This is a genomic window from Rhizobium sp. 25PS6, assembly GCF_032464655.1.
GTDB classification, from domain to species: domain Bacteria; phylum Pseudomonadota; class Alphaproteobacteria; order Rhizobiales; family Rhizobiaceae; genus Rhizobium; species Rhizobium laguerreae.
On the sequence record NZ_JAWDIV010000031.1, the window covers coordinates 1 to 57,671 of the forward strand.

The 57,671-nt window shown below is 55.9% G+C and carries 55 protein-coding genes and 4 pseudogenes; 27 read left to right on the top strand and 32 right to left on the bottom strand.

The features are described 5' to 3' along the window. Positions 1-7: 7 nt before the first annotated feature. The 5 genes and pseudogenes from RWK44_RS32180 to RWK44_RS32200 form a co-directional block, all read right to left on the bottom strand. The gene (locus RWK44_RS32180; RefSeq protein WP_127431399.1) at positions 8-403 is read right to left on the bottom strand and encodes a hypothetical protein; all 396 of its coding nucleotides are present in this window, start codon (positions 401-403) and stop codon (positions 8-10) included. 18 nt (positions 404-421) lie between these two features. Continuing rightward, the gene (locus RWK44_RS32185; protein WP_127431511.1) at positions 422-1,711 is read right to left on the bottom strand and encodes an ATP-grasp domain-containing protein; all 1,290 of its coding nucleotides are present in this window, start codon (positions 1,709-1,711) and stop codon (positions 422-424) included. Positions 1,712-1,865: 154 nt separating this feature from the next. Further along, a complete protein-coding gene (locus tag RWK44_RS32190; RefSeq protein WP_127431400.1) occupies positions 1,866-2,804 on the bottom strand; it encodes a hypothetical protein in 939 nt (312 codons plus the stop codon). A gap of 159 nt (positions 2,805-2,963) precedes the next feature. Then, positions 2,964-4,205, bottom strand: coding sequence for a Glu/Leu/Phe/Val family dehydrogenase (locus tag RWK44_RS32195; RefSeq protein ID WP_127431401.1), 1,242 nt, complete (start codon positions 4,203-4,205; stop codon positions 2,964-2,966). A 48-nt stretch (positions 4,206-4,253) separates the two neighbouring features. Further along, positions 4,254-4,325: pseudogene (locus tag RWK44_RS32200) on the bottom strand (hypothetical protein); the annotation flags it as partial. A gap of 1,342 nt (positions 4,326-5,667) precedes the next feature. Here RWK44_RS32200 and RWK44_RS32205 point away from each other — a divergent pair. The 10 genes from RWK44_RS32205 to RWK44_RS32250 all read left to right on the top strand — a co-directional run bounded on the left by RWK44_RS32205 (position 5,668) and on the right by RWK44_RS32250 (position 15,268). Continuing rightward, positions 5,668-6,276 carry a redoxin domain-containing protein gene (locus RWK44_RS32205; RefSeq protein WP_310857350.1) on the top strand — a complete coding sequence of 203 codons (609 nt, stop codon included), beginning with the start codon at positions 5,668-5,670 and terminating at the stop codon, positions 6,274-6,276. Positions 6,277-6,379: 103 nt separating this feature from the next. After that, entirely contained in the window at positions 6,380-7,231 is an 852-nt protein-coding gene (locus tag RWK44_RS32210; protein WP_127431403.1) for an electron transfer flavoprotein subunit beta/FixA family protein, read from the top strand. Between the two features lie 17 nt (positions 7,232-7,248). Beyond that, complete coding sequence (locus RWK44_RS32215) at positions 7,249-8,385, top strand: electron transfer flavoprotein subunit alpha/FixB family protein (protein ID WP_127431404.1); 1,137 nt, start codon at positions 7,249-7,251, stop codon at positions 8,383-8,385. Then, complete coding sequence (locus tag RWK44_RS32220) at positions 8,372-9,679, top strand: NAD(P)-binding protein (protein ID WP_310806521.1); 1,308 nt, start codon at positions 8,372-8,374, stop codon at positions 9,677-9,679. The genes RWK44_RS32215 and RWK44_RS32220 overlap by 14 nt, the downstream gene beginning before the upstream one ends. Positions 9,680-9,690: 11 nt before the next feature. Next, on the top strand, positions 9,691-9,987 hold the full coding sequence (locus RWK44_RS32225) for a ferredoxin family protein (RefSeq protein ID WP_127431406.1): 297 nt from the start codon (positions 9,691-9,693) through the stop codon (positions 9,985-9,987). Positions 9,988-10,183: 196 nt separating this feature from the next. Continuing rightward, on the top strand, positions 10,184-11,743 hold the full coding sequence (gene nifA / locus RWK44_RS32230; protein WP_310857351.1) for a nif-specific transcriptional activator NifA: 1,560 nt from the start codon (positions 10,184-10,186) through the stop codon (positions 11,741-11,743). A gap of 210 nt (positions 11,744-11,953) precedes the next feature. Further along, a complete protein-coding gene (nifB, locus tag RWK44_RS32235) occupies positions 11,954-13,441 on the top strand; it encodes a nitrogenase cofactor biosynthesis protein NifB (protein ID WP_127431407.1) in 1,488 nt (495 codons plus the stop codon). A 19-nt stretch (positions 13,442-13,460) separates the two neighbouring features. After that, positions 13,461-13,655 (top strand): 4Fe-4S binding protein, encoded by a 195-nt coding sequence (locus RWK44_RS32240; RefSeq protein WP_127431408.1) that lies wholly within the window; start codon positions 13,461-13,463, stop codon positions 13,653-13,655. A 218-nt stretch (positions 13,656-13,873) separates the two neighbouring features. Next, positions 13,874-14,080 (top strand): putative nitrogen fixation protein NifT, encoded by a 207-nt coding sequence (gene nifT, locus RWK44_RS32245; protein ID WP_127431409.1) that lies wholly within the window; start codon positions 13,874-13,876, stop codon positions 14,078-14,080. 135 nt (positions 14,081-14,215) lie between these two features. Continuing rightward, entirely contained in the window at positions 14,216-15,268 is a 1,053-nt protein-coding gene (locus tag RWK44_RS32250; protein ID WP_127431410.1) for a class I SAM-dependent methyltransferase, read from the top strand. Between the two features lie 343 nt (positions 15,269-15,611). Here RWK44_RS32250 and RWK44_RS32260 read toward each other — a convergent pair whose 3' ends face one another. The 5 genes from RWK44_RS32260 to RWK44_RS32280 are packed head-to-tail and all read right to left on the bottom strand — an operon-like array spanning position 15,612 to position 20,002. After that, entirely contained in the window at positions 15,612-16,391 is a 780-nt protein-coding gene (locus tag RWK44_RS32260; RefSeq protein WP_127431411.1) for an ABC transporter permease, read from the bottom strand. Between the two features lies 1 nt (position 16,392). Further along, positions 16,393-17,427, bottom strand: coding sequence for a nodulation factor ABC transporter ATP-binding protein NodI (nodI, locus tag RWK44_RS32265; protein WP_127431513.1), 1,035 nt, complete (start codon positions 17,425-17,427; stop codon positions 16,393-16,395). Positions 17,428-17,464: 37 nt separating this feature from the next. Beyond that, positions 17,465-18,742, bottom strand: coding sequence for a chitooligosaccharide synthase NodC (nodC, locus tag RWK44_RS32270; protein WP_127431412.1), 1,278 nt, complete (start codon positions 18,740-18,742; stop codon positions 17,465-17,467). A 22-nt stretch (positions 18,743-18,764) separates the two neighbouring features. Then, positions 18,765-19,415, bottom strand: a complete 651-nt coding sequence (gene nodB, locus RWK44_RS32275) for a chitooligosaccharide deacetylase NodB (RefSeq protein ID WP_127431413.1) — start codon at positions 19,413-19,415, stop codon at positions 18,765-18,767. Then, positions 19,412-20,002 carry a NodA family N-acyltransferase gene (locus RWK44_RS32280; protein ID WP_127431414.1) on the bottom strand — a complete coding sequence of 197 codons (591 nt, stop codon included), beginning with the start codon at positions 20,000-20,002 and terminating at the stop codon, positions 19,412-19,414. The genes nodB and RWK44_RS32280 overlap by 4 nt, the downstream gene beginning before the upstream one ends. A gap of 258 nt (positions 20,003-20,260) precedes the next feature. Between RWK44_RS32280 and RWK44_RS32285 the strand changes: the two genes are divergently transcribed. From RWK44_RS32285 to RWK44_RS32295, 3 genes are all read left to right on the top strand, one after another. Beyond that, positions 20,261-21,193: a LysR family transcriptional regulator gene (locus tag RWK44_RS32285; RefSeq protein ID WP_127431514.1), complete on the top strand. Its 933-nt coding sequence runs from the start codon at positions 20,261-20,263 to the stop codon at positions 21,191-21,193. Between the two features lie 624 nt (positions 21,194-21,817). Then, positions 21,818-22,096: an acyl carrier protein gene (locus RWK44_RS32290; RefSeq protein WP_127431415.1), complete on the top strand. Its 279-nt coding sequence runs from the start codon at positions 21,818-21,820 to the stop codon at positions 22,094-22,096. Continuing rightward, entirely contained in the window at positions 22,097-23,308 is a 1,212-nt protein-coding gene (locus tag RWK44_RS32295) for a beta-ketoacyl-[acyl-carrier-protein] synthase family protein (protein ID WP_221165030.1), read from the top strand. A gap of 309 nt (positions 23,309-23,617) precedes the next feature. Here the strand turns inward: RWK44_RS32295 and RWK44_RS32300 are convergent, their stop codons facing one another. Further along, positions 23,618-24,352 (bottom strand): helix-turn-helix transcriptional regulator, encoded by a 735-nt coding sequence (locus RWK44_RS32300; protein ID WP_127431417.1) that lies wholly within the window; start codon positions 24,350-24,352, stop codon positions 23,618-23,620. Positions 24,353-24,504: 152 nt separating this feature from the next. Continuing rightward, a complete protein-coding gene (locus RWK44_RS32305) occupies positions 24,505-25,143 on the bottom strand; it encodes an acyl-homoserine-lactone synthase (RefSeq protein ID WP_127431418.1) in 639 nt (212 codons plus the stop codon). A 178-nt stretch (positions 25,144-25,321) separates the two neighbouring features. Between RWK44_RS32305 and RWK44_RS32310 the strand changes: the two genes are divergently transcribed. From RWK44_RS32310 to RWK44_RS32350, 9 genes and pseudogenes are all read left to right on the top strand, one after another. Next, positions 25,322-25,672, top strand: coding sequence for a helix-turn-helix domain-containing protein (locus tag RWK44_RS32310; protein ID WP_127431515.1), 351 nt, complete (start codon positions 25,322-25,324; stop codon positions 25,670-25,672). Between the two features lie 180 nt (positions 25,673-25,852). Beyond that, positions 25,853-26,524, top strand: a complete 672-nt coding sequence (locus RWK44_RS32315; protein WP_064649264.1) for a hypothetical protein — start codon at positions 25,853-25,855, stop codon at positions 26,522-26,524. Between the two features lie 121 nt (positions 26,525-26,645). Further along, positions 26,646-27,365, top strand: coding sequence for a hypothetical protein (locus RWK44_RS32320; protein WP_168257382.1), 720 nt, complete (start codon positions 26,646-26,648; stop codon positions 27,363-27,365). 66 nt (positions 27,366-27,431) lie between these two features. After that, positions 27,432-27,836, top strand: a complete 405-nt coding sequence (locus tag RWK44_RS32325) for a hypothetical protein (protein ID WP_131702634.1) — start codon at positions 27,432-27,434, stop codon at positions 27,834-27,836. A 677-nt stretch (positions 27,837-28,513) separates the two neighbouring features. After that, positions 28,514-29,086, top strand: coding sequence for a nodulation O-acetyltransferase NodL (gene nodL, locus RWK44_RS32330; protein ID WP_131702635.1), 573 nt, complete (start codon positions 28,514-28,516; stop codon positions 29,084-29,086). Positions 29,087-29,927: 841 nt separating this feature from the next. Further along, positions 29,928-31,754 (top strand): glutamine--fructose-6-phosphate transaminase (isomerizing), encoded by a 1,827-nt coding sequence (gene glmS, locus RWK44_RS32335; protein ID WP_310857349.1) that lies wholly within the window; start codon positions 29,928-29,930, stop codon positions 31,752-31,754. A 77-nt stretch (positions 31,755-31,831) separates the two neighbouring features. After that, the gene (locus tag RWK44_RS32340) at positions 31,832-32,317 is read left to right on the top strand and encodes a MaoC family dehydratase (protein ID WP_011654219.1); all 486 of its coding nucleotides are present in this window, start codon (positions 31,832-31,834) and stop codon (positions 32,315-32,317) included. Between the two features lie 167 nt (positions 32,318-32,484). Beyond that, a complete protein-coding gene (locus tag RWK44_RS32345) occupies positions 32,485-33,933 on the top strand; it encodes an efflux transporter outer membrane subunit (RefSeq protein ID WP_168340269.1) in 1,449 nt (482 codons plus the stop codon). A gap of 205 nt (positions 33,934-34,138) precedes the next feature. Further along, a pseudogene (locus RWK44_RS32350) lies at positions 34,139-34,498 on the top strand (IS110 family transposase); the annotation flags it as partial. Between the two features lie 91 nt (positions 34,499-34,589). Here RWK44_RS32350 and RWK44_RS32355 read toward each other — a convergent pair. Continuing rightward, positions 34,590-34,986 (bottom strand): annotated as a pseudogene (locus RWK44_RS32355) (ATP-binding protein); the annotation flags it as partial. A gap of 91 nt (positions 34,987-35,077) precedes the next feature. Here RWK44_RS32355 and RWK44_RS35150 point away from each other — a divergent pair. Beyond that, entirely contained in the window at positions 35,078-35,359 is a 282-nt protein-coding gene (locus RWK44_RS35150) for a hypothetical protein (protein WP_164735974.1), read from the top strand. A gap of 248 nt (positions 35,360-35,607) precedes the next feature. On the opposite strand, the gene RWK44_RS32365 is transcribed toward RWK44_RS35150, so the two are convergent. The 9 genes from RWK44_RS32365 to msuE all read right to left on the bottom strand — a co-directional run bounded on the left by RWK44_RS32365 (position 35,608) and on the right by msuE (position 45,068). Further along, a complete protein-coding gene (locus tag RWK44_RS32365) occupies positions 35,608-36,462 on the bottom strand; it encodes a calcium-binding protein (RefSeq protein WP_310857348.1) in 855 nt (284 codons plus the stop codon). Between the two features lie 286 nt (positions 36,463-36,748). Further along, on the bottom strand, positions 36,749-37,996 hold the full coding sequence (locus RWK44_RS32370) for an SfnB family sulfur acquisition oxidoreductase (RefSeq protein WP_310857347.1): 1,248 nt from the start codon (positions 37,994-37,996) through the stop codon (positions 36,749-36,751). Positions 37,997-38,019: 23 nt separating this feature from the next. Further along, positions 38,020-38,802, bottom strand: a complete 783-nt coding sequence (locus RWK44_RS32375) for an ABC transporter ATP-binding protein (RefSeq protein WP_310857346.1) — start codon at positions 38,800-38,802, stop codon at positions 38,020-38,022. A 120-nt stretch (positions 38,803-38,922) separates the two neighbouring features. Next, positions 38,923-40,257 carry an ABC transporter substrate-binding protein gene (locus tag RWK44_RS32380; RefSeq protein WP_168257376.1) on the bottom strand — a complete coding sequence of 445 codons (1,335 nt, stop codon included), beginning with the start codon at positions 40,255-40,257 and terminating at the stop codon, positions 38,923-38,925. A 100-nt stretch (positions 40,258-40,357) separates the two neighbouring features. After that, positions 40,358-41,398, bottom strand: a complete 1,041-nt coding sequence (locus RWK44_RS32385; protein WP_310857345.1) for a branched-chain amino acid ABC transporter permease — start codon at positions 41,396-41,398, stop codon at positions 40,358-40,360. A gap of 3 nt (positions 41,399-41,401) precedes the next feature. Further along, complete coding sequence (locus tag RWK44_RS32390; protein ID WP_310857344.1) at positions 41,402-42,298, bottom strand: branched-chain amino acid ABC transporter permease; 897 nt, start codon at positions 42,296-42,298, stop codon at positions 41,402-41,404. After that, entirely contained in the window at positions 42,298-43,191 is an 894-nt protein-coding gene (locus RWK44_RS32395) for an ABC transporter ATP-binding protein (protein ID WP_373289165.1), read from the bottom strand. The genes RWK44_RS32390 and RWK44_RS32395 overlap by 1 nt, the downstream gene beginning before the upstream one ends. A gap of 163 nt (positions 43,192-43,354) precedes the next feature. Further along, positions 43,355-44,458: a dimethylsulfone monooxygenase SfnG gene (sfnG, locus tag RWK44_RS32400; protein ID WP_310857343.1), complete on the bottom strand. Its 1,104-nt coding sequence runs from the start codon at positions 44,456-44,458 to the stop codon at positions 43,355-43,357. A gap of 22 nt (positions 44,459-44,480) precedes the next feature. After that, positions 44,481-45,068 carry an FMN reductase gene (msuE, locus tag RWK44_RS32405; protein WP_131702645.1) on the bottom strand — a complete coding sequence of 196 codons (588 nt, stop codon included), beginning with the start codon at positions 45,066-45,068 and terminating at the stop codon, positions 44,481-44,483. Positions 45,069-45,434: 366 nt separating this feature from the next. Between msuE and RWK44_RS32410 the strand changes: the two genes are divergently transcribed. Further along, positions 45,435-45,734, top strand: a complete 300-nt coding sequence (locus RWK44_RS32410; RefSeq protein WP_310857342.1) for a hypothetical protein — start codon at positions 45,435-45,437, stop codon at positions 45,732-45,734. A gap of 296 nt (positions 45,735-46,030) precedes the next feature. Here the strand turns inward: RWK44_RS32410 and RWK44_RS32415 are convergent. Beyond that, positions 46,031-46,123, bottom strand: a pseudogene (locus RWK44_RS32415) (helix-turn-helix domain-containing protein); the annotation flags it as partial. 617 nt (positions 46,124-46,740) lie between these two features. On the opposite strand from RWK44_RS32415, the gene RWK44_RS32420 reads away from it, so the two are divergent. The 3 genes from RWK44_RS32420 to RWK44_RS32430 all read left to right on the top strand — a co-directional run bounded on the left by RWK44_RS32420 (position 46,741) and on the right by RWK44_RS32430 (position 49,028). After that, positions 46,741-47,418 (top strand): hypothetical protein, encoded by a 678-nt coding sequence (locus RWK44_RS32420; protein WP_168277511.1) that lies wholly within the window; start codon positions 46,741-46,743, stop codon positions 47,416-47,418. A 203-nt stretch (positions 47,419-47,621) separates the two neighbouring features. Continuing rightward, positions 47,622-48,335, top strand: a complete 714-nt coding sequence (locus RWK44_RS32425) for a GntR family transcriptional regulator (protein WP_316029966.1) — start codon at positions 47,622-47,624, stop codon at positions 48,333-48,335. Between the two features lie 24 nt (positions 48,336-48,359). Continuing rightward, positions 48,360-49,028, top strand: a complete 669-nt coding sequence (locus RWK44_RS32430; protein WP_316029967.1) for a hypothetical protein — start codon at positions 48,360-48,362, stop codon at positions 49,026-49,028. Between the two features lie 177 nt (positions 49,029-49,205). Here the strand turns inward: RWK44_RS32430 and RWK44_RS32435 are convergent, their stop codons facing one another. The 9 genes from RWK44_RS32435 to RWK44_RS32475 form a co-directional block, all read right to left on the bottom strand. After that, positions 49,206-49,433: a hypothetical protein gene (locus RWK44_RS32435; RefSeq protein ID WP_132615002.1), complete on the bottom strand. Its 228-nt coding sequence runs from the start codon at positions 49,431-49,433 to the stop codon at positions 49,206-49,208. After that, positions 49,430-50,980, bottom strand: a complete 1,551-nt coding sequence (tnpC, locus tag RWK44_RS32440) for an IS66 family transposase (RefSeq protein ID WP_310857338.1) — start codon at positions 50,978-50,980, stop codon at positions 49,430-49,432. Before tnpC ends, RWK44_RS32435 begins: the two co-directional genes overlap by 4 nt. Before the next feature lie 71 nt (positions 50,981-51,051). Continuing rightward, entirely contained in the window at positions 51,052-51,408 is a 357-nt protein-coding gene (gene tnpB, locus RWK44_RS32445) for an IS66 family insertion sequence element accessory protein TnpB (RefSeq protein ID WP_037103391.1), read from the bottom strand. Continuing rightward, entirely contained in the window at positions 51,405-51,836 is a 432-nt protein-coding gene (gene tnpA / locus RWK44_RS32450) for an IS66-like element accessory protein TnpA (protein WP_168341486.1), read from the bottom strand. The genes tnpB and tnpA overlap by 4 nt, the downstream gene beginning before the upstream one ends. 277 nt (positions 51,837-52,113) lie before the next feature. Next, positions 52,114-53,196, bottom strand: coding sequence for a hypothetical protein (locus RWK44_RS32455; RefSeq protein ID WP_131702647.1), 1,083 nt, complete (start codon positions 53,194-53,196; stop codon positions 52,114-52,116). Between the two features lie 35 nt (positions 53,197-53,231). Further along, positions 53,232-54,440 carry a glycerophosphodiester phosphodiesterase family protein gene (locus RWK44_RS32460; protein WP_310857172.1) on the bottom strand — a complete coding sequence of 403 codons (1,209 nt, stop codon included), beginning with the start codon at positions 54,438-54,440 and terminating at the stop codon, positions 53,232-53,234. A gap of 327 nt (positions 54,441-54,767) precedes the next feature. Continuing rightward, the gene (locus RWK44_RS32465; RefSeq protein WP_310857171.1) at positions 54,768-55,265 is read right to left on the bottom strand and encodes a GNAT family N-acetyltransferase; all 498 of its coding nucleotides are present in this window, start codon (positions 55,263-55,265) and stop codon (positions 54,768-54,770) included. Between the two features lie 151 nt (positions 55,266-55,416). Then, on the bottom strand, positions 55,417-56,088 hold the full coding sequence (locus tag RWK44_RS32470; protein ID WP_127431435.1) for an HAD family hydrolase: 672 nt from the start codon (positions 56,086-56,088) through the stop codon (positions 55,417-55,419). Between the two features lie 134 nt (positions 56,089-56,222). Next, the gene (locus RWK44_RS32475; protein ID WP_310857170.1) at positions 56,223-57,509 is read right to left on the bottom strand and encodes a DegT/DnrJ/EryC1/StrS family aminotransferase; all 1,287 of its coding nucleotides are present in this window, start codon (positions 57,507-57,509) and stop codon (positions 56,223-56,225) included. Positions 57,510-57,671 lie beyond the last annotated feature (162 nt).

Below are 57,671 nucleotides of genomic sequence, written 5' to 3' on the forward strand. Positions count from 1 at the left end.
AAAAACCTCAAGCTTGTGAAGCGAGTTCTGATTGCACGACCTCGAAATGAATCGTCGCGCCCACCCGCAAGCTGATTTCGTTTACAGAGTTTACCATCAATTCAAAGCAACTCTCGAGCAAACCGATTCGTTGCTTGTCTCCGGCGAGTGTGAATTTTCCCAGGAACAACAACGCGCACACTTTGTCCGGCCGAGCGCAGAAGACCAATTTACTGCCCTCGGCTTCTAGCACCAGGAATGCGTCATCGGATGCCATTCCGGGGAACATTTCGTAAGCTCGAGAAAGTCTGGATCGGATTACGTCATAGCTCTCTGAAGTTTCAATGGCGCCGACCAGGGACAAATACGGCAATCTGGTCGAACTCCGCAACCACACTTGAGTTCCGTCGGCTTTGAGAAACATACATATCTCCGTCGTATCTTAGAAGGTACCAGGTCTTGAAACACTCCGTGGTTCAGTGCCAAGCAGTCTCCCGTTGCCCTGTTCATCCGGAGATGGCGCTACAGCCCAATCGACTAGGTTCAACGCTCGGTGAAGTATCGCCTCGGCTTCAGCGTGGTTGGTCGAAGCGGCGATAACATGTCCAATTATGTCTAGATAATCACCTTTCCTGACAAGAGAGGCTCCCGGGTCAACATGGAATCTAACCTCAGCGATCCCTGGTACAATCTCCGCCAGATCGGTACCTCTGATGTGAGCCAGTGTGCCGTCCCGATCAGGTACGAAAAAATGGGCAGCCGCGACGCGGGAGCGGCTTGTATGCAGGTCGCACTTTTCCCCGATAACAAGGTTGATGTGTTGTTCGATGACATCTAGACCGTAGGCCAACTGGACCAGCCGAGAAGTGGTCCAACCCGGAAGCCGTGGGTTGACTTCCATCACGACTGGGCCTCGTTTTGTCCAGCGGAGTTCAACATTTGCTGGGCCCCAGCCGAGGCCGAGTGCTTGCAAGCACCTCAACGAGACATCCGTGATACCCTCGTGCTCCTCATCAGTTAGCTGGGCTGGAAACATGCTTCTACGAGGAACGAAATGAGGCGGGGGCCCAAATTCGGCTGAACCAATCGCAATGACTGCGTTCCCCATTGTAACAACGTCATAAAAAGGCCCTTCTACGAACTCCTCAACAAGTATTGTCGGCGAAGACCGCCAGGGGAAAGCCCCTCCCAGCAGATAGGTTGTGTGTTCGGCTAACTCAGCGGCATCGCGACATAATCGGACACCGCTGCTTCCGTTCCCAACTGCGGGCTTAACAATAACCGGGAACCCGATGTTAGCGGCAGCCCTATCCACAGTCATTGCACTAGCTGCCCATCGAAAGGTCGGCACTGGCAGGCCATTTTGCGTCAGGAGCTGACGTTGATTAAATTTGTCGCAGCAACGTTCGATCAAAAGGGGGTCCGGACCTGGTCGGTCGAAGCACCGGCATAGCTTTCCGACCGTCACGTTAACCGACTCGCCGCGGGTCGCAAAACCGACAAACCCGGCAATATCATAGGTCGTAGCCAGATTGAGGCACTCACGCTTCACCGAATCGAAATCGTCAGTATCGACCATTATCGCCTTACCGCCTTCCGCCATAAGGTAGTCATACTGCGTTGGATCAGCCGCCAGGGTAATCGGTTGTAGTCCACGACGTCGGGCGGCCTGGACGTACAGCAGACCATTACTTCTCGATCCTTCAATGAGTACGAGTGCTTTTGTTCGCATTGGGTGTTGACCCTCCATCCGTCCGAGGCTGTATCCGAAGGCAAATTCGCACTGAATTGTCTCTAGAGGTTCCCATTTTTCCAAGGTTCGCGTATTGCATCGCAATTTACTGGCCACAAGAGTGTCCCCTGCGTGAGTAAATAGATGACGTAGTCTAGAAGACCTCAGCCGTCGGTAGCGTTCTCTCGATATCGGAAAGAAGTAGAGGCAGTTTAGACACCAAATGCTGATTGTTCAGATCTATAAGCCTGAGAAAATCTTGGTCGTACATAGTCACATAGTTGAGCTTCGGGACCGCGCATTTCGACAGCACCGGAATTGACGAAAGGTCCACTATGATGCGTGGCTCCAGTCGCAGAAGGGCGCCCTTTAGAGCCGCTTTGTAATCTTCACTTAAATCGGCGGTTGCGATAACAGCGCATGATCGCAGCTCTCGAACGCCCCCAATCTCTTCTGGACGCATTATCGCGATTTCCCTGTCAGAGGAGCCCCGGAGGCGCCTGCGAAGTTTTTTGGGATTCCGCGTTACGACTACAGTGGAACGGAATCGATCTGCCCCTCCAGTGCTGATTAGGTCGCGCCCCAGCATACCTGCCCCAATCATGTAAAGACGGCCGGGTTCCTCTATCCCCTTAAATTGCTCGGCTATTAAGTCGTAAACAATTCGATCATAGTTGAACGGTGCGATGAAGTGCAGTCGCTCTCGCGATGCGCGACCCACACCTAGTGCCAGCCGTGCGATCCGAGAAATTGGAAGCGCCGGATCAAGGAGCGCGACAGCATTCGAAACTTGATCGTTAACGTAGGGCTCCCCAAGGATCTGGGATTTAGCACCGGAAGAGATCTCCGCGAGACGCTTAGCAACAGCCCTCGCACCTTTGACAAGCGCGCGCGGAAAACCAGAGAACAAAAGATCTATATTTCCGAGCGCAGACTCTTCTCCATAGACTTCAACGCGCAGGCAGGTTGTGATTAAAAGGATCCCGCGTTTCGCTAAATCGATCGCCATCGGTTTGATCTTCGCTGAATGCTGCGCCATTTGAAATGGCGACGTCATTTCGTGATCAACGTAGTGCCCAACGATATCGGTCATCATTTCACTCCTGATCTTGGCTGAAGGCCTAGGGATGTCAGAGGCGCTCGACTTCGAAACTCCAATGAACCGCGCCTCGGACTTAGATGTTTTAGCTGTCACTCCGCACAGCGGTGGTTCGTACTGGTCTCCTTTCGGCCATTAGCTTGCAAAGAATTGCTAAGTCCCCTTCGCCTCAATAGCGTCTACAAGTCGTGAGAGCGCGTGGACGTAGGCGGCGCTTCGCAGGGTGATGTTCTTGTCCTTCGCACACGCCCATATTGCGGCTCCTTCCTCTTCCATCTTCGTCTTCAGCCGGGCATGTATGTCCTCAATGAGCCAACGGTCGCCTTGGCGGTTCTGCACCCATTCGAAATGCGAGACAGCGACCCCACCCGCATTCGCGAGGATATCCGGAAGAATGACAACGCCCCTGTTCTTGAGGATCTCATCAGCCTCCAGCGTGATCGGGCCGTTGGCGAGTTCAAGAATGATCGGAGCCTTTACGTTGGCAGCGTTACCCGCGTGGACCATGTCCTCCAGGGCTGCCAAAACGAGCAGGTCGCAATCCACCGAAACCAGTTCGTCGGCAGCAATTCTCGAGACACCGTCTGAACTCGCGAAGCTGGTAACGCCTCCGTTGCGCTCTTTAGCAGCATTCAGCTTTTTGATATCGAGGCCCGCCGGGCAACGAATTGCACCCTTTGAGTCGGAAACGGCCACGATCTTGTATCCGGCCGATTCGAGCAACTGCGCCATGTGAGATCCGGCGTTGCCGAAGCCTTGGATCGCGGCTCGTGCACCCGGAGTAAAGCCGAGGTCCTTCGCCAGGAATTGGAGGAGATAATAGCCGCCACGGGCCGTCGCATCATCACGGCCAAGCGAGCCACCAAGGCTGATTGGCTTACCGGTGGTGACCGTCGGCGTCCATTCGCCAACGATAGAAGCGTATTCGTCCGCCATCCATGCCATGGTCGTTGCGTTGGTGTTGACGTCGGGCGCCGGGATGTCGCGGTTGGGCCCGATGACATGGGCAAAGCAACGGACATAGCCACGCGCAAGACGCTCCAGTTCAGTCTTGGAGAGAGGGTGAGGATCAATCTGGACGCCGCCTTTGCCGCCACCAAATGGCAGGTCCACCACTGCGCACTTGACAGTCATCAGGAGGGCGAGCGTCTCTACTTCATCTGCCGTTACACTAGGGTGATATCTAATGCCGCCCTTGGTTGGGCCGCGGGTATCGTCATAGCGGCAGCGCAAGGCCGGAAAGTGCTTGTGTGAACCGTCGTCCATTTGGATCGTCAGACGGGCGTGCGTGGTCGCTTTCGGGGACGCCCATCTTTCAAGAATTATCGGGTCGATGTTGAGGTGCTTGGCCGCATCAACAAGACGTGTCAGGGCCTTTTTCAACTTGCTGGCCATTTAGCGTATCCCAATTCGAATGATCACCGGTATCCGTGGTACGCGATGGTCCAAGAGGGCCGCTAGCGTGTTTTGGGACGTAGTGGACTTGCCAAATCCGCCCTTTCCATAAAATCTGACGCAGAGCTGCCATGCTTGGCGTTCCTTCCTGTGTTCGAAGCAATGCGGTTATTCCGCAACGCGGCGGCGGCCGTTTCCGCTGCCTCGCAATAGCTCTCAAGATTCATGCCAAGCAGGCCGATTAGATGACGAACAATAATTCCCTGCTATTCCAGTTATGTGGGCGGAAAAGGCGCGCGATCGAGGAGGTAACCTTTGTCGCTGATCTGACAAAGGTGACGACAATGTTGGATTGTTGTCATGCGTCTGAAGGATGGCGCTGGCTCAATGTAGCAAGTCGCGTCAGATCAAGTGGCTTCGGCTTGTTCATTTGATCATACGGTAGCTCGCCCAGCCGATCAGAACGGCGTTGATGTAACGATTGAGGCGGAGAAAGAGCTCGATGCGCTGCGGCAGCGTTTATGGACGGCTTTCGATTGAGATTCCCAGCAAGGATTTCTCTACGCATCTGCCAATGATCCTGCTCACGCCGCAACGTCCAGTTAAACCGCTTGTCCAACCTCACTAGGCGCCCGCAACGTTATTCTCTCGATCGCTGTGCTTCTGATCGCGCATACGGTGTCGCTAGTCAGACTATCAACGGTAAACCGAATCTCGATACACGCCCACCGCACCAGAACTTCAGTCCCCTTGCTATTTCCCGGCGTATTATTCGGCGTTGAAACCTTCCGGCTCGTGGCGCAGCTATCGTGGACTTATCCGACCTGAAGCCTATCGAACCGCCCCTCGGTTCGCTGTGGTGATCGGGGCGGATTGCGACACGACATGTCGGCACCCCTACAAAACCCCTCCGCATAACGACAACGAAACATGTGCAATCTCGAAGGCTTACCGGCGCAACCTGATTGGCACGAGTAGTGCTCAGAGTAAGCCGGGTCCCTAAAGCCCAAATCCGATTGGGAGCTTAACGCCTATGCACATCGTGGTCTGTATCAAGCAAGTGCCGGACTTCGGAGGCCTGGTATCGTCTTCGTCGGGAAGCAGACAATTGACGGCGACACGGCCCCGGTCTGATCGGCATTGGAAGGAGGCTGTCCCTCCAGCAATCGACTTAAATAGCGAGGGGATTTGGAATGGCCTCCTGCATCATCTGCATCAGACCTCGGCACCTTCCCGTCACGACGGTGAATATCGTCACGCTCTCAGAAGAAGGAATTTGCAATGTCACGCCGCATCCGCAGAAGCCATTTCAGAAGACGGGATCACAAACGTTCAATGTCCAACCTATGGAACGATCGCCGCGATGGCCTTTCAATATCAAAACAAATCGACCTGATACTTGGCCGGAAGGGCTCATTCCTCTAGCACGAAGCGGCCCATAAAATACTGTGGAGCATAAAACATGGCCTCTAGTTTAAGTAGCGGCTCTCCAGCCCCTTCGATCAAAGTGCAGAACTGGCTGCGCGGCGATCCGCTTTCCAAAATCCAGCTCGGCAAAATATGCATCGTTGCGTTCTTTTCGACTACCTGGGGTTATTGCGGGAAGGAGATATCCGATCTGGCGAAATTCAGCGACACGGGAGTTGAGTTCATCGGGATCGCAGCAAGTGAGGAAGCTGCAACGGCTGACGACGCCCGAGCCCAGGTGGACGCGTCTATAACCAAATCGCTCCCGAATACGAGCATTCGGATGGGGTTCGACCACTCAGGCGAAATGAAAGAGGTTTGGCTCAAAGCCAGCCTGTCGTTCCACGTTCCAAAGACGTTCGTTGTCGACCGAGACTGTAGTATCGCCTTTATCGGTGATCTGATTATGCTCGAGGACGTTTTGCCAAAAGTGATTAACGGCAGCTGGCGCGCCAGCGCGGAAGCAAAGAATGCCGAAAAGGAGCGGATTGCTGAAGGCGAGACTTATGCTGCGGCGATTAGTTCCATGATCGAGTCTCGGCGGCGACAGAGATTAAGAATTGGAAGACGGCGCTCTCGGCCATTGAGGAGGGCATCAACCTGAACCCGGACAGCATCTTCTTGCGGCGCAACTTTATTGGCGCGAGCAGTGCTCAAAGTTAGCCGGGTCCCTAAAGCCCGAATCCGATTGGGGAGCTTAAACGACTATGCACATCGTGGTCTGTATCAAACAAGTGCCTGACTCTGCGCAGATACGCGTCCACCCGGTGACAAATACGATCATGCGCCAAGGCGTACCGACCATCATTAACCCTTACGACCTGTTTGCTCTCGAAGAGGCACTTCAAGTTCGTGACCGCTATGGGGGCGAGGTGACCGTTCTGACGATGGGACCGCCCATGGCTGAGCAAGCGCTACGCAAAGCCCTTACCCACGGCGCAGACCGCGCAGTGCTTCTGACCGACCGCCACTTTGCTGGATCTGACACGCTGGCGACCTCGTATGCTCTTTCTCAAGCAGTAGCGAAGATTGGCGAGAGCTATGGGGCGCCTGATATCGTCTTTACGGGAAAGCAGACAATTGACGGCGACACGGCCCAGGTCGGACCCGGAATTGCAAAGAGGTTGAACCTCCAGCAACTGACTTACGTAACGAAGATTGTCTCCATTGATCCCACTTCGCGCGAGCTCATGGTTGAACGGCACGCGGAGAGCGGCACGCAGATGCTGAAGAGCACGTTGCCATGTCTCATCACCGTGCTGGAAGGTGTCAATGCTATCCGCCGGGGTTCTCTTGATGACGCCTTCCGTGCAGCGCGAAGCCCGGTTCTTAAATGGGGGGCCGCTGACGCCGGCATTGGGGAGTTGACCAAATGCGGCCTGCGGGGATCGCCGACGGTCGTGAAGCGAGTATTCGCTCCTGGTCCGCGCGCCGAAAAAGCTATGCAAATGGAGATTAACGACAAAACGTTGGCCGAGGTCGCCGCGGAGACGGTCGCTGCAATTTTTGCCCGCCAGCCTGTTTTGGAACGCAAGCTCACGTCCCATGGCAATCGGTGAGCAGCGAGGAGTAGATTTTGGTCGCTAGAAAAAATGAAACGACGGCAAACGCGGTCGGCCGCGCCAGCTCAGGGAAAAAGCTGCTTAAGTGTTTCGAAGATCACCGGCATGTCTGGGTCTTCATGGAACTTGAGCGCGGCAATGTTCATCCCGTATCAATTGAACTCCTCGGCGAAGGCCGCAGACTAGCTGACAAACTGGGTGTCCAACTGGCCGGGGTAATCCTCGGTTCGTCTGAAGGCGTGGGCACCAAGCCTGCGATCGAAGAGGCCTTCGCTTACGGAGCTGATGTCGCCTATCTGGTAGAATCGCCCCTCCTCGACAACTATCGAAACGCACCCTTCACCAAGGCTTTGACGGATCTGGTCACTACTCACAAACCAGAAATTCTCCTTCTCGGCGCGACCACGCTCGGCCGCGACCTAGCCGGTGCTGTAGCAACGACCTTACAAACAGGGCTTACGGCTGATTGCACCGAGCTGGATGTGGATGGAGATGGTTCACTCGCAGCAACGCGGCCAACTTTCGGCGGGTCCTTGTTGTGCACGATCTACACGCTGAACAGCCGGCCGCAAATGGCAACGGTGCGGTCCAGGGTCATGGCGACGCCGCAACGTGTGGATAAGCCAATCGGACGCGTTATCCAACATCAACTCCTGATGGTTGAGGAGGAGATCGTCACCAAAGTCCTCGCGTTCCTTTGCAACAGTGGGTCTGAGCAATCCGATCTGGCCAACTCCGACATTGTGGTTGGCGGCGGTCTCGGCCTCGGCACTGCAGGAAACCTGCAATACTTGAGAAACCTGGCAACGACGATCGGCGGGGGAGTCGGGTGCTCGCGCCCACTGGTCCAAAAAGGCTGGATGCCTGCTGATCGACAAATTGGTCAGTCCGGCCATACCATTAGACCCAAGCTCTACATCGCGGCGGGAATATCTGGCGCGGTCCAGCATCGCGTTGGCGTCGAAGGAGCCGATCTGATTGTCGCTATCAACCTCGACCAGAACGCTCCGATCTTTGACTTCGCCCACATCGGCGTTGTCGCTTGCGCGCTGGAGTTCTTGCCGGCGTTGACAGAAGCTTTCGCCAAGCGAATGCCACCGCACAACTCTATCAAGGTTATGGACCGAGGAAGGCTAGATGACCAAGAGTAAGTTCGACGCGATCGTCATTGGTGCCGGGATGTCCGGTAACGCCGCAGCGTATTCGATGGCTAGTCGCGGTCTAAAAGTGCTGCAGCTGGAGCGCGGAGAACATTCGGGCTCTAAGAATGTTCAAGGGGCTATATTGTACGCCAACATGTTGGAGGCGATTATCCCAGAATTCCGCGATGACGCCCCTCTTGAACGGCATCTGGTCGAGCAACGATTCTGGCTAATGGATGACTCGTCGCACACGGGCGTGCACTATCGCTCTGATGACTTCAATGAACTGAAGCCAAACCGTTATACGATCATCCGCGCCCAGTTTGACAAATGGTTCTCACGCAAGGTGCGCGAGGCGGGAGGCACAGTCCTTTGTGAAACGACAGCGACCAGACTCGCTTGGGACCTGAACGGTAAAGTAATAGGCGTTCACACGGACCGAGAGGGCGGTGTGATCCTCGCGGACGTAGTCGTCCTTGCTGAGGGCGTGAACGGACTGCTTGGAACACGAGCCGGGTTACGCGATATGCCGAAGCCGGAAAACGTGGCACTCGCTGTCAAGGAAATGCATTTCATGCCGGAAGAGGTCATCGCAGAGCGCTTCGGCCTCAACGGTAGCGAAGGCTGTGTGATCGAAGCCGGCGGCACGATCTCACGCGGAATGGCCGGACTGGGCTTCCTTTATACCAACAAGGAGTCGATCTCGGTGGGGATCGGCTGCCTCGTCTCCGGTTTAGCAGAAGGCATGGAAAATCCGTACCGCCTTCTTGACGCCTTCAAGCGACATCCCTCGATCCGACCATTACTGGCCGGATCAGAGATAAAAGAATACGCCGCGCATCTTATTCCCGAAGGGGGCTTCAAGGCAATCCCGCAACTCTTTGGCGACGGGTGGGTGGTCGTGGGCGATGCGGCGCAACTAAACAATGCCGTGCATAGGGAGGGATCAAACCTCGCGATGACATCAGGCCTCATGGCCGGCGAAGCGATCTCTCAGATAAAGAGCCGTGGCGGCTTGATGACGAAGCGCAATCTCTCTCTCTATAAGGGCATGCTGGATAAGTCGTTCGTCATGAAAGACCTGATCAAACACAAAGATCTTCCAAGCCTCCTCCACACCGACAGTCACAATTTTTTCATGACCTATCCAACGCTTATATCACAGGCAGCGCAAAATTTTGTGCGTGTCGACGGTGCACCTAAAATCAACAGGGAGAAGGCTACAGCTGCCTCCTTTGTCAAGGCACGATCCCGTTGGGGGTTGATCAGCGACGCGGTCCGCTCCGCCGCATCTTGGCGTTAAAGGAAAATTCGATGAAGGCGACCATCATTGAGCGCATTGAGGACAAGCTGTACCAAAACCGATATCTCGTCGACACTGGACGTCCGCATATCACAGTGCGACCGCACCGGTCGCCAAGCCCGAACCTGCTCGCCTTGACGCAAGTCTGTCCGGCCAAATGCTACGAAGTGAACGAAATTGGTCAGGTGGCGATTGTTTCCGATGGCTGTTTGGAATGCGGCACATGCAGAGTGCTATGCGAAGCGAGTGGCGACATCAAATGGAATTATCCCCGGGGCGGGTTCGGGGTCCTCTTCAAATTTGGATGAGGAGTCCCTACCTCCGCCGGAATAGCAGCGACCGATCCAGCTGCATTAGCGGCGGCGATTGAGTGTGCATCCACTCATCACCTTTCGAAAGGCAATTTTCTATGCCGCCGGAACACGTATTTTTAACTTAGGAATATGCGTTAGCATATTTCGCGCACCAGGGTAAAAAGCAGTGCACCCTCCCCTGTTTGTAGGCATGATTAAACCAGAGGCGCGGCTCCATATACTCTACGACATATCCAAAGAGCTCATCTCTTCTTTTCCTCTAGACAACGTACTGAAGGCTGCGATGAACGCCCTCGTCAAGCATCTGCAATTGCGCGATGGCGGAATCGTGATTCACGGCGCCGGAGGAGAGCCCTGGATAAACGTGCGGGCTCCCATTGGGCACGACGTTCGCTCGCGTTCTCTTACGATTGAACACGCGGACGCAATAAATCGTGTCATCACTAGCGGTGAGAAGCACTTTGGGAAAAATTCTGCCGTTCTCCCCGTTAAAGTAAACCGGAAAGCAATTGGCGCATTGTGGATTGATTTCGCGCAGAAAAGCGGAGATGAGGACGAAGCCCTTCTGGCAATGATTGCCGTCCTGATCGGCTTAACCTGCCAGCGCTATCGCGAATTGTGCAGCGATGGCGGCGCAGTCGCCGAGGAACAACAAGCAGGACAGATTCCGAAAATCAATTCCAAGCCTCAACCCACCCAGCTCGATAAAATCGACTGGATCGTTGGGGAGAGCCCCGCGCTCAAGAGGGTATTAGCTACCACCAATATCGTGGCGGCGACGAACTCCGCGGTGCTCTTGAGAGGAGAGAGCGGCACTGGCAAGGAATGCTTTGCAAGAGCAATACACGCGTTATCGATACGGAAAAGCAAGGCGTTTATTAAGTTGAATTGCGCCGCGCTGTCGGAAACCGTTCTGGAATCCGAATTGTTTGGCCATGAGAAGGGTGCTTTCACCGGCGCTCTCCTTCAACGAGCTGGACGCTTCGAACTGGCCAATGGCGGAACGCTGTTGCTTGATGAAATTGGCGATGTATCACCACAATTCCAGGCGAAGTTATTGCGCGTGTTACAGGAAGGCGAATTCGAACGTCTCGGCGGAACGAAGACATTGAAAGTAGACGTCCGAGTTATATGCGCCACCAACAAAAACCTTGAAGTGGCCGTCCTTCGAGGGGAGTTCAGAGCCGACCTCTATTACCGGATCAATGTGGTGCCCATCATTTTGCCGCCGCTTCGGCAGCGCGACGGAGACATTTCGCTTCTAGCGCAAGTGTTTCTCGAGCAATTCAACAAGGCAAATGATCGAGATCTCGACTTCGCGCCGTCGGCAATAGACATTTTGTCGAAATGCGCCTTTCCCGGCAATGTTCGTGAGCTGGACAATTGCGTACAAAGGACCGCTACTCTCGCCAGTTCAAATACGATCGCTTCATCAGATTTTGCCTGTCAGCAAGACCAGTGTTCTTCGGCGCTCCTCTGGAAAGACGCCCACGACGGTATTGGCAACGACGCGGTGCATCGTCTCAACCCACGAGATGCAACGTTAGGCGGACTGGGGGCCAACGCAGGTACTCTCACGGGTTCCGCAGCCACAGTGGAGGCACCCGGTCTCACTGAGCGTGATCGGCTGATCAATGCAATGGTGAAGGCTGGTTGGGTACAGGCCAAGGCGGCTCGTATACTAGGGAAAACGCCGCGGCAGGTGGGCTATGCGCTGCGCCGGTTTGGTATCGATGTGATCAAAGAGTGAAGGTGAGCGATGTCAAGAGCATCGTAAGCTTTGGTTGCCGGAGAAGCGACTTCGGGCGCAATCCTGCCTTGATTGCTACAAAACATCTCCGACAGCGAGCGCGGAAACGGGCGGTAAAGGCGACATAAGCGCTTAAACAGCAATGTCTCGTCGACCGGAATCGATCTTGCTTTTGGAGGTTTAACCTTTCCTAGCCAATGGAACAATGCGATGTCGGAACCGGAAATAGAGGTCGGGATGACCAGCAGCGCCCCCTTCGACCGGGCGCCGATGGCGCCCGCTATGCGCGGCGGCCGCGCATCTTCGTCCTATGACCTTTCGGTGACGGATGACATGGATGCGCGGATCTGGGAGAGAATCAAAGACCATCCCTGCTTTTCAGAGCAAGCCCATCACTATTTTGCTCGCATGCATGTCGCGGTCGCACCTGCCTGCAACATCCAGTGCAACTACTGCAATCGCAAATATGACTGCACCAACGAAAGCCGTCCCGGGGTCGCATCAGTCAAGCTAACTCCCGACCAGGCACTACGCAAGGTGATTGCCGTCGCCAGCAAAGTGCCGGAGCTTTCCGTAATCGGCATTGCCGGACCGGGCGACGCTTGTTACGACTGGAAGAAAACAGTAGCGACGTTTGAAGGCGTTGCCAGAGAAATACCTGACATCAAACTATGCATTTCTACGAATGGATTGGCGCTTCCGGACCATGTCGATGAGCTAGCTGACATGAACGTCGATCACGTGACGATCACCATCAACATGGTGGATCCGGAAGTCGGGGCGAAGATCTATCCATGGATACTCCACGGTCATCGTCGATACACTGGGATAGAAGGTGCCAGGATCCTTCACGAGCGCCAAATGTTGGGTTTGGAAATGCTGACCGAACGCGGCATCCTCACCAAAATCAATTCGGTTATGATTCCAGGCGTCAATGACACGCACCTCGTGGAAGTTAACCAATGGATCAGAGACCGCGGGGCATTCATGCACAATGTTGTGCCCCTGATTTCAAAGCATTCGCATGGTACTTATTACGGTCTCACGGGTCAGCGTTGCCCGGAGCAGTTCGAACTAAAGGCACTTCAAGACTGTCTCGATGGTAACGTTAAGCTTATGCGCCACTGCCAACAGTGCCGGGCCGACGCCATCGGTTTGCTGGGCGATGATCGTGAGCGAGAGTTTGCCCTCGACCAAATCTCCACCAAAGCTGGATACGATGCCAACAAGCGCGAGGTATATCGGAAGCTGGTCGAGCATGAGCGAGAGGATCAATTTGCAGCAAAATTGGACGCGAACAAAGCAGTCAAGTCACTGGGTTCGTCGGGAACTCTTGTCGTTGCCGTGGCGACTAAAGGTGGCGGCCGGATCAACGAACATTTCGGTCAGGTAAGAGAACTCCAATTGTATGCCGTCTCTCGAAAAGGGATCAACTTGGTGGGACACCGTAAGGTTCTGCCATATTGCTTGGGTGGCGTAGGCGAGGAGAGCGCTCTGGATCAAATCATCGTTGCACTCGACGGTATCGATATTCTGCTCTCTGCCAAAATTGGCGATGGACCAAAGAAGCGGTTGGCAAAAGCTGGCGTGCGAGCAACGGACGCATTTGCCTATGCTTACATCGAGACTGCGATCGGCGCGCTGTACATCGCCGAGTTTGACCGCAAGCCGTCGATGCCGACGGCGTTACCCCTCTGACTGACTCAGGAGTTGAAACATGGCTTATAAGATCATTGCATCCCAGTGCACCCAGTGCGGCTCTTGCGAATTTGCATGTCCCTCAGATGCGATCAGTTTCAAAGGTGAAGGATATGTTGTGGATTCAAAAAAATGTACCGAGTGCAAGGGTGAGTTTGACACGCAACAATGCGCTTCGGTGTGTCCGATGCCAAAGACCTGCGTCCCTGCTTGATCGCCACCGACTAAAGCGCGAAAAATGAGACGAGCGGGCGAACATGCGGTTAGAAAATTGCGTACTACCGGTATCACATCCAGTGAGCGGATTCCGCCCAAATCTGATGTAGAGCCATAACGGAGGTATCGGCCTGGGGATATTTCCAACCAGAATAATGGGCTTTGATAACGCTCGACTTTGAAAGCTCCCAAAGCAGCCAGCGAGAAGGAACATGCATGAGAGTGACAATCAGCAGAACTGACGTCGGCTTATCGGCCTATATTCACAAGAAAGACCTCGAGGAACCGATCATCTCGGTTGAGCACAAAAGCCTATGGGGCGGCTTTATTCTGCTGAAAAACGGATGGCAGATTGCTCTTCCCGACCTGTCGCAGAACAGGCGCCTGCCCGTCACTGTCGATGCGAGGAGGCTATCCAGTTAGAGTGCGTGCGCCGGTCGATAGACGAAGTGCAAAGCGCAAGCAGTTCATACGCCCCATCGAGAGCATCCATCCTTTGCCGGTCCGTTGAAGACGACGATTGGCAAAAGATTGCCCGTATATCAGGAGGAATCCGACATGACCCAACTCAACGAAACAACGCTTAAGGAGCTCGTGGACCGCATCTTTGGCGACCTTGGTGGTGCATTCAGCGTGCCGCTGGTGCGGATCGGCGATGACCTTGGCCTCTACAAGACGCTGAAGGCGATCGGACCCGCGACGGCCGAGGAGGTTGCCGTGGCCGCGGGATGCACGCCTCGCTATGTGCGCGAGTGGTTGGCAGCGCAGGCGGCTTCGGGCTATGTGCATTACGAGAATGGCCGGTTCTCGCTCACGCCCGAGCAGGCCTACGTGTTTGCTGAACCCGACAGCCCGGTCAACCTGATTGGCGCCTTCGATACGGCTGCCGCCATGGTCGGAAATCAGGCGAAGGTGCAGTCTGCCTTCAAGACAGGTGAAGGCGTTGCCTGGGGTGACCAGGCTGGCTGCATGTTCTGCGCTGTCGCGCGGCTGTTCCGCCCTGGTTACGTCAATGCGCTGGTCCAGGAGTGGCTGCCGGCGCTCGATGGCGTGAACGCCAAGTTGAAATCGGGTGCAACGGTCGCCGACGTCGGATGCGGGCACGGGGTATCAACGGTTCTGATGGCGCAGGCCTTTCCCAAATCCCAGTTCACGGGTTACGACTTTCATTTGGGCTCGATCGCGGCTGCGAAAGCGCACGCTGAAGCGCACGGTTTGACGAACGTGCAGTTTGAGGTGGGCCGCGCGCAGGACTTCGACGGTAGCGACTTCGATCTGATCACCTGCTTCGACTGCCTACACGACATGGGCGACCCGGAAGCCGCGGCGTCTCATATCAAAAAAGCACTGAAGGAAGGCGGCACCTGGATGGTCGTCGAGCCTTTGGCGGGAGACACGCTTGAGGAGAATATCAACCCGGTCGGGCGGCTCTACTACTCCGCCTCGACGATGATCTGCGTTCCCACCTCCCTGGCGCAGGAGACGGGATTAGCACTTGGCGCTCAGGCGGGAGAGAAGCGATTGACGGAGGTGATCCGGTCAGGCGGGTTCACACATGTCAGACGAGCAGCCCAGACGCCGCTGAACATGGTGCTCGAAGCAACTTGGTGAGAAGGAGTGGTGCATCCGGGACATGCCAGATGGGGCGGGCTCTCGGCGCACACGTGACGTTGAAGGCGGCTAGCACTTGAATTTGGACCGTTTTGCGCTTGAGGGCAGATCCGGTCGCCGCTCTTCAACTCCCTGCTGCACGAGCGAGACAGCGGCGATACCCGCACTGACCGCACGCAATGTGTCGGCACCCTTGACGGCAGCCTTTCCTCACCGTCATCACAAGGCCAGTCGCTTACCAGGAGACGCGCCGTCGCCTGGCCTCCATACGACTTGCGAGATGCCGGGCCAAGCAAAGCAAACCGACCGGATTGATTCTGATGATGATGTGAAGCAGCATCCGTCACCGCATTAGTCGCCGCCGAAGCAATGCGGTCGACACGAGGAATGGTACGACTATGTAGATGCAGAGAACGCCGATATGCAGGGAGACATTGGCGATTGGTTGGCCCAGCATCGTCGGGCGGATAACATCTATCGAATGTGCCAAGGGCAAGAAGGCGGCTATCTGTTGGAATGCTACGGGCAACTGGTCTACGGGAAAGACTGCGCCTGACAAAAACAACATCGGTGTGATGACCAGCGTTTGATAAAATATGAAATAATCGTAGCTGGGCGCGAGGGCCGTGACGACCATTCCAAGGCTCGCAAAGGCTAAGCCCGTGATGGCGATGACCGGAAGAGCGTAGAGAAGAGCCAGCCAGTGAGTGTATCCCAACATGGCGGCGACGATACCAATACCGGTGCCTGCGAGCGACGCCTTGGTTGCCGCCCACGCCATTTCCCCAACGACGATATCCCCCAGCCTGAGCTGCGTGTATAACATTGCTTCCCAGGTGCGCTGGCCCTCCATTCGGCCAAAGGCCGCATAGATAGTCTCGAAGGTTGCAGCAGTCATCGCGCTTGTCGCGATCATTCCAGCCGCCAAAAAAGCAGTGTACGATACGCCGTCAACGCGCCCCACCATCACTCCCAATCCAGCGCCGAGCCCGAATAGATATATAATGGGATCGGCTAGATTTCCCAGAATGGATGCCAACGCCGCTTTTTTCCAAGCCAAATAGTTCCGGCGCCAAACTGCGAGCCAATTTAAACCGCCGGCGGATAATGCTGCTACGCTCATTCTACTTCTCCATCTCGCGTCCGGTTAACCGCAAGAAGACATCTTCTAGATTTGGTGGACGCTCCAGCAAGCGCAGGCCCGTATATCTACGCAGCTGCGCGCGCACCTGCTCTGGATCAGGCGTGTAGCAGAACAGGGTCTCTCCGCTGATCTCCAGTCGCCTAGCATTCGGCCTGATCAAGAGACTAAGCTCCTGCGGATCGCCGCCATAAATTTCGATCACAGGACAGCCAATCTGCTCCTCGATCAGGGCATGCGGTCGGCCCTCGGCGATCTTTCGCCCAGCTTCAAGCACGCACAGCCGGTCGCACAACCGCTCAGCCTCTTCCATGATATGGGTCGTCAGAAGAATTGTCTTGCCGCATGCCAACAGCGATCGAAGTCGTTCCCAGATCAAGTGGCGCGCGTGTGGGTCGAGGCCAGTGGTCGGCTCGTCCAAAATGAGTAGCTGCGGGTCATTAATGAGCGCACGCGCCAAAGTGAGGCGTCGCTTCATCCCTCCCGATAGGTCTGCCACACGCGTATTCGCCTTGCTTTCAAGTCGCGCAAATTCAAGCAGCGATGGGATCACCGTTTCGATTTCTCGGGTGCTCATGCGGAAGTAGCGGCCGTATACCAAAAGGTTCTCGCGGACCGTGAATTCCAGGTCGAGATTATCGAACTGAGACACGATCCCGATTTTCGCGCGCGCCAAGCGAACCTGGCCCGGCTCCTGCGCTCCGAGTACAGTGATCTTGCCTGCATTCGGCGACGTCATTCCGAGGATCATACGGGTGATCGTGCTTTTACCTGCGCCGTTCGGTCCTAAAAGACCAAAACATTCTCCTGCGGCGATAGTAAACGACAAGTCATTGACGACGATTTTACCACCATATGATTTCGAAACGCCGGCCAGGTCGATTGCGACTGGGGACAATGAGCCAGAAGGCGAATCCATTGCCTTAAATTTCGATTGGTGCTGCCGCTCCGATAGGATGAGATGATCCTGGTGCGGATCAGCGATCGTCGTCTTCAAATTCGTTAATTGCCCGTTCATTTCTTGTCCCAGATTTTGAGCTGCAGTGACGCGTTCATCACTCGCCACTATAGGCAATTTCAGATGTCGCCCGCCCTGGCATTTTGGTAGCGCCCTGCTGCCCAACCGTGGGCGCAATCGCGACTGATCCGCGCGACAGCCAGTCGCTATTGGATAGGGTACAAAGGGCATAGGCCTTCAAGGGAATTAAGAGAAAGATGTTCACAAGCGTGTGGAGAGCAAAACCCAGAAACCTCAGTTCGCGGGCGCGATAGGCAGCCACGCTACAGCGGACAAGAGTCATGGATCCAATGACCAGGATCGTCCACCAGGGTAGTGTGGCGGTCAGCGCAAACTGGCCAATTCCTGTCAATACCGACAGCGCAAGAAGTAGCAGGCCGACATTTTGCCCGATTGCGTCCAGCGTGAGATATCGATCGAGACCAGGCAGTACGGGGAGCGCAAGCAAAGTATCCCGAAAGGTGCTGCGTGCCCAGCGTAGTTGTTGGCGTAGATAAACACCCATCGTGTCTGGAACGACTGTCGCCGCGATGGCACTCGGAACATACTCAGTTCGAAAGCCTGCGCTCAGCATGAGAATCGTCAAATGGCGATCTTCGCCGAAGTCACTCGGCTTGCCGCGATAAAGCTGCGTCTCGTACTGATCGAGCAGCGAAAGCATAGCAGACCGACGGTACATCGCACATGGGCCGCAGCAACACATAACTGCACCGAAGCGAGCTTGTGCCGCGCGCTCCTCGTTGCAGGCAAGCCAGTACTCCATGTCAATCAAGCGAGTTAGCCAGGTGTCCGCCTGGTTGCTGGCTTTCATTTGGCCCATCGCCGCACCGACTGCTGGATCCCGCATTTTGTGGGCAAGCTTAGATACGACGTCGGGGGCGATCGTGGTGTCTGAGTCCACATTCAAAATGAGATCCCCAGAGGACTGGGTTATAGCGGCGATTTGCGCTTTGCGCTTTCCAACATTTTTAGGGAGAATTGTGAAGTTGAATCTCTCATCGTCTGCATAGACAGCGCGCTGAGCCACAACCGCGTCGCGATTTTTGGAACCGTCGTCGACTACATAGATGCGCAATTTTCCGGCATAATCTTGCTCCGCAAGCGACGCGAGGCATTCCGAAAGAACGATTGGGTCTTCGTTGAAGCACGGCACGATGACATCAACGCTTGGCACGGGGTTGGTTTCAATGTCTTTCGCAGGTGTTGTTGAGATCGTTGTCCGCCTAGCATGAAAGACCTGCGCGCTCTTATAAACAGTGGAGAGCATTGCATAAAGCGAGATGGCGGCGATGCTGGTTGTTGCGAGCAGGGTCATGGTTTCTCGTTTGTCCAGTGTTTCAGGGAAGTGAACGAATCTCGAATCCGCGGCTATGCAGTGCCGGAATAATTCGAGAGAGTGCTATGAGCGTCTGGTCACGGAGTCCGGCAAGCGAGCATTGCTCAACCTCATCGGGAGGACACCCGTCGTGCAAAAGCACGATTGCCCCAGGCCGAGCAGCAGCAAGCACCTCATCAACGATCACGTCGACGCCCGGGCAAGACCAGTCTCTAGGGTCGGCCGACCAGTGAACGGCTCCAAGTCCAGCCCTCACCGATGCTGAAAGGACGTCTTCAGTCCAAACCCCGTAAGGCGCTCGTAAGTGCCGGACCAAGGCTTGGGGACAGGCCGAGACAATAGCTTGATGCGCCTCGTCTATTTCACGTTTCACATCCTTGGGATCGCAGGTGGCGAGGTCGGGATGCGTCATGGTATGATTGGCGACATCATGACCTTCCGCCACAAGACGCCGAATGAGTTCGGGGTGATCCTTCACGTATGAGCCGATAGCAAAAAATGTCGCCGGAACGCGGTGCTCAGCTAGAACATCCAGGATTTGCGGCGTGCAGAATGGATTAGGACCGTCGTCGAACGTCAAGTAAACGCAGCGAGCTTCGTGGCCGCTTGTGTGATTGACCGGTACTTCGCTCATATATGCGGGCCGTTTCATAGTTCCGACCCGTTTCGTTCAATCAACGAGCCCGCGGGCCACTCAGTCATTGGACGGTCGACGGGAACCACCAATACGAGGACATCTTCAGTGCGCGTGGCTGGCAGGTCGGAATGCGCGTCTGGAAGCGTGGAGCGCACACGCAGCCCGGTCATAATATTGGCGGTCCCGTCTCGGCAGTATCTTTCCATATGATTCCGCATGGCGTGGCGAACTGTTCCGAAAGCAAATGGAACACTCAACTGGCGCAGAACCGGAAACATGGCGCGGACCGAGTGAGCGATGCCTAATCCTTCTAGATCCGGTCGCACTCCGTACAGGCCTAGCTCAGCCACAAGCAAATCAGTCGTACCGACCTTTATGAAGCGGCGTAACAAGCCCATGTGGCTAGCGACGCCGTGCGAGTCATATGCGATTGCGCGGCGTTCGGGCCTCGCACCACCCCAGCTTCGGCCAGTCTCGAACGGCTTGGCATTGAACGCTCCCGTCGGTCCATAGGTCTTACAAAAAAAATCAGCGAGTTCCGCGTGGTCGGAAGCTTCCAGCTCATTTTCCCAGCATATTTTCCATCGCACTTCAGAAGACATGCAAAAGCTCCAAGTTGTTTCTTCGCCCAACCACGATCAGAGCTGCGCGATATTGTTGCGCATACTTGTTGGATTGCCGGTTAGGCAATCGAGCGGTTAAGAGGTTTAAGAGTCTCGAACCGGGCCCCTGCCCGGCACTTCGTTTTTTAGTTCCTGGCCCTGATATTGATCAAGTTCCGGGTTTTCTATAAGTGATCCGAAAGATTGGTAAAATTGATTGTTTGGATGGCAATCATCTATGAAATGGATATTCAACCCATGCGTTTTAAAGGCCTAGATCTAAACCTTCTTGTAGCACTCGACGCTCTAATGACCGAGCGCAAGCTCACAGCAGCGGCGCGCAGCATCAACCTCAGCCAACCCGCCATGAGCGCCGCCATCTCTAGGTTGCGCGACTATTTCCGCGACGACCTTTTTATCATGCAGAGACGGGAGCTAGTTCCGACCCCGCGTGCAGAGGCACTTGCCCCCGCTGTCCGCGAAGCCCTCTTGCATATCCAGGTCTCCGTTATAGCTTGGGATCCAATAAACCCAGCGGAGTCCGACCGCCGATTCAGAATTATCCTCTCAGACTTCATGGCACTGGTCTTCTTCGACAAGATAATATTGCGCTTAGCTCGGGAGGCGCCAGGGGTCAGCTTCGAGTTGCTGCCACTTGACGACGATCCGGAGGAGCTTCTCCGCCGTGGTGATGTCGATTTTCTGATCCTCCCGGATTTATTCATGTCCGGCGCCCATCCGAAGGCAAGGCTTTTCGAAGAGAGACTGGTGTGCGTCGGCTGCCCTACGAACGAGCAGTTACAAGGGCAGCTCTCCTTGGAGCAATATATGTCCATGGGACATGTTGCGGCTAAGTTCGGACGTGGTCTTAAGCCTTCCGTAGAGCAATGGTTATTGATGCAGCACGGCCTCAAGAGGCGTATTGAGCTCGTCGTCCCGGGGTTTAACTTGATCCCGCCATTGCTGTCTGGCACTAATCGAATAGCAACCATCCCCCTGCGGCTGGTCAAACATTACGAACGAACTATCCCACTAAGAATCATTGAGCATCCTTTGCCGCTTCTTTCATTCACTGAGGCTGTCCAATGGCCGGCTCTTCACAACACTGATCCTGGAAACATCTGGATGCGCGAGATTATGATCCAAGAGGCTTCGCGCATGGAATCTGAGATGGAAAGTTGTACGTCGTAAGCGGCACCGCCGGCTCATCACAGCGCGTTGGCTGTGTTCCCAAAGGAGGCATTATGTTACAGGCGGCCCCCGCCGCCTCAGCTCAGCTAGCAATCGAAGCTATTGCCGAGAGCGATCGTTTCTACCTGAGAAGGTACGATTCGTATGCTTTCCCTGGCCTCATGCAAAGGTGATTCAAAACTTTATTCCTGTAACCTATGTTCGGCCGATCGCGGAAACCAGCATCCAGCTGCGGTGACTTCCCCGACCTTCCGCACATGCGCTTCTGCGCGAAAATGACCAACGCGCCGACCCGGGATAGTAGCCGACGCTCTACTTTCGATCCCGCGATGAATCTTGTTCTTGAGGGTTTGAAACGGCGCCGGCGCGAGAAGTTAGCCGCGGCAATATGTCGAGCCACAATCCATAGCGTGGATGCATTTGATCCACACAATCAATTTTACCAATGATCCCATATGATCCATAGCAGGGCAGCCGCGCGGTGAGATTCCGGTAAGTTTTATTGGTTTCTGTCGTCACTTCGCAGACGAGCCGGAACATCTTCCGATGTTAGCAGCAATTAGATCGAGCCTTCTCGCAAGGCCGTCGGCTCGTCGAAATTAGGCATGATGGAGAGGAATACAAATGGCTGATCAACTCACACTGGAAATTATCAGTGCGATCAATAAGCTCGTCAAAGCTGAAGACGGCGGGAGAACGATCGTAGCGCTCGGCGAAATAACGACTGACACTGAGTTGACTTCACTTGGCATCGATTCGCTGGGTTTGGCCGATGTCCTTTGGGATCTGGAGCAGCTCTACGGCATTAAGATCGAGATGAATACGGCCGATGCCTGGTCGAACCTCAACAATATCGGCGACGTGGTGGAAGCCGTCCGTGGCTTGCTCACCAAGGAGGTCTGAATGGACAGACGCGTCGTTATCACCGGATTGGGCGGACTGTGCGGACTGGGCACCGATGCTTCCTCTATCTGGACGGAGATGCGCGAAGGCCGCTCCGCCATCGGCCCGATCTCAAACTCAGAGATTCATGAGCTGAAGGGGATGATCGGGACCGAGATCAAGGTGCTGCCTCAACACGACATTGATCGCAAACAGCTCATCTCCATGGACCGCTTCAGCCTGCTAGCCGTGCTTGCAGCTAAACAAGCCATGCTACAGGCCGGCCTTTCGTGCAATGAAGGAAATGCCCACCGTTTCGGCGCGACAGTGGGCGTTGGCTTTGGCGGCTGGGACGCTACCGAGAAGGCCTACCGCACCCTCCTATTGGGCGGCGCGACTCGCACTGAGCTATTCACTGGGGTAAAGGCAATGCCTAGCGCGGCTGCCTGTCAGGTAAGCATGAACCTCGGGCTGCGGGGGCCAGTCTTCGGTGCCACCTCTGCCTGCGCCTCGGCCAACCATGCGATCGCTTCAGCGGTAGATCAGATCAAGCTCGGTAGGGCGGACGTTATGCTAGCTGGAGGAAGCGACGCGCCACTCGTGTGGATCGTGCTTAAGGCATGGGAAGCAATGCGCGTACTCGCTCCAGATACTTGCCGGCCATTCTCGGGCGACAGGAAAGGACTAGTTTTGGGCGAAGGTGCGGGCATGGCCGTGCTGGAAAGCTATGAGCATGCCGCCGCCCGCGGTGCAACGATGCTTGCCGAGGTCGCCGGCATCGGCCTTTCCGCCGATGCCTACCACATAGCTGCACCAGCTGTGCATGGGCCGGAGGCGGCGATGCGCGCCTGCCTTGTTGATGCGGGTTTAAATGCCGAGGATGTAGACTACCTCAACGCCCATGGCACCGGCACCAAGGCCAACGATCAGATCGAAACGACAGCGATTAAGCGCGTCTTTGGTGACCATGCTCGATCGATGTCCATCTCTTCCACCAAATCCACTCACGCGCACTGCCTCGGGGCAGCAAGTGCGCTCGAAATGATAGCCTGCGTGATGGCGATCCAAGAAGGTGTCGTGCCGCCCACGGCCAACTATCGCGAACCAGACCCCGATTGTGATCTGGACGTCACGCCAAATGTGCCCCGAGAGCGCAGGGTGGGCGTGGCCATGAGCAACGCCTTCGCCATGGGCGGCATGAATGCTGTCCTTGCGTTCAAGCAGGTGCAATGAAGTGAAGATCGTCACGACTAACCCTTGTAAGGCCAGCGGCACATGCTTGAAGCAGGCACCGCAATCCTGTCAAATAGTCTCGCTCTAATTCCTCGGATACTCTCGCATCTGAAATTTTCCTCCGCGCAAACCATGCTACTCCGCCGTCTCGGGGCAAAGGCTGTGGGATGAGAGGGATGCAGCCGGTCGCCCGCTCTTTCCGGCATCAGCGAGCACACACGTCTGACGAAGTGGGCTCGGCACCGCTGCTTGTTGGCATTGATGAACCTTCGGTGACTTTGCGGCCTTCGTGGTCATCGGAGAAAGCTATCACCACGCTGATATCAATTCGAGCGCCGTGGCTTTGGCGACAGCTTCACTGGTCGTGGCGACGGTCAGCTTTCGGCGTGCCGACGCAAGATAGAGCTGCACCGCACTTACCGAAATGGACAAGCGGGCGCAGATCTGCTTTGCCATTAGGCCGCTGGCCGTCATATCGAGACATTGCAGTTCGCGGCGCGACAATTGCGGAAAATCCGCAGTTTTTCTCAGGCCCGACAGAACCATGGCCCTGTCGTGGAGATGGTGGGCGAGAAACTGGAGGTCGCGCATGCTGTCCATGCGGAACCGACGCCAGTAGGAGGCGGGCTGATTGGAGGTGATCGTAAACAGCGATCGCTCCCCGTGAGGCCCACGCACCGGCAGTGTCACGCCTTGCTGCCCGATACCGAAGGCCATCGCCTCCTTAAAGAAGCCGTGAGCGCGCCCTGAATCCCATTTTGACGCGGACCATTCCACGGGCAGAAAGCCGCGCTGTCCGAGCCGCACGACGGGATCGATGCTGAAGTAATCCCGGGCAAGATATTGCTTCACCCACTCGGGCGGGTAGGTCAGCATCAGCAATGGATTGTTGGCCGCTGCGCCCGAGGAGCGGGTCACATGCAGAACCATGTGCGATATCGCATAGATGTGGCGGACTTCGTCCAGCGTCGTTTCCAGATCTTCCAACGTCGGCGATGCGGAGATCCGGTCCAAACTGTAGAAAAAACGAGAACTGCTCAGCATGAGATGGACTCGCGGTTGTGTGTTTTCCTGACTGGGGTAATCGTAACATTTCGCGGTTAGCGAGAAAAGAACGTTTTATGGCAACCATGGCGCGATGTGAAGAACAGGTTAAGGAACTGACGACACTGTGGGCGGCGGGACGGCGACTGGCCTTACCGCATGCCACCATCGACAAGGGCCCTGCCAGGACAGGAAGAGGTTTGATTGAGAAGTCGGGCTAGGTTGGTGCGAAGTGTCCGACAGTTATCTCCAGTCACGTCCCACAGGCCGACATACAGTTTGCCGATCTCGGGCAGTGATCGGGCAAGCGGCGTCGGCCTCCAGCCGAGCCTGCGATACACCCCGACCATCGCCCCATCATAGACGCCGACGATGTTTTCGATACCGGCGCCGAGGGCAAGAGCGCAAAGCCCTGAGAGCAGTTCGGTGGCGACTGCGCGCGATTGCGCGATGTGTCCGGCAGATGGGTGAACGCAAAAGCGAGTACATTCCCAGGTCGTCGGGCTGTCGACGTCGATAGGCTGATCGAAGAAATGCCGAAACTCGCTCTTGAGCATCGTCGCGCCAGTGGTCGGCAGCAGGCGTAGCGAACCTGTCAGTGTGCCCGAAGGTCGTTGAGTGACGAGATATACGGGATCTTCGACCTCATCATATCGGTCCCTCTCCCATTGATCCCGGACATCGACCTGCCATCCCAGCCGATCGCGAAAAACGACGGCGCGAGCCCGAAACATTGCATCGAACGCACGTCGATCGGTCTCGAGCATGTCTTTGGTGAGTATCCGCAACATATCCGTTCCTCCTGATCGTCGATGTTTCACAACAGGCGCCGACCTCGAGCAATCTGGATATTTCACCAGATTGACCGGCGCTTCGACTTACCTTTCATTTTCACAGGCATTTCCGAAGCTTGATCGATCTCAAGCTCGCTGTGGCTGCCAATTCAACGCAACCAAGGAAGAATCGTTCGTGACCTACGATCCAGCCCGCGGCAAACGCATTCGAGAAGCGATATCTCGGGGCAAGTTCCGGAAAGTACACGCTCTTGCAGCCGAACTGAATGTATCAGTCGCGGCCGTCTCGCGCTGGCAAAATGGCGGCCATACGTCCCTGGAAAGCGCCTGCGCTCTCGCGCGCCTGCTGGATGTTTCCCTCGATTGGCTGCTCTTGGGGCGAGGGACCATAGACGGGCATAGGAACAGCGCGATCTCCGCCACGGAATTGCTGTGGGTAATGGCGCTACGTGGCCGATCTGCGGCGGCTCGGTCCAATCTTATTGGGCTGCTCGAATCCATCCCTCCGGAACAAGCGTTACGCTAAGCACAATTCCGCACGGTTTTTTTACCTTGCGCTCAACAGCTTTAGGTTGCTCAAATCCACCGTATCAACGATCTTTCTAGTTAGGGTTTCAATGACGAGACCGGCAGGAAGGCTAGCCCACCCTGCCCTCGCCGACGCGAAGACCCTTGTTTTCACTATCAACGCAGAAGGGTTGCCGACATGTCTACAATGTTGACCATCAACGTGAAAAACTACGAATCCCAGACGCAAAACTTCTACTTCTTCCAGCAACCGGCAATTTATACCGGCGGCGGGCAAGTCTATTCGAACAGCCTTTTCTCGCAGTCGCTCGGCAACTACGACAACACCGGCGCGATCCTGACCTTCCAGGTCAACCTGCAATATTATGCCGGCATCCAGCAGGCGAATACACCGCCGCAAATTGGCGCATCATCTGGCTACTCGTCAGCCAGCCGCGCCATTGATCTTGCTCCGAGTTCGGGTGGCAGCGGTAAACCGAACGACTGGACGACTGCGACGGTCAATCCGCTCGGACTATCCTCGCCAATCTACGGGGAAGGTGTACAGCCTGGCGCATTCCGCATCACCACGCCGGTTTTCAACTCGCCGCCCTACTTCAATGTCGGCTCAGCGGTTGCCGTCAATGGCGGCATCGTGCTCTCCAACTTCGTGCAGGCAAACCCGGCCAGCAATACCGATTGCCAGCCGATCCTGAAATATTATGTCCAGACCGGCGCCTACACGCCAGGTGTCGTGATGAACTTCACGCAGTCGAGCGTGAACGCGGCGCTTTCCGACTTCACCGGCGGCTATTCCGTCTGCAACGTCAGCCTGAAATCTGACGGCACCTGGACCACGCAGCTCCAGTAAACCTTGGCAGCCATGCAGGTGAAAAACCGTCCCGTCTTCACCTGCATGCGCAGCATTGGCGCGTTGCCGCCGCCCGCCGGGCGACGGACAGGCTTGATCTCAGAGGGGATTGTCACACGCCATGACCAGTTCGTCCTACCAGATCATCGTTCGGAACTTCTCGCAGACGACGCAATATTTCTATGTTTTCCAGAAGCAGGCGGCATTTCCTTTGTTGCCGAGCCATGGTCCCATCCTCAGCGGCAGTCTCGGCTGCCAAAGCATCGGCAATTACGCAAGTTCGGGAGCGCAGATCAATTTCGGTTTGGACAGTCAGGTCTATGCAGGTGCCCTCAGCACCAAACAGGCGGCGTCCCCCTCGCAGCTTATCGCGCTTCTCTCGCTCAATGCCGCCACGCTATCCGTGGTCGGCAGCAGCTCGGCGTTCCGACCGGTTACGCTCACCACGGTCGACGGTTCGCCGGACAATTGCACGACCTTGACGCTCGATCCGCTTGGACTTTCCGCGCCCGCCAATCAAGCCGGAGTTGCGATCGGAGGATTTGGCATGAACGTGCCTTCCTACACGCCGTTGCCGCGTCCCGAGCTCTATTGTGGCGTCGTCGCACTGAACGACAATCAAGCTATCATACTCTCGAGCTTCGTCGCTCCTTTGCCCAACGCCGTCATGAACTGCATACCGAAACAGATCTTTTTCGTGAAGATGGGCTACCAGCCGGTCGGAAGCACCGTGACTTATGACGAGAGCAACTCGGCATGCTGCGATTTCACCATCGGCTACGCGATCTACACCGTGACTTACAAAGCTGACGGAACCTTTTCGGCGACAGGAGGACCGTAGACCCAGAGATCCGGATCATCACTGACGCTTGAACAAGCCAACCCTTGAACCGAAAGGAATATAGCAATGTTACGTATCACGTCGAAATTCGCTGGCCAAACAGCACGTCGCGATAAAATCGCTGCCGGGCTTGCCATTTCCATCGTCTCTATCCTCGCAACAGCGCTGCCTGCCGCCGCGCAACTCGTTTTTTCGTCCGATTGTCGGAACTACCAGCCCATTGCGGTCGCCCCGCCGAACGACGCGATCCTCTTCACCAAGCAGCCGGTGCCCCATCCGAACGGAACGGCCTCCGTCTTTGCGATCGTCGGAGCCGACACCTATGTCATTCCGGCTGGGGCCAACTCCTGCATCGTCGCCGCTCCCCCCGCCGATGACAATTACTGCTTCATTGCCCGTAACGACAACACGATCGACGGCGTCGGTTTTGCCGCCATTCGAAATCCGGGGGGCCTGACCGCCTGCCAGTAAGGGGTGAATTTCCTACATCCAGCAGTTCTCGTCCGGTCTTGCGCGAAGGTGAGGCGGAAAGTGGAATATCCACCTCCGCCCGCTGTCGCGCGCTTGTCACCCTGGCGACCCAATTCTGCACGCTAAGAAGCAATCGGTGGGTGAAAGAAACTACAGCTAATGAGCAGTTCATAGGCACTGGCGAGCGGTAATCTTTCCGGCTCCAAGGATTCTATTGACGGCGGCCGCGATAGCGGCCTCCGTCGGTGAACCAGCCCTTCGTTATGCCGCGCCGCCCCAAGACGCTGACGATTTGCATTCCCGCCGGCATCGAGCAAGGCGGACGGCCCATAGAGACTGGAATAGAATAAACCTTCGGGAAGCTGGGCAGTAACTTGAGTAAAAGTCTTTTTATGACGGTCTCTTAGTCAGCCTTGGTCTGCCTATGAGCTTGCCGCTGTGTTCGGAATCTGCCAAGCTAAATAGACACATCTTATTGTGCCCTCCCCCAGCCGGTGAATGCGAAGGTCGCTTCCGGTCTGCCTATCTGCAGGATTTGCCGCGCTTGAGCAGATGACTTTCGAACCAGCCGCGAAAAGGCGAAAGATTGCTGTTAACTCCTTTGTGTGCTCTGCCGGCAACCAGGGAATCCGAGCGCAATGACCGACCACTCCTCGAACAAGATCTGAAAAGAGACGATGACACGCAGCCAAAAAGAAAAGATGCTCGCAGGCGAGATGTATAACGCAGCGGATCCTGAGATCCAAGCCGAGTTGCTCCTCACCGGGGCTTGGCTGAAACGGTACAATGACACGCTGGGCGACCCCGCCGAGCGGTGGCATGCGCTTCTGTTAGAACGATTGGGGGCTGTCGGGCTTGGAGCTGCTATTCGTCCTCCGTTCCACTGCGATTACGGGTTCAACATCCGGATCGGAGCGTGGGTCTACATCAATTTCAACTGCGTCATCCTTGACGTGGCAGCAGTGACTATCGGCGACGGAACCGCAATAGGGCCTGCTGTGCAGATTTATACTGCGGACCATCCACATGATCCAGAGCAGCGCCAGGCTGGGTTGCAGTTGGGACGACCGGTCAGCATTGGCAGGCACGTCTGGATTGGAGGTGGAGCAATCATTCTCCCGGGCGTGACGATCGGCGATCATGCTGTCATTGGCGCTGGTAGCGTGGTCACTCGAGATGTTCCTGCAGGAAGCACGGCGATGGGAAATCCAGCTCGGGTCAGGGTTGGTGGACGCTTGCCGCAATCATAAAAGTAGGCGTCGGGCGAAAATCCGGTGGTTAGGGGTAGTCTCGTTGCTTGTGCGAACGACGATTCTGGGTCGCCATGGCCCGTGCGACCGTCGGCACTCTGACGCAGTTCTCTTTGCAAATGCGGTCGGGCAGTCGTGCTAAGTGATTACTGATCGCGTTTGCTACGACCGGCTGCACATTGCACCGGACCGCCGGATTCCAGTGTCAGGATCCGGCTGTCCTGTCGAAAACTTAAGGCACCATCTACTGCCGACACACGCGGCCATGTGACCTTTCCTCCGAGACCGTTTGAAGATAGCCTGCGTTCGTCCCATGCCAAAGCCTCCTTCCCATCGGCGCCCGAAACCAACCTGTCGAATCTAGATCGACTGATGTTTTCCAGGAGATGCTGGTTCTGCTTCCGATTTATGAGTTGCGAACTGGTCGCATGCGAAGGGGTCAATTACGTTTAGGCTCAACTCGCAGATACAGACCGTTTCACCTGCATGAGCACGAATTGTTTTCGTGCGCTCGATGAATGACAATTGCTCGCTCTGAATAGAAATCCACGCGCGGTATGTCGTCGGTAAATATCTTGCTGTCGCCAGGAACATCTTCAGAAGTAGGCACCGATCACCCGGCGCAGCCTATCGGTCCCACTCTGCAGAAAGCGCCTTTCGCCACGTACAGCGTTGATTGACCAGCTACCTAAGTACACTGCATCCATAACGTGGATGATAGCTATCCCAACAATCAATTTTACTAATCTGTTTGGATTTATTAGCACGCGCTGGAGGACACGCGCCGAGCGGCGTCCGCCTCCTGATTACCTGTCGGGGGCTCTTGACATGGGTGACGAGCATGTGTGGAATTGTTGGCATAGTGGGACATAAGCCCGTGTCGGAGCGACTGATCGAAGCCTTGGAGCGGCTGGAATATCGCGGCTATGATTCATCCGGCGTTGCTACGATCTTCGAAGGAGAATTGCACCGACGCCGTGCGGAAGGCAAGCTCGGGAACCTTAAAACGAGATTGAAGGAAGCGCCACTGAGCGGCACCGTCGGCATTGCCCACACACGATGGGCGACCCATGGCGCACCGACAGAATGCAACGCTCACCCGCACTTTACCGATGGTGTAGCCGTTGTTCATAACGGCATCATCGAAAATTTCTCCGAGCTAAAGGACGGATTGGCGGAGGTTGGGGCCAAGTTCCAGACCGACACGGATACCGAGGTGATTGCGCATCTCCTGACAAAATTCCGTCGGGATGGCATGGGATGCATTGAGGCCACGCATGCCATGCTGAAGTGCGTCAAGGGCGCCTTCGCTCTTGCCATCCTCTTTGAAGATGATCCCGCGACAATTATGGTGGCGCGCAATGGACCACCATTAGTGATAGGCCATGGCGATGGTGAGATGTTTCTGGGCTCCGACGCGATCGCTCTTGCTCCGTTCACCAATAACATCACATATCTGAACGACGGCGATTGGGCTGTTGTAAGCAAAACGAGTGTCCAAGTTTTCGATATGGAAGGCAAGGTCGTTACGCGCCCACGGCACATATCGCTTGCTAACGCCGACCTGGTCGGCAAGGGCAATCATCGGCATTTTATGGAAAAGGAAATCTACGAGCAACCCGAGGTCATCGCCGGTGCTCTTGGGCACTACATCAATGTCAACGATAGTCATGTCACAACGACCTCAACCGACATCGACTTCGCCCAGGTTGAGAGCCTCGCGATCTCCGCCTGCGGCACGGCATATCTTGCGGGACTGATTGGCAAATATTGGTTCGAGCGCTACGCACGCTTAATGGTTGAAATTGATGTCGCCTCGGAATTCCGTTATCGAGAAATCCCGCTGTCGGCGCGGTCGGCAGCGCTCTTCATCTCTCAATCTGGTGAGACGGCTGACACGCTTGCATCGCTGCGCTATTGCAAAGCACAAGGTCTGAGAATAGGCGCTGTCGTCAATACCCGAGAATCAACTATCGCCCGCGAGGCAGATGCCATCTTTCCGATCCTCGCCGGGCCAGAGATCGGCGTTGCTTCTACCAAGGCATTCACTTGCCAGCTAGCTGTTCTCGCTGCGCTAGCCATCGGCGCAGGCAAGGCGCGAGGCACGATCGCAGACGACGAGGAACAATTGCTCGTCCAAAGTTTGGCGACGTTGCCGAGCGTTATGCGACAGGTGCTGAACGACATCACGCCGAAGATCGAGCTCTTGTCCCGGGGATTGTCGAATTACCGCGACGTGCTCTATCTCGGCCGCGGCACAAGTTTCCCATTGGCCATGGAAGGTGCGCTGAAGCTCAAGGAGGTTTCCTATATCCATGCTGAAGGTTATGCGGCAGGAGAATTAAAACACGGTCCGATCGCCTTGATCGATGAAAATATGCCAGTCATCGTCATCGCGCCACATGATCGGTTCTTTGATAAAACTGTCTCCAATATGCAGGAAGTGGCCGCCCGCGGCGGCCGCATCATTCTGATCACCGACGAGACGGGAGCTTCGATGTCAAAGCTTCCCACCATGCACACTATCGTATTACCCGATGTTGCGGAGATTATCGCGCCGATGATCTTTTCTCTGCCGCTGCAGCTTCTTGCGTATCATACCGCGGTCGTTATGGGGGCAGATGTGGACCAGCCGCGGAATCTAGCTAAATCAGTCACAGTCGAATGATTGTGACGATTGGTTAGATCGCAAATCGCCTCCGGGAAAATCCAGGACTTGATCAGACATCAAAAAAGTGAGGTCGTATGCACGAACTTTCGCTCGCCGACGTGCCGTCGCGAATTGGCCAGGAGCTCGGTAAATCCGAATGGATAACCGTTGATCAAACTACAATCGATCTCTTTGCCGATGCGACACACGATCATCAATTCATCCACGTGCACCCGGAACGCGCGGCAGTCGAAAGCCCGTTTGGTGGCACTATCGCTCACGGCTTCCTGACACTCTCGCTTCTGTCGGCGATGAACTTCAGCGGCATGCCAAAGATCCGCGAGCAGACCATGGGCCTTAACTACGGCTTAGACCGGGTGCGTTTCATGTCACCGGTTAAGACCGGCAGCCGTGTGCGCGGTCGCTTCGTTCTCTCTGAATGTCAATTTCGCGGCGCAAGCATGCTGGTGACTACCTACGAGGTTACGGTGGAGATCGAGAACGAGAACCGACCGGCACTCACTGCTAATTGGATCACTATCATTCAGTTTGATCCGAACGACAGGCCTAAAGGGATTTGACGCCAGCTCGCGCCAGCGGGTGTCGACTTGTTGTTTTGGCTGCACGCGATTTCGTAGTGTCACGCCGGAATTCTCGCTCTGCTGCGTCGGCAATTGCGCGCTGGCATCATCCTTCGGGCAGGCGAAACGGGTTTGAGTTGAATTTCGCTGTAATGGAGGCTGATTGATTGCATTCGTTCCGTCTGGCCGCTGCGGTGTTGCCGCTACTTTTGTCATCTTGCATGCTCGGGCCCGACCATGCACCGCCGGAAACGCCTTTGCCGGAGAAGTTTTCCGAGGGTGCAAAACAGAGCGCCGGCGATGTTGCGGTGTCGGCGTGGTGGGATTCGTTTTCAGATCGTACGCTCAACCAGTACGTTGCCTCCGGCCTGGATGAGAACCTCAGTGTTCAGCAGGCGCTCGAAAGGGTTAATGCCGCCGCCGCGGACGTCACCATCGCTGGCGCCGGGGGCCTTCCCAAGGCATCACACACGACAAGCGGCGAGATCGGCAAAGGGGGAGATGTCACGAGCACACAGAATATCTCCAGCGTGCAACTATCGTTGACCTGGCTGCTGGACGTATTCGGTCAGTACCGGCGCAGCACTGAAAGCGCACTGGCTTCTCTTGATTCTGCGCATGCGGCTGTCGACGCCGCAAAGCTAGCTCTAATCAAAGATCTTGTTTCCTCCTACATCGACGCCCGGTACTACCAGCAGCGCGTCTCGATTTCCCGAGCGAACCTGAAGTCCCGCCAGGAGACCTACGATTTCACGAATTTTCAAGTCGAAGCGGGAGCGGCTTCCCGGCTGGATGTCTTGCAAGCCGAAGGACTTGTCCGATCGACGATTGCCGAAATACCAAGGCTAGAACTGAATTTTCGCGTGTCGGCGCATCACATTGCGGCCCTCCTCGCTTTGCCGTCGGAAACAGTGATCAAGCAACTGCAGAAAAGTGAAGGGCAGCCGGTCTATCGCGGAAAGATCAATGCCGGCATTCCCGCCGATCTTATTCGCAATCGATTCGATATTCGCCAGGCTGAACGGGATCTCGCCGCCGCGACTGCACAGATCGGCGTGGCGGAAGCACAGCTTTACCCCGCGATAACGCTCTCCGGCTCGATCACCCCTTCCTATACCAAGCAGCGCGGCCGTCACGGGGGTATCTTGAAATGGTCCTTCGGGCCGAGCCTCGACCTCCCAATTCTGGACGGCGGCCGTTTGCGGGCAAACGTGGAGACTTCTAAATCGGACGCCGCAGCAGCCTACATAAGCTGGAAATTAACCGTCCTGACAGCTGTGCAGGAAGTCGAGGACGCTTTGACAGCCGTCCGACGCGACGTTCACACAGAGAACTCACGTCGCAGGCAAGTAGAAACGATCGAAGAAGCACTGAAGCTTTCGACGGCCTCGTACACGGATGGCGCCTCTTCTCTCCTCGATGTTCTCGAAGCGCAAAGGCAGGTGTCCAGCGCTCAGGCGAGCCTCGCTGCGGCGATCCAACAACTGGCCAAGGATCACGTGCGGTTGAATGTAGCAATCCGCGGTGGTTTTGCGGCTCCCAAAGTCGCGTCACCCAGGGAGGCCTCGACGGTTGCAGCCGCAAATGCAAACATCCAATCCGCACATTCGCAATAGCCGAGCGCTGGATGCGGGATGGTTTAACCTGATCAAGTCATTAGCGCGCCAGCGCCTGAGTTGTATTGGCGCCGGCCGGGAGGTCGTCCAATCGCGGCACATGCCCTTCACCACCTCCCGCTTACGAGCAGGGCTTAGAGCTAATGGGATGGTCCGCCCTGTCTCCCGAGAGCATAACGGAGGTGGGCAAAGGAGGGCTGAAATTATGGATCGCAACCAACTGCGCCAATGCGCCGTCTTCGGCATCGATATCGGAAAGAACCTCTTCCACGTGGTCGGCCTGGATAGTTCCGGCGCGAGACGCTACTGCAGTTCTTCGAACGAGCGAACAGAACGCTTGTCGGAATGGAATCCCGTCCGGGTTCCCAATGGCTTGCGCCAAGTTGCAGACGATGGGGCATTCCGTCCGCATCATCCCGGCGCAGTGAAGTCTACGTAAAATCGAACAAGAATGACATCATCGATGCTGCGGCTATCGCAGAAGCTGCAAGGCGACCGACGATGCGCTTCGTTGGCATTAAGCAAGCCGATCAGGTCGATCTTCAGATGTTGCATTGGGTGCGTATTCCGATGAAACCGGCCACCGATTCCGATTTGAAGCCGGCCATTTTTCGGGCTGATCCTGGGTCTGTTTGCTGTTTGGATCGGGTTTTGTGTCAGGTCAAGCTTTGCTGTGTTTCAAGCGCCATCGGTGAACGCTGTTTGCGCATACTTTCGCCAATGAGATCGATGCCTCGGCGTTGTGAACGAGGCGATCCAGTATCGCATCGGCGGCGTTGGGTTTGAAATAATTTCCCACCAGCGATCCAGGGGCACCTGGCTTGTGACGATCGTCGAGCGACGCTCGTAGCGGTCTTCGATGATCTCGAGAAGATCGCGGCGCTGATCATCGCTGAGTTTTTCCGGTCCCCAGTCATCGAGGATCAGCAGGTCGGTCTTGGCGATAGATTTGGGGATTCTGCCGTATCGCCCGTCACCCCTTGCAAGCGCGAGCGTGGCGAACAGCCGGGGAACGCGGTGGTATGCAACGGAGAAATCCTCGCGGCATGCTTTGACCGATGGATGCGCCCCAGCGCCGAAAGCGATCTGGTATCCACTCAGCGTATCGCCGGTGGGAACTGGGCATGTGATCTGGGTCGGTTCCATGACGACAGCCGCCATAGCGGCGCTGATGGACGGCGATGCGCTTGCCGCGGTAAAAGATCTCGATGGTGCGCGCCGTTGCTCTAAGATCGACCTGCTGGCGAATGAGGGCATGGGGGACGGAATAAAAGAAGCTTTTGAACTCGACGTGATAATCGGTCGAGACACGGACCAGACGCCATTCGGCGAATTCGTAGTTTCACCCGGGAGGCTAGCGAGCGCAGCACGTTCGACACGTTCAAATACTTGCCGCCGGGTAACACCCAATCGACGCATGAGGTGATCGTTGATGCGATCAAGTGCCAATAGCGGCATTGGCCTCAGCCAGCGAGAAGAAAGTCAGCTTGCGCAACCGCCCCAGGATGCAGGTGGCGCATGGCGGCGTCGTCATCGGCGACGAGAACTTGTTTCAATGGCGTACCTTTACTGGTGCAGTCGATCAATAAATCACGTCGTTTCTATTTTCAGTTCCCTGCGCCACGTTGGGAAAGAGAAGCGTCCCAAGGGTGGAACGCTCCTCGGATCTTCGAATTAAATGAAGCCGAAATTTTCCGCCGTAAGCGAGGTAAGATCCGACATGTCGTGCAGATTGTCGACATGAGCGAAGGCATGCGCGTGGTTCGCAGAATCGACATAGGCTAGTGTCGCACCGTGAGTTTTGCCATCTTGACCGAGAGTTTTTTCGTCATGGTAGACAATGATGTCACCGGGGACTTCGTCGTGAATAGCGGTCGCGGCGGCAGAGCCAGACGTGAACCCTCGATCCGTGATTACCACGACGTGCTGACCGTGCGCTTTCGCGGCCTCGCCATTGTAGAAAGTGTCCACAAATTCGCCTGGGAAACCCTTCGAGTGGTTGATGAAATTTGCGCCAAACAGATCCCCTTTGCCGAAGTCACCGGCGTCCATGACAAAACGGTCCTGCTTCGGGTCGAAATCCGTCACAGTCGTATACCAGTGCGTTGTTCCAACCATAGGATCGTGGAACCGAAACACGAAGGCGTCGCCGTCTTCGCCGCCAGTCAGAACATCTGCGCCGTCGCCGGCCACCAGCGTATCCCTTCCCTTACCGGCGTCGAGCCTGTCGTCGCTCTCGCCGCTATGTGGTATTACGCGGCGCACTTCGAAGGGGTTGAAGGCTTCGATTGAGCCGTCGCTATACAGGAGGTCGTCACCAGGACCAGCATGGACTATGTCTGAGCCATCCCCCGCATAGACAATGTCATGGCCGTCACCGGCCTCGATCGTGTCGTGGCCGCTTCGAGCCACAATCCGATCATCGCCGCCACCGGCTTTGATCCAGTCATTAAGATTGCGTGCATAGATTGTGTCGTTGTCTTCGGATCCGTTAATAAAGGGGCTGTTATCAGTGCCTTTGATCATCATCGCAAATACTCCTTATTAGGCAACGGGCGCCGCCTGTGCCCCTTATCTTTTCCAAGAGCGAATTAGTGAAATCCATTCTTTTGATATGACCTATTTGAATGACGGATGCGAAAATGTTTATCTCGGCCGCACGGCACGCCCTTCGTAGTTGGCCGGCAGATATGAAAACGACTGGGGGCTATGACGATCGGCGGCCGTTGACGAAGGCCACAACTTCTTCCCTCGTATACGCTGGAGACAAATCTGCAGAGCACCTGATCTCAGGGTGCTTTGCAGATCGAAAACCTCAGCTCCAGGCGTGGAGCGGTGGCTTCTCGCCGTTCAGGAAATACTTACCCAAAATGGCATACTTCCAGCGGACGGGGTCGTGCAGAGTATGGGTGCGGGCGTTGCGCCAGTGGCGATCAAGCCCGTGCTCTGCAAGGGTCGAGCGCGTTCCTGCCAGTTCGAACAACTTGTTGGCGGCCGCGATCGCGATCTCAGTGGAGAGGATCTTGGCTTCGGCGGTAACGATCTGGGCTTCCGCAACGGTTCCCGCGTTCGGGTCGAGGATCGCTCGGTCAATGGCATAACCTGCCTTTTCAAGCAGCGCCTGCGCCGCATGAAGCCTTAGCGCCAAGTCCCCGATCGCCTGGATTGTGTACGGATCGTCCCAAGCGTTGTCGACGCCGGAATCCACCCAGGCGCGGCTCTTGGTGCGCACAAAACTGACGGTCTCGTCAATCGCGGCCTGCGCGATGCCGGTATCGACAGCCACTTGGATAATCTGGAAGATCGCTCCGTCCGCAGTCGGCACTTCATACCCTTTGTAGCCAGGCACGAGATGCGTCTTCGACACTTTGACGTTGTTAAGCAGTACCGTGCCCGACAGCGTGGTACGCTGGCCAAAGGAGGACCAGTCGTCGATGACAGTCAGACCCGGGGCACCGCGCTCGGCAATTGCGTACCAGGCCCTGCCCTCGTCATCCAGTGCCACGATTGGCACCAGATGCGCGAGCAGCGCTCCTGACGAGTAGAATTTCTGGCCGTTGACCACGACATGATCTCCGGCATCAACGAATTTTGTTTCGAAGTCGACCGCACGCTTGGATCCAAATTCGGAGAAGGCATTGCCGAAGCGCGTTCCTTTCAACACTTCCGCGAAGAGCAGCTTCTGTTGGTCTTCGTCTGACACCGTGCGGATGGCGGCGACCACACCCAGGTGGTTTTGCGCGATTTGTCCGATGGATGAATCGGCCGCCGAGATGATCTCGATGACCTTCGCAAGCGTCGCATAAGAGACCTCGGGACCGCCGAAGGCCTTCGGCACGTTGATAGACCAAAGCCCGCTTTGCGAAAACGCGTCCAGTTCCTTGACCGGCCAGATGCGGTCGCGATCGCGTGCTGCCGATTCCTTGACGAACTCTGCCGCGAGTGTCTTGGCGATGGCAATCGCTTCGGCGTCAGTCTTGATAATGTGGGCGGGCTGCGACGGGCGTGGAACAGGTGGCACGGCCTTTGCGGCATTTTCGGTATTTATGGTAGGATGGGTCACGGTGTTTCTCCTCTTGGATCGTGTTAGCCGACAACGGCGGGGATGGAGGGAGCCACGGCTCTCTGGCCGAGGTAGAAAGACTTGATGTCGTCGCGCCCGCGCAGATCCTGTGCGTCACCGGTCAGCACCGTGGCGCCGTTTTCGAGAATGATGGCGCGATCCGCATATTTCAGAGCGACGGCGGAATTCTGCTCCGCCACAAGGATAGAAAGACCTTCTTCGCGATTGAGGTGGCGGAGCTTCCGGAAAATGTCCTGGACGACGAGCGGCGCCAGTCCCATGGATGGTTCGTCGAGAACCAGGAGGCGCGGCCGCGACATGAGCGCCCGGCCGATCGCCGTCATCTGCTGCTCGCCACCCGAGGTCAGGCCGGAAAGTGCACGACGCTTTTCCTTCAACCTGGGGAAATGCGCGTAGATCTTCTCGATATCCTCGGCGATCTCAGCGCGCGTGCCGCTGCGGCCAAGCCCGCCGGAGACGAGGTTTTCCTCGACCGTCAGGCTGCGGAAGCAATGGCGGCCCTCAAGCACCTGCACGAGACCGGCACGCACCAGTGCAGCAGGGCTTGTGCGCAGGACATCGAGCCCGTCGAAGCGGATGCTGCCGGAAACGACTTGCCCACGTTCGGCTGGAAGCAGATTGGACAACGCCTTGAGCGTCGTCGTCTTTCCCGCGCCGTTGGCGCCAAGGAGCGCCAGAATTTCACCACGCGCCAGATGGAAACCGACGCCGTCGAGTGCGGTGATGGCGTGATTGTACGTTGCCTTCAGATCATCGACCGCAAGCAGGGTAGTTTCCAGAGCCATGACAGTGTCCTCTTGCCTTAAAAGGTCGGATTGAGAGAAGGCGCGAGGTTGGAGAGGGAGGCACCATCCTCGCGCCCGGTTCTTCAAGCCTCGCCCGTTATCAGGCGCGGCTTGAAGGGATCAGTTGGTCGCCGCCTCGGCGTCTGCCGCCGTGCGCAGCTTGATGCCCTTCTCGGCCGCGTAGGCTTCGGAAGACTTCTCGATGATGGGCCGCAACAGTGCCCAGTCCGGCGCGATCCAGTCAGAGACCACGTTCCACTTCTTCCCGTCCCACTGTTGGAAAGTCACGTAGCCGTTGCCCTCATGGTTATCCCAGGTGACATTGATCGAGTGGAACAGGCCCTTGGCGCCGAGCGCCTCGACACGCGCCGGATCGAGCTGAAGGTGTTCGAAGCCCCAGCGGACCTCGTCGCCAGTCAGCGTCCGCTTGCCGAACTTCTCCTGAGCGATCCGGATCGCCTCGACATTGAGGATGCCGTTGACGATACCCAGGTTATGGTAGACCGAGCCGATTCGCTTCTTGTCTTCGAGGTTCCCCTTGCCAGCGTCGTAGAGCGTTTTGACGATCTCCCGAACGACCGGATATTCGGTGCCAGATGCCTGCGTGGTGATTGCCGTATAGCCCTTGGCAGCATCACCAGCGGGGATGACGTCTTCTTCTGAATTGGACCAGACGTTTCCGATTATATGATTTACCGGGAAACCAACCTTGGCTGCGGTTTTCAGCGCGACCGGGTTCATCACGCCCCATCCACGCAGGATGACGAAGTCTGGCTTGGCGCGGCGGATCGTCAGCCACTGCGACTGCTGCTCGTTCCCCGGATGCGGCACCTCGATCTGCTGTAGTTCAAAGGCGTATTTCTTCGCCAACAGTTCGTAGATCGGGATCGTTTCCTTGCCATAAGGCGAGCCATGATAGAGAACGACGATCTTCTTACCCTTGAGGTTTTCGATACCGCCTTCCTTGCCGGCGATGTAGTTCACGATGCCGGAAGTTTCGCTGTACGGGTTGAGCAGCAGCGGGAAGACATAAGGGAAAACGCGGCCGTCGGTCGAATCCGTGCGGCCATGGTTGATGGTGATCAACGGGACCTTGTCGGCGGTGACGCGATCGATCATCGCGTAGGCAATGCCCACGGAAAGCGGGTTCCAGGCAGCGACGTTCGGGTTGCTCTTCAGGCGCTCATAGGCCTCGACGCCACGCTCGACCTCGTACTGCGTTTCAGCTTCCGACCATGTCAGCTTGACGCCACCCACGCCGCCGTCGCGCGTGTTGATCAGGTTCAGATAATCGATGAAACCACCGAAGAAGCCGGTGCCGCCGGCAGCATAGGGGCCGACGCGATAGCTCTGGAGCGGAAAATATTGTTCGTCCGCATGGGCCATCGGCAGGGCCACCGTGAAGGCGAGGCCGGCGGCAAGAGCCGCAATCTTGAATTTGGCAAGGATCGTCATTTTTGGACATACTCCGGGTATCGACCGGGGCAAGGCGCCGGTCCGGGTTGATCTGATAAGGGCTGGTGGCATTTCGAGAGCCTTGATAGCTCCGTTTCGATCAGGACTGCACGATGGCGGCACGGATTCGTTTTCGGACCCGATCCCAAAGGGCGACAAGCCCATCCGGTTCGAGGACCAGAAAGAGGATGATGAGCGCGCCGAGCACGATGCGCTGACTCATATCCAACACGCCTGAATTGAAGATATTTCCGAGCAGGAAGGAGCCAAGCCGGGACAGGACCAGGGGAAACACAACGATCAGCGCCGCTCCGAAAAAAGCACCGCGGATCGATGCAAGCCCCCCGATGATGACGATGAACAGGACCTGGAACGACCGGTCAAGATTGAAACCGGCGGGCTCGACCGTGCGCAAATAGGCGAACGCCCACAGGACTCCGGCGATGCCGATGATGAAGGAGGAGATTGCGAAGGCCAGAAGCTTGGTTTTCAGCACCGGCACGCCGATGATCCGCGCCGCTGTCTCGTTGTCGCGCACGGCAATGAAATTGCGGCCGGTCTGCGAATTCACCAACCGATGGGCCAGCAAAGTGAGAACGGCGACCACCGTCAGCGCGAAATAGTATCGTCCGACGGGCCCATCGAAAACAAGACCGAAAGCCGAAAGCTGAGGCGCATCGATAACGCCGGACGCGGACTCATTCGAAAACCAGCTAAATTTGGTCAGTGCCCACTGCACGAAAAACTGCGCTGCAAGCGTCGATACCGCGAGGTAAAAGCCCTTGAGGCGCAGGCTGGGAACGCCGAACATCAAGCCGACGCCGGCCGCAGCGAAACCAGCAAGTACCATACTGACGATCAAAGGCAGACCGTCGACGCGAAGATTGAAATTGAACGCCGCGAACGCGCCGACAGCCATGAAGGCAGCACTCCCCAACGACACCTGCCCGGCATAGCCCGTCAGGATATTGAGCCCCAAGCCGGCGAGGCTGAGCGCCAGGAACGGCAGCAGGATAGCCTCGAACAGGTAGTCTGACCCGAGAAGCGGCACAATGACATAGGCAATGGCAAGCCAAGCCAACGGCGTCGCCCAGCGGGCGGGGAACCGGTAGGCCGGCAGATCGCAAGTGATCGTGGACATCGGTCAGACCCTTTCCAAGAGCTTCTGGCCGAACAGGCCGGAAGGGCGAACGAGGAGGAAGGCGAGCGCGATCACATAGGCAAACCAACCCTCAATGCCGCCGCCGAAATATCCGCCGATATAGACCTCAGCCAGCTTCTCGGACGCGCCGATCAGCAACCCGCCGAGGATCGCGCCGAGGATCGAGTCGAACCCACCGAGGACGAGAACCGGCAAGGCCTTCAGGACAATCAGCGACAGTGAGAATTGCACCCCGACGCGCGCTCCCCACAAAAGACCGGCGACCAGCGCCACCAGACCTGCAGCAGCCCAGACGGTCGCCCAGATCCAGGGCAGCCTCAACCCAACGGCGAGCGCCGCGAACTGATTGTCGGCCACGGCGCGAAAACCAAGCCCGATGCGGGTGTAACGGAAGAAGACAGAGAGCAGCAGCACCATGGAGGCGGCAACGACGGCTGCGAAGATGTCGAATTGACTGATGTAGACACCACCGACATCGAACGGCACATCCCCGATACCGAGATCAAGGCCGTGCACCTGCGTGCCCCAGATCAGTTGGGCAGCGCCCTCGATAATATAGGAGAGGCCGAGCGTCGCCATGAAGAGCGTGATCGGCGGTTTGTTGGTCAGCGGCCTCAACACGGTACGCTCGACAGCTATCCCGATAACGACGATGATCGCGAAGGTGATCGCGAATGCGAGCGGGAAGGAAATGCCGCGTTCCGTCAGGCTGACGAAGGTCAGCGCCGCGAACAGGAGCATCGCCCCTTGCGCAAAATTGAGGACGCCGGATGTCTTGTAGATCAGGACGAAACCGATCGCGACCAGCGAATACATGACGCCGGACAAAAGGCCGCCGACGAGAATCTCCATGAAGAACAGCCAGTCGAAGTCAGCCATCAGATGCCCGCCCCCTCTTCATTTTCGGGAGCGACACCGAGATAGGCATCAATCACGCGCTGGTCGCGCTGGATTTCGTTGGGTGTTCCATCGGCGATCTTGCGGCCGTAGTCGAGCACGACAACGCGGTCGGACAACCCCATGACAACGCCGATATCGTGCTCGATCAGCACGACGGTGGTACCGAACCTGTCACGTGCGGCGCGCACGAAATCGGCCATCTCGTTCTTTTCCGTCGCCGTCATTCCGGCCATCGGCTCATCGAGCAGCAGGATGTCGGGCTCGGCTACTAGAGCGCGCGCCAATTCCACCCGTTTTTGCAGACCATAAGGCAGTGTACCGACCAGACGATCGCCAATATGCGAAAGGTGGAGGAACTCGAGCACCTCGAAAGCCCGACTGCGGGCATCCCTCTGTTCCGTGCGGGCTCGACCGAGGCCGACGATCTGTTCGACGAAGCTAGACCGCGTCTTGTGCGCTCGTCCAACCACGACATTGTCGAGAACGCTCAAACCCTTGAACAATGCCAGGTTTTGGAACGTGCGAGCAATGCCGAGACGGGCAAGTTTCTGCGTCGGGACCTGGGCATGGCGGCGCCCGGAGAGCCACACAAAACCGCGATCGGGTCGGTATACGCCGCTGATCACATTGATGATCGAGCTCTTGCCAGCACCGTTGGGCCCTATAACGGCGAGGATTTCGCCACGCCAAACGGACAGATCGATATCCTTCAGGGCGACGACGCCACCGAAGGATAGATCGATGCGGGCCAGCTCCAGAATGATGCCGTCCGTTGCGCCGGCTTCAATGGGCGACGCCCAAGCCGCGCCTGTTCCTCTGTCCAAGCCGGCCAAGTGCTCCTGAACGTCCGGCGGAAACGGCGCCGCTCCCAAGCCTCCGAAGGCAAATGTCATAGTGTGCACGCCCCTGCTTTCGACGGCGCGCCACGAGCCCACGAGTTCATAGGCGCACGCTATCCCACCACGAACCACCGGGTTCTTGGCCTGTCATCGTTGATGCGGCCGGCTTTGCGGGCCGGCCGACAACGTGTTGCGGTTACTCGGCGGCGACGGCCGTCGCCGTTTCGGCTTCTTCCAACTCGCGGATCAACGGGATGACGTGCTTGCCGAAATACTCGACCTCTTCCTGGAAATGCAGGAAACCGAGAAGGATGAGGTCCGCGCCGGCGCGCTTCAGGTCGATGACCCGCTCGGCGACCTGGCGTGGTGTCCCTATCAGGTTGGAGCGGAAGCCGTCGTTGTACTGGATCAGGTCCTCGAAAGAGGATTTCGCCCAGTTGCCCTCGCCTTCAGGTGATGATTTCCCGGCGTTCTTGACTTCGTGCCCGAAGGCATTGACCGCCTCTGGATTGGCCTTCTCAATAATCTCGGCGAGCACGGCCCTTGCCTCTACCTCGGTCTCGCGGACGATGGCGAAAGCGTTGACACCAACGCGGACGGAATGACCGTTAGCCTTCGCCTTGCCCTGGATGTCAGCCACCTGCTTGCCGATTTCCTCCGGCGTGTTGCCATTGGTGAAGTACCAGTCGGAAACACGCGATGCCATGTCGCGTGCAGCGCGAGAGGAGCCGCCCTGGAAGATTTCCGGCTGTGGATCGATCGGCTTGGGCTTAAGCGAATAATTGTTGAAGCGATAGAAATCGCCGTGGAACGTGAAATTGTCTTCGGTCCAAATACCGCGCAGTGCGCGGATGAATTCCTCCGAGCGGCGGTAGCGCTCGTCATGGTCAAGCCAGTGCTCGCCAATTGCGTGGAACTCGCCTCGGAACCAGCCACTGACGATATTGACGGCGACACGACCATTGGTGAGGTGATTGATGGTGGCGATCTGCTTGGCCGCCAGTGTAGGATTCCATGGTCCCGGCAGAATGGCGGCAATCACCTTCAGCGTTGTCGTCGATTCCAGCAGCGCATGGCTAAAGGAGACGGATTCATGCTGGAATTCGGCGCCATAACCGGCGGTGAAACGAATTTGGCTCAGCGCATAATCGAAGCCACTAGCCTCGGCGACCTGCGCCAGCTTTCTGTTATATTCGATCGTCCAGCTCGTCCGCTGCTCAATATTGGAAATGACGAGGCCACCCGAAACATTGGGAACCCAGTAGGCGAATTTGACCGGCTCTCTGCTGGCATAGGACATGATACTCTCCCTCTTGGAATGGCTAGGCTGACGCGGCGGCGAGCGCCGGGCGGTTTGCATGAGCGCGCGCGGCAGCGGTGTGATCAGAGAGCGGCAGCACCTGAGCGAGTTCTGAAACAGCGCGCTCGATACGCTCTTGAACCACAGGACTGGCGATCTCATAATCCGTGAAATCGGTTTCGGTAGCGTAGATCGACGTCGGCAGTGTCAGGGCGTTGAAGAAGCCGAATAGCGGGCGCAACTGATGTTCGGTCATCAAACCGTGCAGCGGTGTGCCACCTGTGGCAGCCAGAATGACCCGCTTTCCGGTCAGTGCGCGGTAGTCAACAAGGTCGAAGAGATGCTTGAGAGCGCCGGTATACGATGCCCGGTAGACCGGCGACCCGACAACAAGGACATCAGCCGCCTCGACGGCGTCGATAATCGCCCGCCCCTCGGCATCCAACTGGTCCGATCGAAGCGCCTTGAAGAGAATGGGGGCAGCGTCAACCAGTTCTATGGTTTGCCCATCGAGACCCAGCTTCGATGTGGCTGCCGACACAAGTGCTTCCACAAGGGAGGCAGTTCGCGATGGTCGTTTTACATTTCCCGCAAGACCCAGAATTCTCATGTCGACGACATCCTTTTGCGACCGTAGTCTATATATTTAATGGACTAATGATAAAGACACGATGCCAATATTTCTCCCTGTTGTAGATTGCCATCCTGAAATCGCGCCCAATGGGCGAAATAAAAACTTCAGCTTGGCGTTCTATGTGGCGCAGCAAACTGCACGCCACGGCGAGAGCGAACAACTCTCTATGGCCAAATGGGTTGCGCTGGTGCTGAAGCGAAATGGAGCTCGCGCAACGATCGGGAAGCATATTTTCGTCTCGCCATGGAGGGAAGAATGCGAAATTTGCAAAGGTCCGACCTGCTACAGCAGTTACTTAGCGACCAGCCACGGTGTCTAAACTAAAGAGGAGCCCGTTCGATCGTGCTCGAAACGCTATCGATTCATAGCGCGAATCAAATTGACCGCATAAGCGGAACTCAAGCAGCAAACAAGCAGGGCACCATGACATCTTACCTCACAAGGCAGAAGCATGCTAAGGAAAGACTAGGCGCAGCGCTTCAAAAAATGAATGACGCCACCCGCGACGTACACAAATCCGGCATTGATGTCGATATCAGTACCCTCACGATACACACGCCGCGTGGCCCGATGGTTCAAGTCGACCTTAAGACGTTCCGCGCATATGACGCGCCCCCAGTGTTGCGATTGGTGGAAGAATAAATGCGGTTAGATTCGCTCATCGATCACCGTGCCACGATGATCGCGTGCCTGGGTTTCCACCAATCGCAGTCGGCAAGCTGTCTCTACAGCTAGGGTGCGACGAATGACTTCAGGCGCTAGCCTTCGCGCCAGCCAATTAGGCGGAAGCGTCCAGCTCGGCTAAGTCTGAAGCCTGGATGGCCCTATAAGCTGTAGGAGCTTGAAGGGCTTCCCATTAAGCGCCTCCTGTACTCGGTGAGCTGCTGCAGGCATCCTCCTTAAGGCCGCTGTGTAGCGACTTCAGTGCGACGCATGTCTCAAATCTTGTCTAAAACTCCTAGGGCGGCCGCGGTCCTTCGTATCCTTGACGAGTCAAAATCCGAGTTCTTCTCAAGAGCTGTCAAGTCAGACCATCGCTCGTCCAGCGAAAGCTAGTCGGATCTACCGCAAGGGGAGCCAGGATGTCATCGTTTGCGACCTTCCGAGAACGCTTTCTCTGCCGGCCGAATATAATGGTGGTCCGAGTAAACTGACTTCGGCGTAACCGGTGTTCGTCCCACGCGTTATCCTGTCAGCAATCTGGTGTTCGACTTTCAATACAAGAGCGAAGGAAGTGTCTCCGTCGAGACTGAGATTCTTCCAATAAATTCAACTCATTGGCGATCAGCCCGGTGGTGACGAAATACTCAATCCGACCAACATGTCGGGGTTGTCAGATAGAAGGGGAACTTTTCGTGCTGCTTGAGGGAGTCATAGCCGTACCTTACCACTTCGAGGTTTGGCCATCGCCAACGGGAGATTGTCAGCTCGAACATTTGCGGACTCAAGCAAATCTTGAACTCTCTTGCGTAATACTATATCGTGCCGAGTTGTGTACTCGACCAACAAAGTATAAACGTAAGCCATGGTGATTGGCTAAATATATCAGAAAATATATTATTGTTAAATATTGATCTATGGCGGAGTGCCGTCTAGACCTGCTCAACACGCGGCATGGGACTACCCCGGTCAGCGACGGGAGGCTTAGATGAACCGACGTGACAAAATGCATCCAAACGAACCCAGGTGTGATAGCCCGGAAATGGGGCTCGTCTTGCTCGATGGCGAACGCGTGCTTGCTCAACGGCGTGGTATACGCTGGCAGCCGGCCGCACGGAACGAGCATCTGGATGCGCTTCGCGAAGTCGCAGATAGCGGAAGATATTATCGGGTTAACCGTCCTGTAGTGACCGGCATGGAGCTGAGCCTTGAAATATTGTCGACATTGCAACAACCACCTGCCGAACACGAGGCAAGCATAGGCCTGGACCTAACCAAAGCGCATCTCGCCACCAAACACGAACCGGAACAAATGCATCAGATCACATGGTCTCTTTCAAAATCTGAACGTGTCTTTGATTGCGCTGGAGGCGATTCTGACAACGGCGAAGCCATCGCTACTGATGGACAAGTCGAGGCTCTCGCGAACCGCGGCTACATCAAATCCGCCGAAGCCTATAATCAGCTGATTGATAGGAGTAACCGATCACGTCCACCGAAGAGCTATCATGCACATGTTGATTTTGAAAACTGTCACTACATTGATGGCACTTCCAGGCCTTGGAGACACGGTTCGCTTAAAGGCGGCCGCTTGCGCGTAATACGACGGGCGGTAGACATTGGACCAGCGCGCCATCCCGACGCAGCCTTGTGCCTATGGCATTGAACTTAGCGGCAGAATGCGATAGCTGCCAATTACGGCCGCGGCTGTAATACAGGTGGTTGATCCCGAATCTGGTTCGGGCGTGAAACGCGGTGCCGGTATTGGAAGGGTCGACTAATTCGACCTTCAACTCCAAGCGACCGTCCGATCTCAAAGCAAAGCTCCTGTAGGGTCCTTGAAGGATATCGACAGAGGAAAACTATCAAATGCGGTGTTGCAAGAACGCGCCCCAAGGTCGTGGGGGTGGCTCGAATTTTTCTACTGAACCAGAACCTGCAAAGGCCGATATTGCCTACGATGCTATTCGAAGAATTCTCCACAGTAACGGTCGTGTGCCGGAGCAACATCTCAGGGAACAGGATCTAGCGTCTAAGCTCGATCTTGGTCGAACACCAGTTCGCGAAGCGCTTCAGCGGCTCGCAGCTGAAGGGAAGATTCAATACATCCCTCAAAGAGGCTTTTTCACCAGGCCGATGTCGGAAAGAGCTCTGTTAGATGTTTATGTTGTCGGACGTGAAACCCTGATCTCGGCATTGAATCGAATGCGGCCGCAGGTCCCAGAGAGCTGGACCGTGGCGGATAAATTGTCCTCTGACGAACTTGCCTTTAGGGCAGAAGCGATATTCACTGAAATCGCGCAAGAAGCATCGAATTGCGAGGCTTGCAAAATCGTCCACCGGTTCTGTTTTTGCACTCACCCTTTACGAATGGAACTAACTGCGTCGGAACTTCGGCCCGCGTTTGTTGAAAGCCTCGAGAAGCTAATTGACGCAATGTCTGAACTAGGCACGGCAACGACCCTGGTGGAGTCCGCGTTGATGAACCACCTTGATCTAGAACAGGGTGCCGTCTCAAGGATTGTACAAGAGGTGAACGAACGTGGATTAACAGGTTTTCCGGGGCCCGCGAAAAGTTTGTGACATTTCAAACTGTCATCTCGACGAATGATCCTAGTCAACGAGCCTGAAGAATTTGTCGAGTGCCGCGCATATCTGCGGCTGCTGCGGGCAATCCAAAAGCCGACGTCGGCATCACCTACCAGCATTTTAATTATGTTGCCAAATCAAAGAGGCTGCCGCCATCCCTTCAGTATCCCAGAATACAGCGCTGCAGAGCGAAAGGTGCTTGTGTCCTATCGGGCAACGCCCTCCGCAGGTTTCCATTTGCTGCGGCTTGGCCAGGCCAGCTATGTTGATCGAGCGACGTTTTCAGCCGAAGTCTCAAAAGACATTGTGCCAAAGATCATAACAGCCAACGGGATCGACGCTGCGACCTTGAGGACAGAGGTTACGCCGGGCGGGTATCTCCTCAAAACAAATGCATCGCTTCAGACCGAGGGTGATCTCGATGACGCCGTGACGGATAGGCTTGCCGGCCCGCTAGGCTACGTCTTGCGCCAATATCGCGTTCTTACCTCTCGCCTCGACGACACGACAGGTAAGACAGGCCTTGTTATCGTGCGGTTTCCGCAGGGCAGCCTTAGCGCCACCGTGGCGCAGAGATTCTTCGAAGCAGCGGACGCAACGAAAAATGGCTTGGGCGGCGGATATAGCGTAGTCGGTGACGAGCAGATCTTCCTCAATGCGACGAATTCCGAAGGAAAAACCTTATAGCGGACTCGATGACGCAAGCTTCCTACGGATTGAGGCGCGCAGCCGTATCGTTTGGCAGCCCTAAACCAAGGGTTTCTTCCCTCGGCAATGCGACCGCGCGCTTTATTGGGAATGATTGGCAGAGGTCAACAGTAAGCGCTGTTGTGGGGCCACGGGAGCAGACGTCGATGCCTCCAGCTATTTTGTGAGCTGCTGAGCAGCTAGCCTTTCTGCTTCTGCCAACGCGGCAGTTTTGCTTTTGAAAGGACCGATATCGTTTTCTGCCGTGTCAGGTAGCCACTTTGGAAGGAACCACCAGCCTCCAGATCGATAACTGGTGCTGCTTCTCACTGAGCCGATATTTTTCGCAAAGAACCAGCCGGTGTCGATGCCGTCCTGCTCCCATGAGACGTTCTGCTCTGTCATGGCATGCTCCACGTCTGTTCTTCTATTGGGAGCATTTTATCGGTCCTGTATGACCACGGCAACAACTCTTCGAGCTGGCTGTTGGGATGGCCATTGACTATTTTGGTGAGCACGTCGGCGAGATAACCAAGCGGTTCAACGTCATTGAGTTTTGCGGTTTCGATGAGCGAGGCGATGGTCGCCCAGTGCTCGGCCCCCGCATCGGAGCCTGCAAACAGCGCGTTCTTGCGATTTAGGGCAATCGGCCTGATGGATCGCTCGACAGTGTTGGAGTCGATCTCGATCCGGCCATCGTCGATAAATCTTGTCAGCCCATCCCAGCGTGACAGGGCATAACGGATCGCCTCGGCCAGTTTTGTCTTCTGGCTGATGAGGCCAAGCTGTTCGCGTAGCCAGGGAGCGAGGCTATCGGTGATCGGACGGCTACTTTCTTGCCGAGCGGTGCTGCGCTCTTTGTGCGTGCGACCACGTATCTCATCTTCGATCTTGTAGAGTTCGGCAACGCGTCTGAGTGCCTCGGTGGCAATGGGTGCGGGACCGGCGGCTGCCAGCTCGTAAAAGCGCCGACGGACATGCGACCAGCAAAATGCCAGAGATACGGTGTTCTTGGCAGCCAACGGGCGATAGCCGCTATAGCCGTCTACCTGAAGAATGCCGACGAAGCCGTCGAGATGGGCCATCGGACGCTCGGCATTGCGATCCGGCGCGTAGACATAGACGACGCCGGGCGGATCGGTTCCCTGCCAAGGCCTGTCATCGCGGGCATACGCCCAGAGCTGGCCGGTCTTGGTCCTGCCCCGTCCCGGATCGAGCACGGGTGCTGTCGTTTCGTCGGCGAAGAGCTTGGATGATGTCTTCAAAAGGTCGAGCAACCTTTGATGAACAGGTCGCAGATGCCAGGCGGCGCGGCCGACCCAATCCGCGAGTGTCGATCGGTCGAGATCGATCCCTTGCCGCTTGTACATTTGCGCTTGACGATAGAGCGGCAGGTGATCGGCATACTTGGAGACCAGGACCTGGGCGACGGTTGCTTCGGTCGGAATACCGCCTTCGATCAGCCGGGAGGGAGCCGGAGCCTGAACCACGACATCCTCACAGGCCCGGCAGGCATACTTCGGGCGGCGCACGACCAGCACACGGAACTGGGCCGGAACGATGTCGAGCTTTTCACTGACGTCTTCGCCGATCCGATGCAGATCATGGCGACACCCTGGGCAGGCGTGATCATCGATATCGACGACCATCTCAATGCGTGGCAGGTGAGCTGGCAATGAGCCCCGGTTCGTCCGCCGTTTGGCAACACGTGCCCGGCGTTCAGCGACCGACGCCTCTTCCTTCGCTTCGAGACCATCCGCTTCGACCTGCTCGGCCTCTTCCAAGCCCAAAAGTAGCTGATCTTCGGGAAGCGTTTCGGCTCGGCGACCGAACCGGTGGCGCTGCAATTCCTTGATGATCTGCCGCAAGCGGGCATTCTCCGCCTCGCGCGAAAGCACCATCGCTTTCAGCGCGTTCAGGTCATCCGGAAGCTCGTCCGCCCTTGTCGTCATGGGACAAGAACAGCATATCTGGCCTCGCAAAACGAGCTATTGGATGCGGCTGATTCAATTGGTCGCGGCCGCTATCCGGCCTTAACGGGGGTGCGCGTTTCGATTGGCGCATGCACGCGTTTCCAATCGAGTCCCTCGAACAAAGCCGAGAATTGCGCGGCCGTCAGATGCATCGCGCCGTCCTGCATTCGGGGCCAATGGAACTCGCCATCCTCAAGCCGCTTGGCGACGAGGCATACGCCACTGCCATCCCAGAATATCAGTTTGATGCGGTCGGTTCGCTTGGCCCGGAACACATAGATTGTGCCGGAGAACGGATCGGCACCCATCTCGGCCTTCACCAATGCGGCCAATCCCTCTGCGCCTTTGCGGAAGTCGACGGGCTTGGTGGCGATCATGACTTTCACCGCACCAGACGGGCCAATCACGACGATGCCTTCATAGCTTGGATGACCGCTGCGATGGTAGCGCTGTCCGTGCCAGATGCGATCCTGAGTATCGCACCGTCAATCTCCAGCTCGATGGCGACTGCTAGCGGCGTGCTCCTAGCCATCGTCTTTCGCCGTCTCAAAGGCATCTCTGCAGGCTGATCCATCACCGCTGGCACGAACATCGGCGTTGACGTCTGCTCCGATGGGCTCCGCGACTGCCGCCGCCAGGTGAACAACTGACCGGGCGACAAACCGTGCCGCCGCGCAACAGCACTGACCGACATCTCGCCGCTATGACTTTCGGCAACAATCTGAAGCTTCTCCTCGTCGCTCCATTCGCGGCGGCGACCTGATCCAGTGAAAACCTCAAACCTCTGCACCATCTCATCGGCCTTGGTGCTAGGCGTAAACCCTGTAATCGTCATATGTCGAAGCCCTGTTCGGGCACAACATCAACGATCAGCCGGCGACCCGAAAGGTGGGAGGAAAACAGCGCTTACGGTCAACAAGAGGCGAGGGCTATCAAACCTTGCTCGGTGGATCGGACGGCTTAGCGCGGCGATTTCCACGCTTGAGTGGTCACCATCTTTGCCCGATCTGGTCAGACATTCGGTTGGCAAGCGACCGGGATTGCGGCATCGCGGTAGCTGAAACTGATGCCGCCTGATCGCCGTTGGAACAAATGAGAGTCGTCCAACATCGCTATTCAAAGCGTTCGATATTTGTGCGGATCGCATCACCAGCCACCGACTTTACATTCGACGGAGGATTGCCAGGACGAGCCGTGCCGCAAGGAGTCCTTATCTCGCCGGAAAGGTACTGGCCGCTGTTGCAGGGCAGCATGTTGACGTCGAGAAAGTCGCTTCTCTTTAGGGAATTCTGATACGCTACGACTTCTTTCATCGACAAGGGGGTCGAGAATATCGTCACTCCCTCAAATCCCGGTAGCGCCTCAATTGGCTCAATCATGGGCGATGTTTGACCGGGCACTGCTGCAGCGCCAATAACCCATGGGCCAACCGATCCGAAAATGACGGATTTCGGACGATCGGTTGGCGTACCAGAGCTGAAAGGAGAATGCGGGAACCCACTGTCGAGCACTGCCTCATCCCACTGGTAAGCTGTAAACGCTAGAAAATATGTGTATGGCGCAAAACGGTCCATGCGAACTTTGCCGTCTGGAGTAAAGGTATAGTAAATCCACTCAGTGCCGGAGAATGCCCCTGTTGGCCCCACGACGTTCATGTCCCAGGGCTTCTGCCACCATGCAATAGACGCCATGTTGCTTTGAAGCAGGCTTTTCGCGAAAGACCACTTCTGACCGTTCGGATTGGGCGTCGCTCCCAACGCGAATGATAGGTAAGCATCGTTCGAATTAGAACTTAGAAGCGATAAGGCGCTGCCGCCATTAGGAACGGTATTTTCACGGGTCTTTTCGACCAAAAGGACAGTGAACCCCGTGTCTGGTCTGATCGACGCGCTTTGACTAGTCTCGATTGACGTGCGCGGTGGAAGGTTGAAGGAAGTCTTGTTGGTATAGAAGTCAAATGCCTGCCTCGTATCTTCGGGCACCGGATAATCCGCTTCTGCCGCCGAGTCGTGTATGTACAGCTTTGGAAATTCCCCGAAAATGGGCACTACCTTCGGTGTGAGCGTCTGAGATACCTTCTCCGACGCGCTTCTAAGACAATTGGCTTCATTGGTACATGATGCCCCTTGCCCTTCTCCAGCGACAAGACAGCCCAGCGTGGAAAACAATAGGAAGATTTTTATTCCATTATTCATCAAAACATTCCCTTTTTGAAAGCGGAGGTCTTGCTCTAACGAGTGAGCTCGGAGGTGTTGCGGCGCCGTATCTGGCGCAACATATCGCCGACTACGTCGGGCCAATCAGTGGTGATAAGATTGGTACGATTGACGACCGCCATCTCAGGATCTCCCCGGTAATCTGGTACGATCCCTCGTTGAGCGGTCGATTTCGGATCCGTATTGTGCTCGAAGCAGCATTTTCCGGCGCTGTTTGCGACGCCCTCTGGAAAGTAGTTACTTTCATGATAGGTGGCGAAGCCCTGCTGCTGGTCGATATAGTCGAAATATGCCTGCAGACCGTCACCTTTATAGAATTGGTTCATTTCAAACTGAATGGAGAACGGCGCCACATTCCATTGATCGTAGATTGGATCCTCGTGGGGATCATAGCTGGAATCCTTCACATTCTCGTCATCCGGGTTTTCGACGACAATTAGCCCGCCAATGAGGTTAGGGTCGTAGGTTGTCCGATTTAGAATCGTGCCGACATCCGCCGCATCCTTTGCTTTGAGCTTGAATACAACGGCTTTGCTGAGTTTCGCATTTCCCTTGCTCGCGAGAATGTCAAGGCAGCGTTGCATGAGCTCGATGGGATCAGTAGGGTCCTGATCATCGACTGCCGCCTTGATATCGACGATCATCACGTACCCATGACCATCATCGGAAACATAGTCGGCGAGTAGATCGAGCGCGGCGGAGAATGTTAGGAACTTCGCCTTTCGCCCTTGTGAATCCTTAAAAACGCGGCCATGTCGGTCCCGTAGATCGGCCTGTCGTAGCTGCGACAAGTTCTGATTATATAATAGGCCGCTTCCAGTTGACTCGCGCTCAATCCTGTAGTCGTGAGATAGAACGACTTCTTTGTCTGCGGTGAAGCGGGCATCGACCTCCACGCTCTCAATCTGCGAATTCCAGGCGTCTTGCAAGGCATAGGCTGAATTCTCAGGATAGATCTCCCAAGATCCGCGATGCGCAGATAGCAGGACCAAGTCGTCATCGGGTTTCGGCAGCTTGAACATGTTTCTTGTAATCGCACTTACAACATATGGTGAAGGCTTTACCGGAAGTAGCGCCTCTGCTGCGGCGTAGGATGGAATACCGAAAGCAAGAAGAGAAGTTAAAGTGAGCGATGCACGCAGATCACGTCGGCCGCCGAGGTAACCGAGACGCGAGAAACAAAAATTCACAAGCACTGATGCCACATTGTTGCTGGTGTCCATAAAGATTCAAAACCTTTCGATGAGAATTTTGGGTAGCTCGCTACTTTGTACGGCTTGTTCGTGCGGCCTTTGCAACAGCCCATCACAGCAAGGCTTGGGGGAGCGAAATCCTGGGGGGTGCCCGTAGTGCGAGGAAGTTTTTAGCCGGCCCACTATCGCTGCGATGTGCCGGCAATAACACGCTCTTCAACATCAAGATGATCCATAAATCAGCTTCCACCCAAGGCGCTGCGTTGCCACGTCGCGACGTCGCGTGCTCAAGCGTTGAGAGAGTTGTCATGAAAGCAGCTTGGAGCTCCGGCGCAATTATTTCGTCCTAGCGTAGCCTCAGTTGAGAGGAGGCAGGGCTTTCTTCATTAACGCCGCTTCGCCATACGATGTTTGGACGTGATCAATTGCCCGCCAGCCGCTCTTCTCGTAAAGAAGTTGCGCGTCCTCTGTTGTCAGATAAAGACTCTTGCAACCGAGGCACGATGCTTCGTGCTCGAGCCGCTCGATCAACAACCTGGCTATTCCTTTTTTGCGGTGAAATGGATGGACAAAAAGCGACTTAAGCCAAGGGGATAGATGAGATTTTCCATCGAAATCACGATCAGCCAACGTGACCATTCCTACTGGCAACGCGTTTTCGATGGCGACTAGTGTTAGCGGCATCGAGCTTTTTGTTGCCGCTTCAAACTCGCCTCGCGTTTGTTCGTACGAGCCATTTGATTGACAACCCCATTGTCCGAAAGACCAACTTGCGCAAATGGAAATGAAATTCGGAAATCTTTCTAGGTACTCGATCGTTACCGGAGTTCCAGCTACCATTGCTTTCTCGGTCATAGTGTCTCCATTTTTTGGCGGGCCGAGCAATCGCGTGACGATCGGTCAACTTGAGGTGAAGCCCGTGCACTAGTGAGCTATCGGACCTCACGATATATCCTGCACGGTGACGCCGCGATTCAAGACGGGTCGCCAGCACGCAACAGCGTGATCACAAACCTGCTAAGATTTGTGGCAACGCGGTCATGCGGCTAAACAGCTTAGTGGCACCTGCTTCCATCAGTTTGTCTCCGTGCCCAGGAAGGCAATGCGAAGCACCTACGAAGCCAATCACCATCATCCCGGCTGCCACCGCCGCCTGAGTGCCAGCAACGCTGTCTTCAATAACGAGACAACTGCTAGCCGGTGTGTTCATATGATCTGCTGCAAACAGAAACAGATCCGGCGCAGGCTTACCACTCGCAACCTGCGAAGCGCTGAAGACATGGGGCCAAAAGTAATCATGTAGGTCCGTGACTTTAAGCGCCAAGGAAAGCTTTGCAGCATCGCTGTTCGACGCCACGCACTTCTTTAAATTAATGGTCTCCAAGGTTTGCCGAACGCCGCTGATTGCACGCAGATCGCGAGGATATCGTTTTGCAACTTCGGCCATCACACATTCATGATGATCCTCCGGTAGGCGTAAGTCGCCCTCGGATTCTATGACTGAATAACTTTGCTGGTCAGTCATCCCTATGAAGCGATCGTTATACTCTTCAGCCGATATGATGTAGCCGAATTTAGCCAAAGCTTCGATGTGCACCGCAGTTGCAATAAGCTCACTATCGACGAGAACCCCATCGCAGTCGAAGATCAGTAGTTCCGGACTTTTTGAAAAAGACATAAGCAGTCCTCATTATAGAATGACTCTGAGTTTTGTCCCAGTTCCAGCTTTCAATCTTCCAGGCATTGAGCAGGGTAGGATTGTATCCGATCGGATGTTGACCATTGCGGCACTGGGAAATTGATGCGCGGTGCTCAGCCGGAAATTGCTCCTGCGGCGATCTTCGGGCCTTGCTTATGAAGAGCATTCCAAACCTTGTGAAACGCCTCTGCATAAAGCTCCATCAATTCGCAATTGTTGGGTGGCGCAATCTCCGAGACGTAAAACATCGTATCCAACAGTTTCACTGTGTTCGGGAAATCGGCGGCCTTCCAGTTGTCGCAAATGTCCGGAAGATATTCGAATACGGGCTTCGTGAGCCAAACACAGATAGGCACGCCTTCGGCCTGCAGAGACCTGACCACGAAATCCCTTGCAGCCGGGCCGGGTGCGAAGCCAAGCGCCTCAGGTTCGATCCGGAGGGGAAAGTTGAGCATCGAATGGTCGCAGTCGGATGGGTTGAAGAGAGGAGATATGCCCACAAGTTCGCCGATCAATTCCCACAAAAGCTTGCAATTGTCTCTTCGGATTTGCAGTTGCGTATCCATCTCTGTTACCCGCAGCTTCGCTATAGATGACGAGAATACGTTCGGCCTGTAGTTGTACCCTTGGGAATAGGGCGAGAATATTCGCGCTCCACTTCGAGACGAGCTGGACAGCGATACGCGATCAACATGTGCAATCAAGTTGGCGTCCTCAGTAATGACAAATCCCAGTTCGCCGGCCCCAAGGTGCTTGGCGCCGTTTCCGGATAGAGCGAGCGCGTCTGCATCAAGATGCGCACCGCCGACGATTGCTTTCGCGGCGCCGATTGATTGGCAGATGTCGTCGATCACAGCAATGCCTTGAGCTCGCGCTGCAGACCTCGCGTCGGGGACGAGAACATTGTTTCCGAAAAGGTGAGTGACTAAAACTGAAGCTACATTAGGGCCGAACTTTTCAGCGGCCGCGCGCTGATCAATCCCGGCCAAGTTCATGTCGACATCAACGAAGACGGGTTCGAGACCGCTGATTTTGATTGGTCCTACCGCTCCTGGCCAATTCAGTGCCGCGGTAACAACTTGCTCGCCTCGCTCTTTGACGTAGTCGAGCTCGATGTGAATGGCCGCCGTTCCGCTGCCGACAGCGCGCACTTGCCACTTCCCAGTCCAGCTTGCAAGATCTTGTTCCAAATCGCTCACGATTGGGTGGTTAACGCGGTGATACCTTCCACCATCCACAACACCTTGGAGTGCATGCAAGTGCTTATTCTCCGCGGCGGGCCAAGGTGTAACACGTCCCTGGGGGACCACAGGCTTCCCACCGAAAACGGCGAGCTTCTCGCCTGAGAAAGCACCAGTTGTGTTGCGAGTTATGAGCCGTAGTGCACCGAATCCGTTCATCACGTTCTCCAATCATGCTCACTAGAATGCTGATCAGCCCACACAAACGCTAGCACTGCTTTCCCACGTTTGGTAGCTAAATTACAGTATATCTCAAAGTATATTTTAAAGTAGATTAGGAGCAGGCGGGCACAATAAGTATGTTACTGAATATTTGTTGTA

Coding starts and splice junctions, on each gene's coding strand:
- RWK44_RS32180 (WP_127431399.1), bottom strand. CDS start 403: ATGTTTCTCAAAGCCGACGGAACTCAAGTGTGGTTGCGGAGTTCGACC.
- RWK44_RS32185 (WP_127431511.1), bottom strand. CDS start 1,711: ATGCGAACAAAAGCACTCGTACTCATTGAAGGATCGAGAAGTAATGGT.
- RWK44_RS32190 (WP_127431400.1), bottom strand. CDS start 2,804: ATGACCGATATCGTTGGGCACTACGTTGATCACGAAATGACGTCGCCA.
- RWK44_RS32195 (WP_127431401.1), bottom strand. CDS start 4,205: ATGGCCAGCAAGTTGAAAAAGGCCCTGACACGTCTTGTTGATGCGGCC.
- RWK44_RS32205 (WP_310857350.1), top strand. CDS start 5,668: ATGGCCTCTAGTTTAAGTAGCGGCTCTCCAGCCCCTTCGATCAAAGTG.
- RWK44_RS32210 (WP_127431403.1), top strand. CDS start 6,380: ATGCACATCGTGGTCTGTATCAAACAAGTGCCTGACTCTGCGCAGATA.
- RWK44_RS32220 (WP_310806521.1), top strand. CDS start 8,372: ATGACCAAGAGTAAGTTCGACGCGATCGTCATTGGTGCCGGGATGTCC.
- RWK44_RS32225 (WP_127431406.1), top strand. CDS start 9,691: ATGAAGGCGACCATCATTGAGCGCATTGAGGACAAGCTGTACCAAAAC.
- nifA (WP_310857351.1), top strand. CDS start 10,184: ATGATTAAACCAGAGGCGCGGCTCCATATACTCTACGACATATCCAAA.
- nifB (WP_127431407.1), top strand. CDS start 11,954: ATGTCGGAACCGGAAATAGAGGTCGGGATGACCAGCAGCGCCCCCTTC.
- RWK44_RS32240 (WP_127431408.1), top strand. CDS start 13,461: ATGGCTTATAAGATCATTGCATCCCAGTGCACCCAGTGCGGCTCTTGC.
- nifT (WP_127431409.1), top strand. CDS start 13,874: ATGAGAGTGACAATCAGCAGAACTGACGTCGGCTTATCGGCCTATATT.
- RWK44_RS32250 (WP_127431410.1), top strand. CDS start 14,216: ATGACCCAACTCAACGAAACAACGCTTAAGGAGCTCGTGGACCGCATC.
- RWK44_RS32260 (WP_127431411.1), bottom strand. CDS start 16,391: ATGAGCGTAGCAGCATTATCCGCCGGCGGTTTAAATTGGCTCGCAGTT.
- nodI (WP_127431513.1), bottom strand. CDS start 17,427: ATGAACGGGCAATTAACGAATTTGAAGACGACGATCGCTGATCCGCAC.
- nodC (WP_127431412.1), bottom strand. CDS start 18,742: ATGACCCTGCTCGCAACAACCAGCATCGCCGCCATCTCGCTTTATGCA.
- nodB (WP_127431413.1), bottom strand. CDS start 19,415: ATGAAACGGCCCGCATATATGAGCGAAGTACCGGTCAATCACACAAGC.
- RWK44_RS32280 (WP_127431414.1), bottom strand. CDS start 20,002: ATGTCTTCTGAAGTGCGATGGAAAATATGCTGGGAAAATGAGCTGGAA.
- RWK44_RS32285 (WP_127431514.1), top strand. CDS start 20,261: ATGCGTTTTAAAGGCCTAGATCTAAACCTTCTTGTAGCACTCGACGCT.
- RWK44_RS32290 (WP_127431415.1), top strand. CDS start 21,818: ATGGCTGATCAACTCACACTGGAAATTATCAGTGCGATCAATAAGCTC.
- RWK44_RS32295 (WP_221165030.1), top strand. CDS start 22,097: ATGGACAGACGCGTCGTTATCACCGGATTGGGCGGACTGTGCGGACTG.
- RWK44_RS32300 (WP_127431417.1), bottom strand. CDS start 24,352: ATGCTGAGCAGTTCTCGTTTTTTCTACAGTTTGGACCGGATCTCCGCA.
- RWK44_RS32305 (WP_127431418.1), bottom strand. CDS start 25,143: ATGTTGCGGATACTCACCAAAGACATGCTCGAGACCGATCGACGTGCG.
- RWK44_RS32315 (WP_064649264.1), top strand. CDS start 25,853: ATGTCTACAATGTTGACCATCAACGTGAAAAACTACGAATCCCAGACG.
- RWK44_RS32320 (WP_168257382.1), top strand. CDS start 26,646: ATGACCAGTTCGTCCTACCAGATCATCGTTCGGAACTTCTCGCAGACG.
- RWK44_RS32325 (WP_131702634.1), top strand. CDS start 27,432: ATGTTACGTATCACGTCGAAATTCGCTGGCCAAACAGCACGTCGCGAT.
- nodL (WP_131702635.1), top strand. CDS start 28,514: ATGACACGCAGCCAAAAAGAAAAGATGCTCGCAGGCGAGATGTATAAC.
- glmS (WP_310857349.1), top strand. CDS start 29,928: ATGTGTGGAATTGTTGGCATAGTGGGACATAAGCCCGTGTCGGAGCGA.
- RWK44_RS32340 (WP_011654219.1), top strand. CDS start 31,832: ATGCACGAACTTTCGCTCGCCGACGTGCCGTCGCGAATTGGCCAGGAG.
- RWK44_RS35150 (WP_164735974.1), top strand. CDS start 35,078: ATGACGACAGCCGCCATAGCGGCGCTGATGGACGGCGATGCGCTTGCC.
- RWK44_RS32365 (WP_310857348.1), bottom strand. CDS start 36,462: ATGATGATCAAAGGCACTGATAACAGCCCCTTTATTAACGGATCCGAA.
- RWK44_RS32375 (WP_310857346.1), bottom strand. CDS start 38,802: ATGGCTCTGGAAACTACCCTGCTTGCGGTCGATGATCTGAAGGCAACG.
- RWK44_RS32380 (WP_168257376.1), bottom strand. CDS start 40,257: ATGACGATCCTTGCCAAATTCAAGATTGCGGCTCTTGCCGCCGGCCTC.
- RWK44_RS32385 (WP_310857345.1), bottom strand. CDS start 41,398: ATGTCCACGATCACTTGCGATCTGCCGGCCTACCGGTTCCCCGCCCGC.
- RWK44_RS32390 (WP_310857344.1), bottom strand. CDS start 42,298: ATGGCTGACTTCGACTGGCTGTTCTTCATGGAGATTCTCGTCGGCGGC.
- sfnG (WP_310857343.1), bottom strand. CDS start 44,458: ATGTCCTATGCCAGCAGAGAGCCGGTCAAATTCGCCTACTGGGTTCCC.
- msuE (WP_131702645.1), bottom strand. CDS start 45,068: ATGAGAATTCTGGGTCTTGCGGGAAATGTAAAACGACCATCGCGAACT.
- RWK44_RS32420 (WP_168277511.1), top strand. CDS start 46,741: ATGAACCGACGTGACAAAATGCATCCAAACGAACCCAGGTGTGATAGC.
- RWK44_RS32425 (WP_316029966.1), top strand. CDS start 47,622: ATGCGGTGTTGCAAGAACGCGCCCCAAGGTCGTGGGGGTGGCTCGAAT.
- RWK44_RS32430 (WP_316029967.1), top strand. CDS start 48,360: ATGATCCTAGTCAACGAGCCTGAAGAATTTGTCGAGTGCCGCGCATAT.
- RWK44_RS32435 (WP_132615002.1), bottom strand. CDS start 49,433: ATGACAGAGCAGAACGTCTCATGGGAGCAGGACGGCATCGACACCGGC.
- tnpC (WP_310857338.1), bottom strand. CDS start 50,980: ATGACGACAAGGGCGGACGAGCTTCCGGATGACCTGAACGCGCTGAAA.
- tnpA (WP_168341486.1), bottom strand. CDS start 51,836: ATGACGATTACAGGGTTTACGCCTAGCACCAAGGCCGATGAGATGGTG.
- RWK44_RS32455 (WP_131702647.1), bottom strand. CDS start 53,196: ATGAATAATGGAATAAAAATCTTCCTATTGTTTTCCACGCTGGGCTGT.
- RWK44_RS32460 (WP_310857172.1), bottom strand. CDS start 54,440: ATGGACACCAGCAACAATGTGGCATCAGTGCTTGTGAATTTTTGTTTC.
- RWK44_RS32465 (WP_310857171.1), bottom strand. CDS start 55,265: ATGACCGAGAAAGCAATGGTAGCTGGAACTCCGGTAACGATCGAGTAC.
- RWK44_RS32470 (WP_127431435.1), bottom strand. CDS start 56,088: ATGTCTTTTTCAAAAAGTCCGGAACTACTGATCTTCGACTGCGATGGG.
- RWK44_RS32475 (WP_310857170.1), bottom strand. CDS start 57,509: ATGAACGGATTCGGTGCACTACGGCTCATAACTCGCAACACAACTGGT.